Origin of the sequence: Sphingobacterium sp. GVS05A, from assembly GCF_019969845.1 — a bacterium.
GTDB lineage: Bacteria > Bacteroidota > Bacteroidia > Sphingobacteriales > Sphingobacteriaceae > Sphingobacterium.
The window spans coordinates 1-57,671 of the sequence record NZ_JAHXYR010000006.1 but is presented as its reverse complement, the minus strand read 5'-3'; the positions used below and the strand labels follow the sequence as shown (position 1 = coordinate 57,671).

The 57,671-nt window shown below is 40.0% G+C and carries 54 protein-coding genes and 1 tRNA gene (1 of these 55 running past the window's edge); 13 read left to right on the top strand and 42 right to left on the bottom strand.

Translation table 11 applies throughout. The annotated features are described in order from the left end of the window. From LC454_RS15810 to fucP (LC454_RS15735), 16 genes are all read right to left on the bottom strand, one after another. A protein-coding gene (locus LC454_RS15810) for a hypothetical protein (protein ID WP_223583443.1) crosses the window boundary here: on the bottom strand, positions 1 to 966 show its 5' portion. 87 nt of this gene lie to the left of the window's left edge; 966 of the gene's 1,053 nt are visible here — the first part of the coding sequence; the start codon lies at positions 964 to 966; its stop codon lies beyond the left edge, outside the window. A gap of 2 nt (positions 967 to 968) precedes the next feature. After that, on the bottom strand, positions 969 to 1,985 hold the full coding sequence (locus LC454_RS15805) for a LacI family DNA-binding transcriptional regulator (protein ID WP_223583442.1): 1,017 nt from the start codon (positions 1,983 to 1,985) through the stop codon (positions 969 to 971). Positions 1,986 to 2,023: 38 nt separating this feature from the next. Continuing rightward, the gene (locus LC454_RS15800; RefSeq protein ID WP_223583441.1) at positions 2,024 to 2,566 is read right to left on the bottom strand and encodes an RNA polymerase sigma factor; all 543 of its coding nucleotides are present in this window, start codon (positions 2,564 to 2,566) and stop codon (positions 2,024 to 2,026) included. A 10-nt stretch (positions 2,567 to 2,576) separates the two neighbouring features. Continuing rightward, positions 2,577 to 4,241 carry a ribulokinase gene (locus LC454_RS15795; protein WP_223583440.1) on the bottom strand — a complete coding sequence of 555 codons (1,665 nt, stop codon included), beginning with the start codon at positions 4,239 to 4,241 and terminating at the stop codon, positions 2,577 to 2,579. A gap of 17 nt (positions 4,242 to 4,258) precedes the next feature. After that, positions 4,259 to 5,605 (bottom strand): L-fucose:H+ symporter permease, encoded by a 1,347-nt coding sequence (gene fucP, locus LC454_RS15790; RefSeq protein ID WP_223583439.1) that lies wholly within the window; start codon positions 5,603 to 5,605, stop codon positions 4,259 to 4,261. Positions 5,606 to 5,635: 30 nt separating this feature from the next. Next, entirely contained in the window at positions 5,636 to 7,399 is a 1,764-nt protein-coding gene (locus LC454_RS15785) for an L-fucose isomerase (protein WP_223583438.1), read from the bottom strand. A 5-nt stretch (positions 7,400 to 7,404) separates the two neighbouring features. Next, positions 7,405 to 8,643 (bottom strand): DUF6786 family protein, encoded by a 1,239-nt coding sequence (locus tag LC454_RS15780; protein ID WP_223583437.1) that lies wholly within the window; start codon positions 8,641 to 8,643, stop codon positions 7,405 to 7,407. 11 nt (positions 8,644 to 8,654) lie between these two features. Then, the gene (locus LC454_RS15775) at positions 8,655 to 9,803 is read right to left on the bottom strand and encodes a glycoside hydrolase family 172 protein (protein ID WP_223583436.1); all 1,149 of its coding nucleotides are present in this window, start codon (positions 9,801 to 9,803) and stop codon (positions 8,655 to 8,657) included. 574 nt (positions 9,804 to 10,377) lie between these two features. Then, a complete protein-coding gene (locus tag LC454_RS15770; protein WP_120259110.1) occupies positions 10,378 to 11,166 on the bottom strand; it encodes an SDR family oxidoreductase in 789 nt (262 codons plus the stop codon). 195 nt (positions 11,167 to 11,361) lie between these two features. Then, complete coding sequence (locus LC454_RS15765; RefSeq protein ID WP_223583435.1) at positions 11,362 to 12,264, bottom strand: amidohydrolase family protein; 903 nt, start codon at positions 12,262 to 12,264, stop codon at positions 11,362 to 11,364. Then, positions 12,215 to 13,072 carry a fumarylacetoacetate hydrolase family protein gene (locus tag LC454_RS15760; RefSeq protein ID WP_223583434.1) on the bottom strand — a complete coding sequence of 286 codons (858 nt, stop codon included), beginning with the start codon at positions 13,070 to 13,072 and terminating at the stop codon, positions 12,215 to 12,217. Before LC454_RS15760 ends, LC454_RS15765 begins: the two co-directional genes overlap by 50 nt. Before the next feature lie 62 nt (positions 13,073 to 13,134). Next, on the bottom strand, positions 13,135 to 13,899 hold the full coding sequence (locus LC454_RS15755) for an SDR family NAD(P)-dependent oxidoreductase (RefSeq protein ID WP_223583433.1): 765 nt from the start codon (positions 13,897 to 13,899) through the stop codon (positions 13,135 to 13,137). 2 nt (positions 13,900 to 13,901) lie between these two features. Further along, positions 13,902 to 15,215, bottom strand: a complete 1,314-nt coding sequence (locus LC454_RS15750) for an alpha-L-fucosidase (RefSeq protein WP_223583432.1) — start codon at positions 15,213 to 15,215, stop codon at positions 13,902 to 13,904. 21 nt (positions 15,216 to 15,236) lie between these two features. Then, positions 15,237 to 16,895 carry a UxaA family hydrolase gene (locus LC454_RS15745; protein WP_120259115.1) on the bottom strand — a complete coding sequence of 553 codons (1,659 nt, stop codon included), beginning with the start codon at positions 16,893 to 16,895 and terminating at the stop codon, positions 15,237 to 15,239. A gap of 3 nt (positions 16,896 to 16,898) precedes the next feature. After that, positions 16,899 to 17,231, bottom strand: coding sequence for an L-rhamnose mutarotase (locus tag LC454_RS15740; protein WP_223583431.1), 333 nt, complete (start codon positions 17,229 to 17,231; stop codon positions 16,899 to 16,901). Positions 17,232 to 17,240: 9 nt separating this feature from the next. Further along, positions 17,241 to 18,506, bottom strand: a complete 1,266-nt coding sequence (gene fucP / locus LC454_RS15735) for an L-fucose:H+ symporter permease (RefSeq protein ID WP_223583430.1) — start codon at positions 18,504 to 18,506, stop codon at positions 17,241 to 17,243. 143 nt (positions 18,507 to 18,649) lie between these two features. On the opposite strand from fucP (LC454_RS15735), the gene LC454_RS15730 reads away from it, so the two are divergent. Next, entirely contained in the window at positions 18,650 to 19,513 is an 864-nt protein-coding gene (locus LC454_RS15730) for an AraC family transcriptional regulator (protein WP_223583429.1), read from the top strand. On the opposite strand, the gene LC454_RS15725 is transcribed toward LC454_RS15730, so the two are convergent. The 8 genes from LC454_RS15725 to LC454_RS15690 all read right to left on the bottom strand — a co-directional run bounded on the left by LC454_RS15725 (position 19,502) and on the right by LC454_RS15690 (position 27,325). After that, positions 19,502 to 20,470, bottom strand: coding sequence for an NAD(P)H-quinone oxidoreductase (locus tag LC454_RS15725; protein WP_223583428.1), 969 nt, complete (start codon positions 20,468 to 20,470; stop codon positions 19,502 to 19,504). The genes LC454_RS15730 and LC454_RS15725 overlap by 12 nt on opposite strands. A gap of 74 nt (positions 20,471 to 20,544) precedes the next feature. Beyond that, positions 20,545 to 23,310 carry a TonB-dependent receptor gene (locus tag LC454_RS15720; RefSeq protein ID WP_223583427.1) on the bottom strand — a complete coding sequence of 922 codons (2,766 nt, stop codon included), beginning with the start codon at positions 23,308 to 23,310 and terminating at the stop codon, positions 20,545 to 20,547. A gap of 136 nt (positions 23,311 to 23,446) precedes the next feature. Further along, positions 23,447 to 23,974, bottom strand: coding sequence for a ferritin (locus tag LC454_RS15715; protein WP_223583426.1), 528 nt, complete (start codon positions 23,972 to 23,974; stop codon positions 23,447 to 23,449). Positions 23,975 to 24,360: 386 nt separating this feature from the next. Beyond that, positions 24,361 to 24,735: a DUF6686 family protein gene (locus LC454_RS15710; RefSeq protein ID WP_223583425.1), complete on the bottom strand. Its 375-nt coding sequence runs from the start codon at positions 24,733 to 24,735 to the stop codon at positions 24,361 to 24,363. Positions 24,736 to 25,048: 313 nt separating this feature from the next. Then, positions 25,049 to 25,408 carry a ribosome hibernation-promoting factor, HPF/YfiA family gene (gene hpf / locus LC454_RS15705; protein WP_120259123.1) on the bottom strand — a complete coding sequence of 120 codons (360 nt, stop codon included), beginning with the start codon at positions 25,406 to 25,408 and terminating at the stop codon, positions 25,049 to 25,051. Positions 25,409 to 25,422: 14 nt separating this feature from the next. After that, on the bottom strand, positions 25,423 to 26,304 hold the full coding sequence (locus tag LC454_RS15700; RefSeq protein WP_223583424.1) for a tyrosine-type recombinase/integrase: 882 nt from the start codon (positions 26,302 to 26,304) through the stop codon (positions 25,423 to 25,425). 103 nt (positions 26,305 to 26,407) lie between these two features. Then, positions 26,408 to 26,602 carry a 30S ribosomal protein S21 gene (gene rpsU, locus LC454_RS15695; protein ID WP_046672133.1) on the bottom strand — a complete coding sequence of 65 codons (195 nt, stop codon included), beginning with the start codon at positions 26,600 to 26,602 and terminating at the stop codon, positions 26,408 to 26,410. Between the two features lie 90 nt (positions 26,603 to 26,692). Then, positions 26,693 to 27,325 (bottom strand): HAD family hydrolase, encoded by a 633-nt coding sequence (locus LC454_RS15690; RefSeq protein ID WP_223583423.1) that lies wholly within the window; start codon positions 27,323 to 27,325, stop codon positions 26,693 to 26,695. An 89-nt stretch (positions 27,326 to 27,414) separates the two neighbouring features. On the opposite strand from LC454_RS15690, the gene LC454_RS15685 reads away from it, so the two are divergent. Next, positions 27,415 to 27,488: transfer RNA gene (locus LC454_RS15685), tRNA-Ile, on the top strand. 235 nt (positions 27,489 to 27,723) lie between these two features. On the opposite strand, the gene LC454_RS15680 is transcribed toward LC454_RS15685, so the two are convergent. The 9 genes from LC454_RS15680 to LC454_RS15640 form a co-directional block, all read right to left on the bottom strand. Then, on the bottom strand, positions 27,724 to 28,176 hold the full coding sequence (locus LC454_RS15680; RefSeq protein ID WP_223583422.1) for a nuclear transport factor 2 family protein: 453 nt from the start codon (positions 28,174 to 28,176) through the stop codon (positions 27,724 to 27,726). 155 nt (positions 28,177 to 28,331) lie between these two features. Further along, a complete protein-coding gene (locus tag LC454_RS15675) occupies positions 28,332 to 31,976 on the bottom strand; it encodes a M1 family aminopeptidase (RefSeq protein ID WP_223583421.1) in 3,645 nt (1,214 codons plus the stop codon). Further along, positions 31,969 to 32,853, bottom strand: a complete 885-nt coding sequence (locus LC454_RS15670; RefSeq protein ID WP_120259130.1) for an ABC transporter ATP-binding protein — start codon at positions 32,851 to 32,853, stop codon at positions 31,969 to 31,971. The genes LC454_RS15675 and LC454_RS15670 overlap by 8 nt, the downstream gene beginning before the upstream one ends. A 191-nt stretch (positions 32,854 to 33,044) precedes the next feature. Continuing rightward, positions 33,045 to 33,560 carry a GNAT family N-acetyltransferase gene (locus tag LC454_RS15665; RefSeq protein ID WP_223583420.1) on the bottom strand — a complete coding sequence of 172 codons (516 nt, stop codon included), beginning with the start codon at positions 33,558 to 33,560 and terminating at the stop codon, positions 33,045 to 33,047. A gap of 133 nt (positions 33,561 to 33,693) precedes the next feature. Next, positions 33,694 to 34,662 (bottom strand): dimethylarginine dimethylaminohydrolase family protein, encoded by a 969-nt coding sequence (locus LC454_RS15660; RefSeq protein ID WP_223583419.1) that lies wholly within the window; start codon positions 34,660 to 34,662, stop codon positions 33,694 to 33,696. A gap of 69 nt (positions 34,663 to 34,731) precedes the next feature. Further along, the gene (locus LC454_RS15655) at positions 34,732 to 35,118 is read right to left on the bottom strand and encodes a glyoxalase (protein WP_223583418.1); all 387 of its coding nucleotides are present in this window, start codon (positions 35,116 to 35,118) and stop codon (positions 34,732 to 34,734) included. A gap of 22 nt (positions 35,119 to 35,140) precedes the next feature. Then, complete coding sequence (locus tag LC454_RS15650; protein WP_223583417.1) at positions 35,141 to 35,590, bottom strand: SRPBCC family protein; 450 nt, start codon at positions 35,588 to 35,590, stop codon at positions 35,141 to 35,143. A 107-nt stretch (positions 35,591 to 35,697) separates the two neighbouring features. Beyond that, positions 35,698 to 36,117, bottom strand: a complete 420-nt coding sequence (locus LC454_RS15645) for a DoxX family protein (RefSeq protein ID WP_223583416.1) — start codon at positions 36,115 to 36,117, stop codon at positions 35,698 to 35,700. A gap of 21 nt (positions 36,118 to 36,138) precedes the next feature. Beyond that, positions 36,139 to 36,561: an SRPBCC family protein gene (locus tag LC454_RS15640; protein WP_223583415.1), complete on the bottom strand. Its 423-nt coding sequence runs from the start codon at positions 36,559 to 36,561 to the stop codon at positions 36,139 to 36,141. Positions 36,562 to 36,698: 137 nt separating this feature from the next. Between LC454_RS15640 and LC454_RS15635 the strand changes: the two genes are divergently transcribed. Further along, the gene (locus LC454_RS15635; RefSeq protein ID WP_223583414.1) at positions 36,699 to 37,667 is read left to right on the top strand and encodes a GlxA family transcriptional regulator; all 969 of its coding nucleotides are present in this window, start codon (positions 36,699 to 36,701) and stop codon (positions 37,665 to 37,667) included. A gap of 97 nt (positions 37,668 to 37,764) precedes the next feature. Here LC454_RS15635 and LC454_RS15630 read toward each other — a convergent pair whose 3' ends face one another. From LC454_RS15630 to LC454_RS15620, 3 genes are all read right to left on the bottom strand, one after another. Then, entirely contained in the window at positions 37,765 to 39,522 is a 1,758-nt protein-coding gene (locus tag LC454_RS15630; protein ID WP_223583413.1) for a DUF885 domain-containing protein, read from the bottom strand. 93 nt (positions 39,523 to 39,615) lie between these two features. Next, the gene (mgtA, locus tag LC454_RS15625; protein ID WP_223583412.1) at positions 39,616 to 42,279 is read right to left on the bottom strand and encodes a magnesium-translocating P-type ATPase; all 2,664 of its coding nucleotides are present in this window, start codon (positions 42,277 to 42,279) and stop codon (positions 39,616 to 39,618) included. Positions 42,280 to 42,386: 107 nt separating this feature from the next. After that, complete coding sequence (locus LC454_RS15620; protein ID WP_223583411.1) at positions 42,387 to 43,091, bottom strand: MgtC/SapB family protein; 705 nt, start codon at positions 43,089 to 43,091, stop codon at positions 42,387 to 42,389. Between the two features lie 223 nt (positions 43,092 to 43,314). Here LC454_RS15620 and LC454_RS15615 point away from each other — a divergent pair, with 223 nt between their 5' ends. From LC454_RS15615 to LC454_RS15605, 3 genes are read left to right on the top strand one after another with little or no spacing between them, the layout of a single operon-like run. Next, positions 43,315 to 43,788: a carboxymuconolactone decarboxylase family protein gene (locus LC454_RS15615; RefSeq protein ID WP_223583410.1), complete on the top strand. Its 474-nt coding sequence runs from the start codon at positions 43,315 to 43,317 to the stop codon at positions 43,786 to 43,788. Positions 43,789 to 43,836: 48 nt separating this feature from the next. Beyond that, the gene (locus LC454_RS15610; protein ID WP_223583409.1) at positions 43,837 to 44,175 is read left to right on the top strand and encodes a YciI family protein; all 339 of its coding nucleotides are present in this window, start codon (positions 43,837 to 43,839) and stop codon (positions 44,173 to 44,175) included. 46 nt (positions 44,176 to 44,221) lie between these two features. After that, positions 44,222 to 45,451 carry an RNA polymerase sigma factor gene (locus LC454_RS15605; RefSeq protein WP_223583408.1) on the top strand — a complete coding sequence of 410 codons (1,230 nt, stop codon included), beginning with the start codon at positions 44,222 to 44,224 and terminating at the stop codon, positions 45,449 to 45,451. Between the two features lie 54 nt (positions 45,452 to 45,505). Here the strand turns inward: LC454_RS15605 and LC454_RS15600 are convergent, their stop codons facing one another. After that, a complete protein-coding gene (locus LC454_RS15600) occupies positions 45,506 to 45,991 on the bottom strand; it encodes an STM3941 family protein (protein WP_223583407.1) in 486 nt (161 codons plus the stop codon). A 58-nt stretch (positions 45,992 to 46,049) separates the two neighbouring features. Next, positions 46,050 to 46,583: a hypothetical protein gene (locus tag LC454_RS15595; protein ID WP_223583406.1), complete on the bottom strand. Its 534-nt coding sequence runs from the start codon at positions 46,581 to 46,583 to the stop codon at positions 46,050 to 46,052. A gap of 199 nt (positions 46,584 to 46,782) precedes the next feature. Between LC454_RS15595 and LC454_RS15590 the strand changes: the two genes are divergently transcribed. From LC454_RS15590 to LC454_RS15575, 4 genes are all read left to right on the top strand, one after another. Continuing rightward, positions 46,783 to 47,601: a hypothetical protein gene (locus LC454_RS15590; RefSeq protein WP_223583405.1), complete on the top strand. Its 819-nt coding sequence runs from the start codon at positions 46,783 to 46,785 to the stop codon at positions 47,599 to 47,601. 19 nt (positions 47,602 to 47,620) lie between these two features. Further along, on the top strand, positions 47,621 to 48,079 hold the full coding sequence (locus LC454_RS15585) for an SRPBCC family protein (RefSeq protein ID WP_223583404.1): 459 nt from the start codon (positions 47,621 to 47,623) through the stop codon (positions 48,077 to 48,079). A 31-nt stretch (positions 48,080 to 48,110) separates the two neighbouring features. Then, a complete protein-coding gene (locus tag LC454_RS15580) occupies positions 48,111 to 49,199 on the top strand; it encodes a DUF6688 family protein (protein WP_223583403.1) in 1,089 nt (362 codons plus the stop codon). Positions 49,200 to 49,277: 78 nt separating this feature from the next. Next, positions 49,278 to 49,844 (top strand): AAA family ATPase, encoded by a 567-nt coding sequence (locus tag LC454_RS15575; RefSeq protein WP_223583402.1) that lies wholly within the window; start codon positions 49,278 to 49,280, stop codon positions 49,842 to 49,844. Here the strand turns inward: LC454_RS15575 and LC454_RS15570 are convergent. Together LC454_RS15570 and LC454_RS15565 are read right to left on the bottom strand one after the other, a co-directional pair. Continuing rightward, the gene (locus LC454_RS15570) at positions 49,838 to 50,416 is read right to left on the bottom strand and encodes a TMEM175 family protein (protein ID WP_223583401.1); all 579 of its coding nucleotides are present in this window, start codon (positions 50,414 to 50,416) and stop codon (positions 49,838 to 49,840) included. The genes LC454_RS15575 and LC454_RS15570 overlap by 7 nt on opposite strands. 2 nt (positions 50,417 to 50,418) lie before the next feature. Next, positions 50,419 to 51,129 carry a hypothetical protein gene (locus tag LC454_RS15565; protein ID WP_223583400.1) on the bottom strand — a complete coding sequence of 237 codons (711 nt, stop codon included), beginning with the start codon at positions 51,127 to 51,129 and terminating at the stop codon, positions 50,419 to 50,421. Between the two features lie 234 nt (positions 51,130 to 51,363). On the opposite strand from LC454_RS15565, the gene LC454_RS15560 reads away from it, so the two are divergent. The 3 genes from LC454_RS15560 (at position 51,364) to LC454_RS15550 (ending at position 53,158) form a co-directional block, all read left to right on the top strand. After that, the gene (locus LC454_RS15560; RefSeq protein ID WP_223583399.1) at positions 51,364 to 51,786 is read left to right on the top strand and encodes an OsmC family protein; all 423 of its coding nucleotides are present in this window, start codon (positions 51,364 to 51,366) and stop codon (positions 51,784 to 51,786) included. After that, complete coding sequence (locus LC454_RS15555) at positions 51,787 to 52,104, top strand: hypothetical protein (RefSeq protein WP_223583398.1); 318 nt, start codon at positions 51,787 to 51,789, stop codon at positions 52,102 to 52,104. It begins immediately after the preceding gene. A gap of 175 nt (positions 52,105 to 52,279) precedes the next feature. Beyond that, positions 52,280 to 53,158 (top strand): pirin family protein, encoded by an 879-nt coding sequence (locus LC454_RS15550; protein WP_223583397.1) that lies wholly within the window; start codon positions 52,280 to 52,282, stop codon positions 53,156 to 53,158. Positions 53,159 to 53,438: 280 nt separating this feature from the next. On the opposite strand, the gene LC454_RS15545 is transcribed toward LC454_RS15550, so the two are convergent. Beyond that, positions 53,439 to 57,305, bottom strand: coding sequence for a TIM-barrel domain-containing protein (locus tag LC454_RS15545; protein ID WP_223583396.1), 3,867 nt, complete (start codon positions 57,303 to 57,305; stop codon positions 53,439 to 53,441). Positions 57,306 to 57,473: 168 nt separating this feature from the next. Continuing rightward, positions 57,474 to 57,671, bottom strand: a 198-nt coding sequence (locus LC454_RS15540) for a hypothetical protein (protein WP_223583395.1), incomplete at its 5' end; no start/stop codon positions are given.

Sequence of the window (57,671 nt, the reverse complement as noted above, 5' to 3'; positions counted from 1 at the left end):
CAATTCAAAATTTTCAATGGAGACCCCTCCGGGTATGGGTTCTTTACTCGCCCAATAAGTGAATCTTCCGGTCAGCAGTCCATTGAGCTGCTCGCTGGGATTCTTTTTTATCCAGTATTGGGTCGCCCGTTTACCCCGATACTTCCAGTGTTGATTAGTCCCAGCCGTATAGGCGGTTTTGAGATAATCTGCTTCATCAGGAGCTGCAATAAAATAAACATGCCCTTTTTTGTCTCTAATCATACGTTGTTGCGAAAAATAGGCATGTGGTGTAAAATGGATGTCTTTGTAATCGGGCCATAACTCCAGCGCGGATTCTTTTCCATCTTGCAAGAAAAGTGTTCTTAGCCGAGGTTTATTGCCCATTGTCGCGGTTAGTATGAAATAATCCAATTCTTGAGATTCTTCATAGGTGTGGGTCGCCAATTCAAATTCATAGGGTCTGGACGCAAAAAAACGAAGCCTAGCATAAACTTTTGCACCATTGTCAAAGGGTTCTGCAAATATATATACCGTTAGCGTCTCCTCGTCATTGCTTTGCTCCACGATTCCCCGTGCCGGATATTCTCCATCCAGGGCTGATAACCCTGTCGGATGATCTGCACTCCAAAAATACTTTCCGCGTTTTCCGGGATGGATACTGCTCATTTCCAGTTCGGAAAATCCACGGGCCTCCTTTCCCTTGGGAATAGGCTCGAAGGCAATAAAATTCATGACTTCCGGAAACCCATAATCTAGATAAGGGGTATAAATCCGGATCAGCCCCCTCGGCCCCGGCAAAGGATCTAATCCGATCCTTATACCATTTACATGTCCCCAAACCGGCATCGCCGGCTTTCCTTGTACAGGTTGTACCCAAGTCCCCATTGTATCCGGTGGTGCCAGTTGCTGCCATGGCATAAAACTTCCCTGACCATATAAAAGGTCTGCGACCAACAAGAGTAAAGGAAGTAATAGCCGTTTCATTTTTATTTTTGACAAGACTTTCGTGCAACGATTTCCACATCCAACATAACCTTCTGTTCGCTGGATGCTTTCCCACGTAATTGTTCAAGCAATATCTTCACTGCTTCTTTCCCGATCATCGACAATGGTTGTTTGACATAGCTTATTGGGCAATAAAACAGATCATAGGCTTCACTCTCATCAAAGCAAAAAACTGCTAAATCATCTGGAACAGTAATATTCAGTTCGTTGATAATCTTTAACCCCATAATAGATAAGGTATTTGTTGAAAAGAGAATAGCGTCTACATCCCTATCCGGCTGCAACAGCTCGATAAATTGCTCCCTGAAATAAGTCGCGTTATTAAACTCTACCTCACATATCAAGCTGCTGTCCTCGGCATTCCCCTGATCTAGTAACGCTTGCAGATAACCGCTATAACGATCCTCTGTATGCTGCAGCTGATTTTTATAACATACATAGGCAACTTTAGTATGCCCTTGGCTCAGCAGCAGCTGGGTAGCCTGATAAGTTGCATTAAAATTATCAACAACCACATAACTGGTTTCCAAATCCTTAAAATAACGGTCAATAAGTACGAAAGGAATATTGGCATTTTTTAGGTATTCCAATTGCGAAGCCGTACCCTCTGCTGGTGCTATAATAAAACCGTCTATCTGCCGATTGATAAATGTATCAATCAAGCGTTGCGAGTTTTCGAGATTCTCATCGGAACTTCCAAACAGCACACTATAACCATGTTTTTTAGCTTCGTCTTCTATAGCACGAGCGAGATTCCCAAAAAAAGGATTGGAAATATCAGCTACCAATAATCCTATCGCCTGCGACTTACCGCTTTTTAAGCTTTTCGCAATCTGATTGGGTTGGTAGTTCATCTCTTTCGCCATTTCCCGTATCCGTTTTGCTGTGTCTTTATTTACCCTTGTTTGTTCGTCCTTATCATTCAATACATAAGACACTAACGCAGTAGAAACACCTACCGCCTCTGCTATATCCTTCAGTGAGATCTTCTTGCTCATATTTTTTTATACTAAATAGCGTGCACACCGTTATCGTGTTAATTCCAATGCACTTTAATAAACTGCATTGCCTTGACGATGTGATCACTTATTGTTGATGGTGAAATATGCAATAATTCGCTTACTTCTTCATAACTCCTTCGCTCAAATTTACACAGTTCAAACACCTGCTTTCTTCGCGGGGGTAATTTATTGATAATTCCTTCTAATTTAGAAAATTTGTCCTCATGGAATATACATTCCTCATCGATCTGATCCACTGCATTTATAAAATTACGATAGGTCAATGTAAAACCTTGCTCTCGTTTTTGCCTACGGTAATGATCCATAATTAAATTTCTGCCAATCTGAAACAGATAACTTTTCAATGATTTCTCGGTCTTGATCGTATCCCGCAATTGCCAGGTTTTCAAAAAAACATCTTGAAGAATATCTTCCGCCGTCTCTTGAAAATTGAGCAGAAACATAAACTTTTTATACAGAGTCCCCTGATAAGTTGTATAGACCAGATTAAAAGTATCATGATCCAAAACATCTTGTAATCTGCCGATGTGGGCTTGTTTTTGCGTTATCGTTTCCATCCTAAAAACATTAAGTCAGTGCTTTGTTATCACGATCGTTTTGCACGGCGCCATAACGTAAATACTGTGCATACCGATGATCAAAATGCGCCCTATATTCAGGCCTAGGTTGTACAATTTCCTTATCCCCCTTTCCCATACGGGCTGCTGCTTCTTCTATCGTGTCATAACTGTTGCTAACCACTGCAGCAAACATACAAGCGCCCAATGCGCAGACCTGTTCTGTAGCCGCAATATGTATCGGTCGATTTAATATATCAGCCATCATCTGCATAGCGAAAGGAGATTTACTAGCAATTCCGCCGATCGCATTGATCCCTGCCACCCTTACCCCTTCGCTTTCGATACGCTCCATAATCGCCCGTGAACCAAAGCAAGTTGCCTCTACTAAAGCGCTAAAAATAGCAGGAGCCGTTGTCCCTAAAGAGAGTCCGCCGATCAGACCTTTCAGCGTCGGCGCTGCATCTGGTGTCCGTCGACCATTAAACCAGTCTAAAGCAAAAGGATCATCGATATGCATTGGTAACTCCGCAGCTGCACGGTTGAGTTCCTTTAACAGTTCTGTTTCCAAATGTTCATAAACGGCACTGAAATCGGCCGAAGAATTTAATTTTGCTGGCCAGAGGAGCAAATCCTTGAACCAAGAAAACACATCGCCAAAGGCCGACTGTCCAGCTTCAAGTCCCACCATCCCCGGAATAATGGAGTCTTCAACCTGACCACATATACCTTCCACAAATACGCCTTCCATCTCCGGTTTGGACACGACCATCATATCGCAGGTCGATGTACCTATAACTTTGCTGATGTAGTAGGGTTTTATTTCTCCTCCTACAGCGCCTACGTGCGCATCGATAGATCCGATACCGATCTGCACATCGGTAGAAAGCCCCAGTCGCTCAGCCCATGCTGCGCAAAGGTACCCCGCAGATTCAGTAGTCGTATATACCCTATCACCAAATCGTTCGGCATAGGGACCTAAGATCGGATCGACCGCATTAAAAAACTCCATATCGGGTAAGCCGCCAAAGGCGGGTGACCAAAGCGCTTTATGTCCTGCTGCACATACATTTCGCTTCATCTGATTTGCATCATTGCCACCTGTCAACAAAAAAGGCATCCAGTCACTGTGTTCTACCCAGGTATAACAAGTTTCCCTGACGGCTGGATCTACACGAAGTACATGTAATAATTTTGACCAGTACCACTCCGAAGAATAGATTCCACCGACGTATCGCAAGTAACCTCGGTGATCTTTTTTTCCGACCACATTGATTTCTGCCGCTTCATGGATCGCTGTATGATCCTTCCAAAGCACAAACATTGCATTGGGATTGTCCTTAAAAGTATCAAGAAGAGCAAGGGCCGTCCCCTGTTCATCAACAGCTACGGGTGTCGATCCCGTCATTGCCATAGATAGGGCGCCGATGCTTTGTCTGACTTCCGGATCCACCGTTTGTAGACAGGCTTTAACCGCTGATGTCAACCCTTCTATATAATCCAATGGATGTTGACGAAATTGACTGTTGCCGGCATCACAGTATAAGCCTTTATGCCAACGTTCATATAAACAAACCGATGAAAAAAGGATCTTTCCGGTGATTGTATCCATCAGCATAACCCTGACAGAGTCCGTCCCAAAATCCACTCCAATAACATATTTATTCTTACTCATATTCCTGTTCTCCTTATTTAATGGGACGCGCCTACAGTGATACGTTCCGTTTTAAGTTTACGCTTGATCCAAAATCCGTAAAAAGCAATAAACAAATAACATAGTAATGGTATAAAAAAACCAACAGCCATCTTAGAATGATCGGAAATCAATCCCATAATGGGTGGACAGAAGGCTCCCCCTGCTACAGCCATCACTAAAAAAGATGAAGCCTTCTTCGTCAATGTACCTAGATCTTGAATCCCTAGGGCGAAGATCGTAGGAAACATGATGGACATAAAAAAATATGTCGTGAACAGGCTGAAAACCGAAAGCCATCCGATATCAGCAATGACAACCGTGACCAGCACACTATTGGCGATCGCGTACCACATCAATAATTTACGTGGGCTCACAAACCGCATAAAATATGCACCTGTGAGACGACCGATCCAGAAGGCTCCCATCCCACCGATTGCGAGCAGAATTGAGGCCGCCTGTTCATTATTTTTTGGCATAAAAAACTCGCCAAAATAACCTAAGTGCACCATGATATTGCTGATAGGCGTTTGCAGATCATGAACAGCATCTATGACATAATTGATAAAAAAGGAATTCGTGCCTGTCTGCGCGGCGACATATAAGAATTGTGCCGCAACAGCCAATATAAAAGCTGGATATTGCAATAGCTTTCGTAATGGCGGGTTTTCCTCCCCATCTGTATCGGGGTCTTCTTTGACTTCAGGCAACTTGATGACCATAAAAATAAGCAGAACCACCACTACGATACTACCGATCATCATATAGGGCGTCACTAAAGAATCAAACTTATCATGTTCACCCGTTGACTCCATCCCAAAAACGAAAAGCCCGCCGATAAGTGGTCCTAATATCCACCCAAGTCCATTGAAAGATTGAGAAATATTAATTCGTCGGGCAGCTCCTGCCTTGTCCCCCAATACAGTAGAATAGGGATTAGCAGCGGTCTCTAAAAATGTGAGTCCACAGGCCAGCACAAACAAAGCGATCAGGAAAGGAATAAAAGCGCCCAATGCTGCAGCAGGATAAAACATAAATGCACCTATAGCAAAAATAGCTAAGCCAAGGATAATACCTCTTTGATACCCATAGCGTTTAATGAATAATCCTGCAGGCAAGGCCATGGCCAAGTATCCAATATAAAGGGAAAATTGCACAAAGCCGGATTGCGCTTTACTGACATGCAAAAGATCCTGAAAATGCTTATCCAGAACATCTAAGAAACCGTGGGCGAAACCCCAAAGGAGAAATAGGCTGCAAATAAAAATGAACGGCACAAGATAATTGACTCCTTGCTCATTGACAAAGAGGGATCTTTTCTTTTTTCTTGGGGATGTCGTGTTCATGGTGATAAAAATTATATTGAAGCCTAAATCTTATTTATACAAGGGGCCATATACCTGACATGCTCTATAATCGTTGCCCTCGCTGTCCATTCCAAAAGCTCCCCATGCCGATGGCCGAAAGATTGCCTCCTGCGCAACATTATGCATATTGACCGGAATGCGTAACATCGCTGCCAACGTGATCAGATCTGCGCCGATATGCCCATAACTAATAGCGCCATGATTGGAACCCCAATTGGCCATAACGGCATATACACTAGAAAAATTAGTTTCTCCGGTCAAGCGTGGTACAAACCAGGTGGTTGGCCAGATTTTATCTGTGCGTTCATCCAATATACGGTGTACATCTTCTGGCAGATCGATCGTCCATCCTTCAGCAATTTGCAAAACTGGCCCTACCCCCTTAATGAGATTGAGGCGGCACATGGTTACAGGCATTCCTCCCTCAGTGACAAACTTGGACGAAAAACCACCACCCCGCATATAATCTCTATTGGAGGGGTAAAATGTGGTGGCCTTCAGACAGGAATCCACTTCTTTATCCGAAATTTCCCAATGTGGTTTCATTACAGGCTTGTCCCCAAGGCGCTGTTTCCCCGTACCATCAAGGGTCGCCGATCCGGAATTAATCAAGTGCAGAAATCCATCTACAGCCCTTCCCTCAGGTTTCCAGCCAGATACGCGCCTTACCGCCTCAGGACTCCAATAAGTCCGCACATCAGCAAAGATCTGCGCAGTATTGGTCAATAGATAATTAAACAGCATAGATACCCCATTCAAGGCATCATTTTCAGTAGCCACCAAATAAGGCGCACGTATGCCATTCCAATCAAATGACGAATTCAATAGTGCTTCGGAAAAATCACCGTCTGGTAAGAAATCTGTCCATTGCCGTTGCCCCTGAAATCCAGCCAAGAGCGCATGGTGGCCTTGGGCTTCTTCTCCGTAGCCTTGATCGACAAGTCTTGGATTGCCGATCATAAGATCACGCATAATCATCGTCATCTTGACAACAAACTCCCAATCCTGATCTTTCTCTTCGCGGCTTTTGACATTCTTTGCTTGATTAAAGTCTTCACCCTCCTGACAATGTTCACGCGTCCACTTCAATGCTAATTTAAACTCCTCCGGATCAAAAATATTCTGTTGTATCCGGCGTAGGATTTCTGAGGAATCCACATACTCATTACGCATGCCCAGGTAACTTTGGAAAAAATCGGCATCAACGATAGACCCCGCTATTCCCATCGAAACCGAACCGATAGCCAAATAAGATTTGCCCCGCATGATTGCCACAGCTAATCCTGCTCTCGCAAAGGCCAGTAACTTCTCACGCACGTCCTCCGGTATATGCTGGTCGCCCATGTCCTGTACATCCTTACCATAGATCCCAAAGGCTGGTAAGCCCTTTTGATTATGAGCGGCCAAGGTTGCCGCCAAGTATACTGCTCCTGGTCGTTCGGTGCCATTAAAACCCCAAATTGCTTTGGGCAACAGGGGATTCATATCCATTGTTTCAGAACCATAACACCAACAGGGTGTGACAGAAAGCGATACACCGACATTCTCCCGCTCAAACTTATCGGCACAGTCTGCGGCTTCTTTTACACCACCAATACAGGTATCCGCAACAACGCAGACCACAGGTGTTCCATCTGGATATTTCAATTCGGTGTTAAACAATGCCACGACAGCTTTAGCCATATTCATTGTTGTCTCTTCCAAAGATTCACGTATACCGCCCAGGCGACCATCGATAATAGGGCGAATACCAATTTTAGGATATGTTTTCATATTTGTTACTTTTTAGGTTGACCAAAAATTGTTGAAACACGGGCTAGGGAGGTTCCTAACACCTTCTCAGCAATTGTATTCAGCTCAGTTTTGTCCCCAGTAAAATGGAAGACACTATGATTGTGTACAATCTGTTCATTGGGTGGGATAAAAGCCGCCGGAGAAACACTTTCAATTTCATAAAAAGGTCCCATTTGCGTGCCGTCCGCTAACGGGCCATCATTATATGCATTCATTGCATCACCTAGGAAAGGATCTTTTTTTGTCGTCCATTCCTGGTTTAGATAAGTAGCAGTATTGGCCACGTCAAAAAGGGTAATCGTAAGCACACCTTCATCAACAGCATAACTTCCGGCGATAGGTTTGGCGCGATGAGGTGGTATACCGAGTTTGCCTCTTGACAAACCATCAGCCTTAAAGTATAAAACGCCTTTTTCCATTGCAATCCGATCAGATTGAATCTCACCAAAGTAGTCTGTTGTGGCCACTTTACCTTCAGCTTCTTCTTTATAGGGGATTAAAATCACGGTTTCCGGAGTAGGTGTAAACATATCTAAATTCCATATGCAGGGCGCTCCGGTCTTTTTATCCCAGGTAAAATCACCCGCATTTCGCAAGCTATTGGTTGTTTTAAACCCGACAGATTTCACCTTATCCCCTAATACAATGGAAAGCATACCTTCGATCTCCTTGCGTTCCAATATCTCGACCTGACGGTTAACATTTATTTTGAACTGTTTCCCGGCATAGTTTTGTAGTTCCATATCCTTGGCGAGCCGCACACTTTTCGTGGAGGATGAAACCACAGACCAACTTTCGGTGTCAATTGCAGCTGGGGTACGCCAATGATCAAAAACCATTTCCTTTTTTGGTGCAAAAAACAAGGAAAAAGGCCCACCTTCTGGTCCCAGCCATAGCCGATCTTCACCACCATAAGCATTCATATGTGGATCAATAGCTTGATCAAAAGCTTTGTAGTTGATCCAGCCGAAACTCTTCCCCTCCTGACCTTCCGCGGTAGAAGTAAACACTTTGCCTTGGTATTTGGGCGAAACAATAAGTTTCGCTTCACCTCCGGAAGCTGAAAGGACAATCAGTTGTTGATCCCATTTTTGCAGAAAAGTGAGATCAGCAGCGAAATTAGGCGCAGCTTTCTGCGTGTGCCCTGGTACTTTATTATTACCCTGACAGGCTGAGAACAATACGGAGAATATCATCATAGTTTTGAATAGTTTTGTTTTCATGGTCCCGAACTTTAATTGATTTCTATCCCATTCTTTCCTGGAAGTGGCTTAAATTTGCCGTGAGGCTCTGTTTGGTACCAGTAAGCCACCGAGATAATATCAGATTTCTGAGGCAGATACCGGTCTTCGGACCGCCAGCCCAGATCTTGAACGGTTACCTTTAGGTCACCATCAAAACGTACAGGATCCAGAATATGCCAACGGTACATTCCAAATCGCTGCTGTGAATCATATATGCCATCCGGACGGATTACTTGATGTAGACCAGCATAAGGTGTAGTAAATTCCTGATATCTACGCGTCTCTTTGTTTTCAAAATTATAAGATCCACAGAAGTAGTCTTCCAAGCCCGTCGTGACGATCGTAGCAAACTCTTTATCGCCATCAAGGAAAAATTTAACTTCACCTTCACCCCACCAGCCCGTATTGTTAACACCAACAGCCAAATAGGTTCCAACATAATGTCCTTTCCCTTTTACACCGTCCAGAATGGTATGTAAGGAACCTTCCGTAGGGTGAGATCTTCGGTATTGCGCATGGAAGTAAGCTTCATCATTACCAACCTCAGTCTCGGCATAATTGACTTGATAATAGAGTACCATGGGATGAATGCTGACATTCTCCATCGTTATCTTGCATTTTTTTCGAAAAGGCATTTGCCAATAGGAGTTAAAAGCACTACCTGGATTGACTGTCATCGCGAGTGAATTTAAAGGGGCGTATTTATTCCAACCCATTCCAAAAAAGGCTCCAACAGGTGCTTCAACAGAAGGTTCTGTCTCCCCATCCCAATAAAACCGAATAATGGATTGACTCCAGTTGCCTGTCGGTGTCATCCAGATGTGCTGAATAATTCCCGATCCATCTATTTCAGCCAGCGTAAATGTCTCACCGGCACCGATATGGACATAAGGATTAACTTTCCATCCCACGCCGAGCTCTCGGGCAGCTTTGGAAGCATTTGCCTGGTTACGCGCCCCTTCCTTTTCATTGGGGACAGCCATTCCACCTTTACCTTTTCCACCGCTAAAGTTTTCAGGACTGATTGACCTTGTTTTAGCATTCGATAGTTTCGATAGATTACCTAATCCGTTTGAATTTTGAGCGAAAGATGTATAACCGAACATGATTACACACCATAAAAACATGAATCTTTTCATATACTGTAATTGATTATCTTATTGATTGTATATTTTAAACAGGACAAATGAGTGTATTGCACGCTCTTTCCCATCAGTAAGATGGGGCATTTCCTATTTAAAAATTACATTCAATTGTGTAATAAAATTGAAATTTTAAATATGGACGGTTTATAATCCATGTAATATTTATTTGGAATTTATATTATATAATCAGTTCTGTAGGATCTTTTTATCTTTCATAGCTTAATCGTTTAAACAAAAAGAGCAAAAAAAAAGCAAAAGGATCCGTCAGTTTATCTTAAGTTTATAATTATCAGTTATACAAGTATAAGCTTAATCGATTAAATAACAAAATAAAATTTATATTTTTTTTGTTAACATCAAAATCATCAGCAGATTAACTAGAAAATCGGCCTTATTTGTATTTTTTCACGGTCTTGGGCATTGCACCTATTATCAGCGGGCATAAAAATAAAAAAGTCAGAAGAATGATTCTTCTGACTTTACAGGCACAGCCTTATTTTCTTATCGTACGTAGCTCATTAGAGCATGGCTAAACACGATGCTTCGAGTTTCTTATTTTTACGGGATATTATTCCGCAATAATGGAGCGGTCCAAATGTACATAACCACCATCAACATGGATCAATTGGCCTGTTGTATGGCTTGACTTATCAGACAGCAAAAATACGGTTGTATCTGCAATTTCCTCAGCCGTAGTCATGCGATTTTCTAAAGGAATACGATCGGTAATCTTTTTCAATATTTCCTCCGGATTTGGTAAGGTCTGGATCCAGGTATCATATTGTGGAGTGGCACATTCAGCAACAACAATAGCGTTTACACGGATTGAATAAGGCAATAGTTCTACAGCCCATTCGCGTGTCAATGCATTTCGTCCGCCATTGGAAGCAGCATAGGCTGACGTATTGCCCTGTCCGGTTTCTCCTGTTTTGGAAGATATATTGACAATACTTCCTTTAGATGCTTTCAATGCATCCAATGCATGATGCGCCATTAAATAATAATGGATCAGATTTTTATGTAATGAGGCTACAAATTTCGCATAATCACCTGATGCCAAACCCACCCCATCATTCTGTCCCGCATTATTCACCAGGCCGTCTATACGGCCATAAACCTCCAGTGTTTTTTGTACCGCTTTTTCACAATCTTCAGGTTTGGACAATTCAGCCTCAATACACAAAGCATCAATACCAAACTGTTTCACTTCTTCCTTGACTTTCTCATTGTCGGCCTGTTTACGTCCCACAATAACAGGAATAGCCTGCTCCTTGGCCAAAGCATGCACGACAGCACGCCCTATCCCCTTTGCACCACCTGTAACAATAACTACTTTATCTTTTAAATGAAGATCCATAATAATTTTATTGAATTGTATGTTTCATTGATGAGTGTCTGTTTTCTGCATCAACGAACTCGTTTCACTGGTTATTGATTAAAGCTTATCCCAACAGCAGCGAGCTGATTAGACTCGGTTTATCTGCCATTGAAACAATCAGTATGCATGCTTTCCCTTTCGTGCATACTGATTGTTTTCTGGGATTATATAGTTTTATAGATTATATACACGTATAGCATTCTCAGCCCAAAACGCTTTTTTTTCCTTTTCTGTAAAGTCGCCCAATTTATCTTCGACGATAGCGATACTTTCCTCATAGGAGGCCGCTAACAGGCATACAGGCCAGTCAGATCCAAACATAATCCTTTCTTTTCCAAAACGTAGGAAAATATGGTCTAGATACTGTTTGAAATCATCCAATTTCCATCTGGACCAATCAGCCTCTGTAGCCAGTCCGGACACTTTACAGACCACATTTGAAAAGGCAGCAAGTTTATCGATAAACGCGGCCCACTCATCAAACTCCCTTGATTTAATCGGAGGTTTGGCAATATGATCCAGCACAAATTGAAGATTTGGATTTTGTTGTACACATTGTAATGTAGCATCATAATGACGCGGACGGATCAGTAAATCGTAGGTATAGCCAAACTCGGCCAATGCTTTTAACCCATTCAACACAGCTGGTCTAATCAGAAAATCTGGGTCCAACTCTCCCTCAACAATGTGTCGGAAGCCTTTGATCACCGGTAGTTCTTTATAACTTGTCAACTGCTGTTCAATATCTTCGGCCTGGAGGTCAATCCATCCGACCACACCTTTGATAAAGGGGTGGCTTTTGGACAGCTGAACCAAATAGTTCGTTTCCGTGTCAGATTGATCAGCCTGAACGGCCACACTACCTGCAAATCCATTTCGTTCCAATACAAACTGAATATCCAATGGTGTGAAATCTCGTTTAATAACGAGCATCTCGTCTGTAATCCAACTGTCTCTAACAGGATCGAATTGCCAAAAATGCTGATGGGTATCTATGCGCATAATAAAACCTAAAATAGGAGATAAATTAATTTTTTGAATAAGCAACCACAGTCTGACGTGATTCGCCAAGTCCATCTGCACCCAATTCAATCACATCACCAGGTTTTAAATAAATAGGAGGATTAAATCCAAGACCTACACCCGCAGGAGTTCCTGTTGAAATCACATCTCCTGGCAATAGGGTCATAAATCGAGACACATAAGAAACAACATGTGCAATTGAAAATATTAAATCTTTGGTATTTCCATCCTGATATGTTTTACCATTAACTTTCAACCAGATACGCACATTGTTAATATCCTTGATTTCCTCTTTCGTGGCCATGAATGGTCCCATAGGCGCAAATGTATCACAGCCTTTTCCTTTATCCCAGGTGCCACCGCGTTCCAATTGATACTCACGTTCAGATACGTCATTGTGAAGTACATAACCCGCAACATAATCCAAAGCCTCATTTTCTTCTACATAAGAAGCTTTTTTACCAATTACAATACAAAATTCCACTTCCCAATCCGTCTTTACAGAGTCTTTAGGAATCATCACATTATCGTATGGTCCTATTAATGAAGTGGTGGACTTCATGAAAATAATAGGTTCAGCAGGAATCGGTGCATTTGTTTCCTTAGCATGATCCATATAATTCAGTCCGATACAAACTATTTTAGATGGACGGGCAAAAGGTGCTCCGATACGCTCGTCTTGCGGAATTTCAATCAGTTTACCTGCATTAGCCTTGACAAATTCCTCTAAACGAGCCAAGCCATCTTCCGCAAAAAATTGCTCATTGTAATCACCACCAAATGCACTTACATCGTAGTTTACTCCGTCGACCTGAACTCCAATCTTCTCTTTGCCAAAGGCTCCAAAACGTATTAATTTCATATTTTTTTATATTTGAGATATGAGATAGTAGATATGAGAATCTAATGTCTCAAATCTAACATTTAGTTATTCAATTTAATAAAACCACCATCGATAGGATAGTCATTTCCTGTAATAAACCCTGCGTCGTCACTACAAAGGAAAAGTGCCAGCTTAGCAATTTCCTCGGGTTGTGCCATACGACCTATTGGTTGACTTGCAGACAACTTTTCAAACATTTCAGCCTCTTTACCAGGATAGTTCTTCGCGATAAAACCATCCACAAAAGGGGTATGTACACGCGCTGGCGAGATACTGTTGCAACGGATACCGAAAGCCATGTAATCACGTGCTACCGACAAAGACATCGCATAGATAGCACCTTTACTCATGGAATAGGCAAAACGATCCGTAATTCCTACCCACGCCGCAATCGAAGCGAGATTAAGAATGGCTCCAGAGCCTTGCGCTTTCATGATCGGTACAATAGCATATAACGCATTGTAGGCACCTTTCACATTCACATTAAAAACACGTTCGAAGTCTTCGGATTTACAATTTTCCAAATTACCAACGTGAGCAATGCCAGCATTATTCACTAAAATATCAATTTTCCCGATATTTTGAGCTATGTCGATAATTTCCTCTTGATCGGTTACGTTACAACGATTGAACACAGCCTGCCCACCTAGAGCCAAAATTTCCGCTACTACAGCATTCCCACCTTCCTCATTTAAATCCAGAATATGGACTTTCGCTCCTTCTGTAGCAAATTGCACACTGATAGCACGACCAATCCCACTACCACCGCCTGTAATAACAGCTACTTTTTGTTCTAATTTTCCCATTGTTATTTAATTGTTAGTGTTAAAACTAGATCTGCCTCATCGGTCGATGCCGGCAAATCCAATCGTAAACTATTATCTTTATTACTAAATTTAATATCCTTATTTCCGATAAATGTCTTTACTTTCTTCACCTGATAAGGAAGCTTGGCAATATACAATTCCTTCTTTTCAGGTTTAAGGATGTGCAGGTATACCTGATTTCCTTTTCTAGTCAACGCATAATCATCCGTAGGTGGTACCCCTCCCGCTTCAGTTCCATAGATAGTCTCGCCATAAACAGCTAGCCATTTACCAAGATCTTTTAGGCGATCTTGTTGATAGTCTTGAATCTCGCCGTTCGGCATCGGTCCCACATTGAGTAACAGGTTTGAACCATGTCCCGCAGCTTTAACCAAGTAAGTCAATACCTCTCTAAACGATTTACGTGTCCTATCTTTTAATTCAAAGCCCCAAGATCCAGCGATGGTACCACAAACCTCTTTGGGCAATTTACCCACATCATGTGCGCTTGTTCCAAATCCTGTGGTATTTTCTCCTGGCAGATCACGTTCAAACATCTGAAAGTCTTCTCCCTCAAAAGGAGCTAAATGATGATTATTGCCCACCAAACATTGTGGCTGCAACTTATGGATCAACTCATAGATTTCTTTAAAATGCCAATCTTCTTTAGGTTTGTCCCAATGACCATCAAACCAAATTCCATCAACTCGACCATAACTTGTAAGAAGCTCAGTCAACTGACTTTTCATAAATTGGACATAATGATTCCAATCACCTTTTGTAGAATCACGCCCAGTGATGCCACCTCCTGTTTTACCTGCAGGTAGGTAATCATTGCGGTTCCAATCCAAAAGCGAGTAATAAAACATGACTTTTATTCCTTCTGCATGACATGCTTCGACCAACTCTTTTACAATATCACGTTTGAATGGCGATTTTTTTATGATGTTATAATCCGAAGTTTGGCTATTCCACATGGCGAAACCATCGTGGTGCCTTGTCGTGAATGTAATATATTTTGCCCCAGCCTGTTTAAATAATTTAGCCCATTCTTTTGCATCAAAAGAAATAGGATTAAAAAATTTAGGCAAGAGTGCATACTCATCCAAGCTGATGTTCTGATTATTCATGACCCACTCACCATCCCCCAACACACTATAGACACCCCAATGGATAAAGACCCCGAATCGAGATTGCTCAAACCATTCCCTATTTTTTAAATTTTCAGGACTTGGGTGGTACTGTTGTTGGCTATAACCATAAGAAAATGATCCTATGAGTAAGGCCAAACTGCAGATGACATGTTTTAATTTCATTATGTTCGATTTTTTGGTTATTTACAAAGAAACGCCCCTTCGCCAAGGAATAAAGTCATCCTGTCCCAACAAGACTGCTTTAGGCTTGACCTCACCTGAAGCAACTTCAATTACATAATCAAGTATACGATGCGCGGCCTGTTCAATAGTCTCTGTACCTTCGATAATGGTACCACAATTAAGATCTATGATATCAGGCATTTTTTCAAAAGTCTTTGTATTGGTCGATAGTTTTACAACTGGCGTAATCGGATTTCCTGTGGGCGTACCCAAGCCGGTCGTAAATAAGACAACATTAGCACCCGCAGCAACCTCAGCGGTAGTACTCTCTACATCATTACCAGGTGTACATAGTAAGTTGAGCCCTGCCCCATTAGCCAATTCTGGATAGTCAATCACAGCAGCGACTGGTGAGGTACCACCTTTTTTAGCTGCTCCTGCAGATTTGATCGCATCTGTGATCAGACCATCACGGATATTGCCCGGAGATGGGTTCATGTAGAAACCCGAACCATCCGCTTCTGCTTTCGCATTGTAGGTCCGCATCAAGCTCATAAACTTCTCCGCAGTAGGTTCATCAACACAACGGTCACTGAGTTCCTGCTCCACGCCACATAGCTCTGGGAATTCAGCTAAAATAACAGAACCGCCCAAAGTCACCAGAATATCCGAAACAAAACCAAGTGCCGGATTAGCCGAAATACCTGAGAAGCCATCTGAACCACCACACTCCAAGCCGATACATAGCTTATCTAGTGTGGCTGGTTTGCGCTCATTTTTATCCGCTTGCATCATCCCTGCGAAAGTTGCTTTGATTGCTTTTTGCATCAATTCTTTTTCAGTTCCTTCTTTTTGTTGCTCAAAGATGTATAAAGGACGGTCAAAACCGGGATTTCTTTTCTCTATTTCAGCCTTTAAAATGGAAGCCTGTGCATGTTGGCAGCCTAAACTCAATACAGTCGCACCAGCCACGTTGGGATGTGTAATATATCCTGCCAGCAAACCGCATAGCGCATCAGAGTCCATACGTGTACCACCACAGCCCATTTCGTGGTTCAAAAACTTAATGCCATCCACGTTTTTAAACAAACGTTCTTGTTCATTTGATGTTGAATTAGCCAATAAATCCTGTCCCAGAATTTGGTTTACATCTGCACCGGATTTATATAATCCGATCAGGTCTTCTACCTCAGAGATATAATTGTTGGCTTTAACCTTATAGCCTAGTTTCTCTTCGAAAGCGGCTTTTAGCGTCAGTACATTCCTGTTTTCACAAAATACCAATGGAATGACCAACCAATAGTTAGCCGTTCCTACCGTACCGTTCGAACGGTGGAATCCGTTGAACGTTTTATCTTTAAATGCAGCAATATCCGGTTTGGTCCAAGTGGTCTTACGATCACCCATTCTAAAATCTTCGGATGCATGACGTAAATTTTCTGTTGTGATCAACTCACCCGCACCTAAATCACCATTCAGCTTCCCAACCAAAACACCGTACATCAATATTTCGGCATCTTGCTCCATAGGCTGAATCGTAAACTTATGTTTGGCCGCAACGGCTTGCTTCAATGTAAACTCTTTACCTTCGAAAACAATTGCTGTTCCTTCAGCCAGGTCCTGCAATGCAACCAGGACATTATCCATCGGATGGATTTGTAAATAACGTTGTATGGCCATAACTTATACTAATTCAAATATTTTATTCATCATTACCCACTTTTCACCTGGTTTGGATCCCGGAATAGCAGCCTGATATTTCCACATCAACTGCTCCCATTCCTGAACTTTTTCATTGGCAGCATCCATAGCAGATTTGCGCTCAAATGAAAAATCATCACCAACTTCCATATTCATAAACAATCTATTCTCAAAACGATAGATCTCCATTTGGGTTACCCCGGCATCCAAAATCGACCGCTTGATCTCTGGCCACACTGCACGGTGGTAATCCTCATATTCTTTGATCAATTGTGGATCATTGACAAGATCCAACGCCATGACATATTTTTTCATTGCTATCTATTAATGTGATTTAAGATTTTCTGTTTCGGCGATGCTCACGTTCCTATTCTGAAAAGCAAAAGCCAATACCACGATAAAACATACTAAAGGCACAAAATAACCATATTGAAAATGGCCTGTTGTATCTGATATCAAGCCCAAAAGTGGTGGCAATAACGCCCCGCCAACAATTGACATTACGATCAGACTGGAAGCAGATTTAGTATCTGCTCCGATCCCCTGTACTCCAAAGGCAAAAATGGTCGGAAACATGATGGACATAAAAAATGCAATTCCAATCAAGGCATATAATGTTTGTACCCCTGTTCCAAAAATAACGAACAGTGATAATGCAATCGTCACAAAGGAATAGATGATCAACAGTTTAGATGCTGAAACAAAACGCATAAAGAAGGTTCCAATAAATCGGCCTAACATAAATGCTAGACCTGCAAAACCTGCATAGTCCGCACCATCTTTCCCTGATATCCCAGCTACTTCTGTTGCATATAGCACTAGAAAGCTTAAGATACAGACCTGAGCACCAACATAAAAAAACTGAGCAATGACCGCCCATCTTACATTTTTATGCCTCAAGGCATGAAAGAAGCCTGCTTTACCGTCTTCCTCATCATCTTTGATATCAGGCAATTTGGTAAAGAAGAACAAAGCAGCAATCAACAGAATCAATACGCCCAAAACAAGGTAAGGCATTTTTACAGAAGCTGTTTCCGACTGGATATAAGCCAGTTTTGCCTGTTCGGCCATCTGCGCAAGTTCTTCTTGTGATTTCGGTTCGTGTGACAAAATAAATTTCCCACCAAATATCGGTGCCAAGAAAGCTGCAAGACCATTGAATGATTGTGCAAAATTCAGCCGTTGAGCAGATGTTGCAGGATCACCTAAAATAGCGACATATGGGTTGGCAGCTGTTTCCAAAATAGTCAATCCACATGCGACCACAAACAAGGCTCCCAAAAAGAAAGCATAACTTATGGTATTTGCTGCAGGAACAAATAAAAAACAACCTAGCGCGAAAAATAACAACCCGATCAGAATACCGGCCTTATAGCCATAACGCTTCATAATAATTCCCGCAGGGATCGCCATTACAAAATAGGCAATAAATACCGCTGAATCGACCAAAGAAGCCTGGAAATGCGATAAACTAAAGGCATTCCTCAAATGTGGAATCAAGATCGGATCAAGGTTATGGATAAATCCCCAAAAGAAGAACAAGGAGGTCACCAAAATCAAGGCAAATGTGTAACTCTTTTTGTTAGTCATATATTCAAATGGTTATAAGTAGTTATTTTATGTAAAATAAGCCTAAAAAACCTAGACAATATTCAAGTATATTATCAATTTATTAAGCTATATTACCATATCTAAACAGGAATATGTAACTTTAATGCATATATTTCATAGTTATGAAAGCGCAATTACTTCATTTAAATAACAATCTCACCTATTCATTCAACGCCAGACGAGATAATACACCGCAATACCACAACATTTGGCATTATCATGAAGAACTTGAATTGATTTATTTTGCAGAGGGATCTGGTACACAGTTTATTGGCGACAGCGTTCGCCGTTTTGAATCCGGAGATATAACGCTAGTAGGTTCTAATCTTCCGCATTATTGGCTGTTTGATGAAATCTACCTAAAAGAGGATAATCCGCACGCAGCAGATATACGTGTACTGCATTTTAAAGAAAATTTCTGGGGGAATGAATTCACCAACCTGCCTGAGAACAAAAATATCAAAGACTTGATACGAATTTCGAAAAGGGGGATAGCACTTTCTAAAGCAAGTAAGGCTGAAACAATAAAACATATTGATGCCATACTAGACAGTGCTGGCACAACAAGAATCATCCACCTATTGCATATCCTTACATTCATTGCGACAGAAGAGCAGCATGATCTATTGACCAGCACAGGCTTTACAATTCAATCTCAGGACCAGGATGCTGACCGCATGCGCATAGCCATGCACTACATCGGCGAAAATTATCGTGATCAGATCCGCCTACAGGAGCTTGCCTCATTGACAGGAATGACGCCAAATTCATTTTGCCGTTATTTTAAATCGCAGATAGGTAAGACACTTTTTCAGTTTCTAATTGAAATGCGTGTAAAGACGGCATGTAATTTATTACTTGAAAATAAACAAACCATCAAGCAAATCTGCTTCGAGTCTGGGTTTCAAAACTTCTCGAGCTTTCATAAATATTTCAAGAATATCACGGGTACGACCCCGCTTAACTATCAAAAATCAAAAACTTAATACGATTTTTCCCAACAAATTCGAATCCTCCATCAATTGATGTGCCTTTGCAGCTTCATGATAAGGCAAAACACAAAACAGTCTGGGTTTAAAATCACCAGAAATGATCTTAGGCCATACCTCAGCCCAGATCTCATTACGTAATGTTTCTTTAAAGTGATGATCTCTTGCTCTCAGGGTACTTCCGGTAAGTAGAATTCTTTTTTGCATCAATTTGAGCAAGTTTATTTCTGCTTTAGCCCCTTGCATGGCGTTGATATAGACCAGGCGGCCATCGGGGTTCAAGAGATTGATGTTTTTTTCGAAATAGGCACCACCTATACTGTCTAAAATCACGTCAACACCCAAGCCGGCTAGCACTTCTTGAAAATCTTGGGTCGTATAGTTTATCACTTTTGATGCACCTAGTGATTGGCAAAAAAGACCTTTCTCCTCCGAACTAACAGTTGTATAAACTTCCGCACCGAATAGTGCACCTAATTGAATAGCTGTACTACCAATTCCGCCTGCTCCACCATGCACCAAGAAGTGTTCTCCAGATTGTAGTTTTCCCCTGCGAAAGACATTGTCCCACACTGTAAAGACCGTCTCTGGGAGTGCTGCAGCCTCTTCAAAACTTAGATTCCCCGGAATAGGTAGGCAATGCCCCTGGTAAACAGAAACGTAACTAGCATACCCACCACCGGCAACCAGTGCACATACCGAGTCACCAATATTCCAGCTATCGACCAAAGAGCCTTTCTCCACAATAACACCTGCCACTTCGAGCCCCGGGATACGTGGATCAACACCTGGAGGTGCCGGATAATTTCCCTTTCGCTGGAAAACATCTGGCCTATTCACACCCGCCGCCCTGACTGCGATCAACACCTCCATATCTTCAATCTTTGGTCGCTCCAGTTCCTCAACCGTTAATACCTCAGGATCACCCGGTCTGCTTATCACAACTGCTTTCATTTGTAAATAATTTCTAATTACGCTTTTATTATCCCACATTCAATCATGATAACAATGTTATGCATGAATGCCTATCAGGATTTCTTCGGGTATTTTTGTAAACGAATATTCAGTGAGAGCATAAAATAACGGGCCAAGCGATTATTTTGAACATCCAAGATATCATTTCCAACAACAGCACGGGATATTCCAGTATTCTGATTCATTAAATCGAAGCCCTGAAACCGCAACATACCCAGATTATTACGCCCAAAAGTATATTCCATATATGCATTGATTATCGTTGGACTAATATTACTCCAGGAACTTGAATATCCTGCGTTAAACTTTTGGGATAGCTCCAGCCCCATCGTGAAATGCTTCCCCAAATACGCCTTGGAACCAAGCCCAACAATTCCAGAATGTGCAGTGATATTGTCCCGAAAAGGCCAATCAAAAGTCGCCCGATTCAACGAATAATTACCGTTTAATTCGGCCTCAAAAATATCATTCCAAGCATAACGAAATTGAATGGCCTGCGTAATTAAGATATGTCCACCAAAACTCTTTTTATCATTAATGAAAGAGATATTGTTATAGTAATCCCCATTTCCATTAAGACTCATCTGCAAATTATCCGAGAATAAAGAAGCTGTAAAAAGATAATAACTTTTAATATCAAAATACCCATCCGTATTCCGATAGGTTGTTTTTTGTATTGTAGAGTTAGGCTCAATAGTACGATCCGCAACAATTTTATCATTTACCAGGTTATAAGCAAAACTTGCCTCAAAATACTGTCCTTTTCCCGTCATTGATTTGCGGTACTTTGAAACAATTGTATTTGCAAATTCTGATTTTAATTCCCCGTTTCCAACAACAATATTTTGTGTATTTGTATTATCTACCACGGGTTGTATCTGATAGAAGTTAGGTTGATTATTACGTCCATAGTAATCTATCGATAGATCTTCCTCTTTGGTAAACTTCCACTTTAATCCGGCTGAGGGCACAAAATTTATATTCGGATAGGAGGCTGGATTATCTTGACCGGTTAGGGCACCTTTCAATTCTGAAGCCTGAACAGCAAAGCCAAAATTTAATTTGACGTTTTTCCCCACATCCTGCCGATAAATCATTCCGACCTTATTACTCGAAAAAGAATAGTTATATTTTAAACTGAGTGAATCGATAAATATAGGTTCTTTCTCAGAATTCGTATGATCGAAAGTTGAGCGGTTGGCATCTATTTTTGTGTAATCAAGGTCATAGTTGATCTCCAAAACTCCTCCCAGATCCACTGGTTCGACAAGAGACAGGCGGCTCTGAATATTTTTGCTCTCGTTATCCGTTCGGATCATTTGATTTAGAAAGGTTTTTGTTATTTTAGGCGGAGTCACAGTACTGTCTATCCCTTCGTTCTTATCCTGCAGTACTTCGTCCTTATCCAACGCATTGAAATCTGTATGAAAAGTATATAATATTTTCCGGCCTGGCTTGTCAAAACTCCTTGTGTAAAAAAGGTCAAGTGCTGCTGCTGGGCTTTCCGTACTATTAGCAGCTTCATAATTACCTGTACTGCTCAAACTGTTGTTCTTGATCCGTCGATCCTTTAGTGTTCGACTTGTCGAATTCGTCCAGGAGAGTTTTGGAGAAATCTTCAATTGGTCTTTTGGTGAGAGCTTCATATCGAAATCCCAATCCATTTTGTGTGTCCGATCAACAGACTTTATCCGATAGTCCTCATAATTACTGATCGAGGTATTCACTCCTTTTCCAGACCCATAGATGGACTGTAAAAAAGAATTTCCTACGGTAGAATTGTTACGCTGTGTAAAAGAATATTTTCCACTGGCATTGACAGTCTTTGAAAGTGGGCTGGAAAAACTAGCCCCGACTGAACTTATTTTGTTGACACCATCTGTAGGATCAGCGAAATCTGCCAACTCGCCCATTTCCCGTTCTCGCTCGCCTCCATTTGGAGAGCCAAAAGAAAAGAGATTGGTATTTGTATTATTGATAGAGGATACAATAGAATATTCCTTTCCATTATCAAATCTATTTACACCAATACTTCCAAGGTAGCGGTCGGCGGAACCTCCGCCCAATGTTGCCTGTCCAAAAGTGATTTTTTTCTTATCCTCTCGAAGTACAATATTCAATATCTTTTCAGATTCGGTGCTTTTGATCCCTTTGGCCGTCGCTTCATCTCCATAAAAATCAATAACCTGCACACTTTTCACAAAATCAGCGGGGAGATTTCGTGTAGCAGTCAGGACATCCCCGCCGAAAAATCGCTTACCATCAACTTTTACCGAAGATATAGGTTTTCCGAAGGCGTAGACAGATCCATCTCTAGATACTTGCACATTTGGTAAGGCTTTAAGCGCCTCCTCTAAAAGTGCACGTCTATCGAATTGAAAAGCGTCTAAATTAAATTGTACTGTATCTTGTTTATAGACAATAGGCTTATATTTGAGAATAACAATCTCCTTTAGTAAGGAAACATGCGGAAACATTGTCAATTTCCCGACGTCCAGTTTGGCCGTACTACTATTGTAAAGCGGATAGCTACGTTCGAGAATACTCAAACCTATTTGAGTACAGCTTATCCGAATATCGTTTCCTAAAACACGGCCGAAGTGAAAATATCCCGTCGCTGATGTTGACGAAAACAGTGTGTCCCGAGAACTCGTCAAATGTACACTAACACCTTTGAGAGGATTGCCCGCGGTATCTATAACAATTCCATAAACCTCTTTTTTTGTCGCCTGACCAAACGTATTCGTTGGCAGAAAAAACAAGCTTATAATAGTTAACAAAAGTATAAACCGGATGATATTCCCGCCCCTTAGTTTCATCAAACAGACTTTGCAATAATACAATTCAATATAAGAAATTCTTAAGCTATTAACGTAAAAAGTTGTGATTTTGTATAAAAAAAAACGAGTTGTCAGGAAAACAACTCGTTTTTACTACTAAAATTCTTATAATTTGTTACTCACCAGCAAAGGCTACCTTAACAAGGTGTTTGTCAATTTCCCAACGGCCAGTACCATCTTCACCAATTACATCAAATAATTCCAGGATACGTCTTGCAACAAATTCTTCCTCTACTTGTTCTTCCAAGAACCATTGTACAAAGTTGAACGTCACGTAATCCTTAGCTTTTGCACATTTGTCAGCAATGTTATTAAATTGCTCTGTTACAAACATCTCTTGCTCCAATGTTTGCTCAAATACACCACGAAATGATTCGAAATCTTGTGGAATACCCGTAATCTCCGGAGATATTGCACGACCACCACGATTATTAATGTAGTTGAAAAGTTTCAACATGTGCTCACGCTCTTCATTGGACTGTTTTGCAAAAAAATCAGCCGCATTTTCCAAACCTTGATCATCACACCATGAAGACATTGCCAAATATAACGCTGAAGAATGTGCTTCAACTTTAATTTGTGCATTTAGTATATTTTCAATCTCTTCTTTCAAAGAAGATTTTAATTTCAATAAATCTTTCATATTTACCTTAAGTTTAATTTCTAAAACAATATCAAGTGATATACCTTATCATCTGATTACAATACAAAGATACATCGGATTTCGAAAATCTGTATAAATAATATGCAATACAAATTCAGTCTAAATTAGACAAACAAAACGCAACTTGTTTAGAATCAATACAATTACAAATACCATTCATTGATACTTTCAATAGCCCATAAATTTAAATAATAGGAAGGTATTTAGGTGTAATAAATACCGAATCACAATAAAGATAGCTGAGAGACACAATACACTTATTTAATTTTAATTTAAATAAGTATTTAGCATAATAGAAAAAGCGGTGTATACCCTAATTGGACATACACCGCTTTTTTTGATATTTTTATATAAAGTATACTTCATTATGCTAAGACAGCAAATGGAGAGACTTTTAGGCAGGTTCTGATAACTGAATTTAATTCCATCATAAATTTGGCTCCATCCAGTAGTTCACGAAGTTGAAGCACATCCTCTACAGCAAGAATGAAACATCTTTCTGTACGGAAAGGCATAACAATTTCAAAATCAGAAGAACGTGTTGTATCATTAATCATACGCTCCACATCAATTGAATCTATACGTTTCTTGAATTTCAAGAAGTCCGACACCGAAAAAGATGTTGTTTCATTATTATACTCCAACCAAAAGCAATTTTTACGACTACATTGGTAAACTTTACCAGCTGCAGTGGAAAACACCTCTTCAACATGTGCTAATGGACAAATCAATTCTGACATTTCTATTACCCTTCTCTTTTAAACTGTTCAAAAATAAATATTATTTATAATCAATCCAAGTAAAATAAGAGATTATTTTGATTTAATATAAATAAGCAGCGCTATTATTTATACCATCGGAAAACTGCCCCTTCTATCGCATTATAAACAGAGCGAAAAGTTCGGGATAGTTCTAAACCAAATGAACAGGTTTAGAAAATAAACCAGCTTGCAAACACCAAAAAATCCACCATAACCAATATGGCAAATCGTTCCAAAAAAAAGGAGGTCAATTATTGTTTGACCTCCTCCGTTAAAATCTATGTATTATATTTTAATCGTATTCTTCCTCTTCTTCTTCCTCTACGGAAAGTACTTCTTTGCGATTAGTAACGACTGTATTTTTTGTCTTTGTTTTATGTTTATTAATCTGCCTACGCAAGGATTCTACGGCGATATCCGTTGCCTCCTCAAAACTCTTCGCCTGCCCTTTTGCGAAAAGTTGGCTCCCTGGGATATTCAGTTTGATTTCTGAAATCTTATTTGCCTCGTCATCGACATTCTCCAATCGCAGGTAGCATTCACCACCGATAATTGAATCCAAAAACTGCTCTAATTTTCCTGTTTTCTTTTTAATGAATTCGATTAACTTTTGATCTGCATTAAATCGAATGGATTGCACAGTAATGTTCATTTTTCCTCCTTTTTTTAAGCTTTTGGATGAGCTTGTTTATAAATAGACTTCAATCGTTCTGCTGAGTTGTGCGTGTATACCTGCGTTGCGGCAAGCCCTGCATGTCCCAACAGTTCTTTAATTGCATTTAAATCCGCCCCGTTATCTAAAAGGGCCGTTGCGAACGTGTGCCTCAAAATATGAGGGCTTCGCTTACCTTGTGTGGAAATCAGTGTCAAATACCGATGCACAATGTCATATATCAGCTTGGCATACGCTGGTTTTCCCTCTTTCGTAACAATCAGTAAGCTGTTATTAGTATCAACAAATTGCGACGCTTTTTGTTGCAAATAGTTTTTCAATTCTTTTACTAAAAGATCATTTATGGGAACAAGGCGCTCTTTGCTCCTTTTACCTAATATAAGAATATTTTTATTAAAAAAATCGATATCCTGCTCCTTTATTTTCAACAATTCAGCCAAGCGAATCCCTGTCCCAAAAAGCAATTCCATTATCAGATAATTCCGGCATGATTCAAAATCATCCTTCTCCTGTTCCAGATGATCCAGCAACTGAACTAACTTTTCCTTCTCCACAACAACGGGTAGCTTCTTCGCAGTTTTTAACGCCTTAATAAGGGTCATAGGATTTTTATCAAGGCATTCTTCACGTTGAAGAAATTTAAAATAGGTGCGCAGCGAAGACATACTTCGATTGACAGAACTGGCATTTTTACCTGACTCCATCATTTGAGCAAAGTAATGACGCAGATCTCGATAGACAACATCCGATAACACCAGCCCCTCCACATTCAAAAAGGATTGAAACATTTCCAGTTCATGCCGATAAGCAATAACGGTATGTTCTGAATATCTTTTTTCAATCTGTAAATACCGGATAAATTCCTTTTCCAACATAATTTCCCTCACTATACTATCCTTAAATTACAAACTTAAAAGCACAAAAAAAAGGGAGAAGCAATGCTTTTCCCTTTATATTTTTAAATTCTCAGCGAATCAATTAGTTAGCCACATCTTGATTCAAAGATTGTTTGTAAATCGCTTTTTTCACTTGAATGCGACGAGTTACAGATCTCTTTTCATAAGCTTGACGTGAACGCAACTCTCTTAAAACTCCTGTTTTCTCGAATTTCTTCTTGAAACGTTTCAATGCTCTATCTAAAGATTCTCCTTCTTTTACATTTACGATAATCATGCGTTGTATATACCTCCTTTCGTCGCTTTTAAAATTTAAAGTGGGACAAAGGTACAATATTTCCATTGATTATGAAAGGAAAAATAATTTTTATAGCAGTCCAAATTCTGATAGAATCGATTGCAATGGTTTTTCCTTGGTACACAGTGCTGTATGCCAGCCCAACTGCTTTGCTGCAGCCAAATGCTGAGGGCTATCGTCAACGAACAGTGTCTCCGCAGGATTCAACTGCTGCTCCATCATCAACAATTCGAAAATCTCGGCGTCAGGTTTGCGCATGCCGACTAAATGCGAATAATAAGTTTTTTCAAAAAACCCAGCATTATCGGCCACACCATATTTTTCTTGAATATCATTCATACAATAGTCATAATGAATCGCATTATTATTACTCAACAAAAAAGTACGGTACTTATCTTTCAATTGCAACAGTAGTTCATGATATCCTTTAGGGACTCCAATCAACAGACTGTTCCAAGCTGCATCAATTTCTGTATCGGTCAATGCTGGATTTTTAGTAACCTCCCGGATTCCATCCCGAAATTCCTTAGCATCAATTTTTCCCTTATCAAAATCGTCAAAAAGTGCACTTTGACCATGATGCCCAAAAACTTCGTCAACATTTTCTATACCTAACTGAGTAAAAGCAACTTTCAACTTTACAAAGTCGATCATGAAGATTACATTCCCATAATCAAGAACAATATTTTTAATTTTTTCCATCGAATTATTTTGAAATACCGATACAAATATCGATAATTGCATCGTCAAAACAGCACAACCAATGCCGAAATTGACAAAACAAACGACCTGCTCCTATAGCTCAGTCGGTTAGAGTAGAAGACTCATAATCTTTTGGTCCCTGGTTCGAGCCCAGGTGGGAGCACAAAACAAAAAGTCGCTTTTCTGAAGAAGAAAGCGACTTTTTGTTTTAATACCCACTAAAACAGCTACTTCAATTTATTCGTTTTGGAATAGCTCCAATAGAGTTGGCCATCAAAGATAAAAGAAAGTGTATCCTTATTATTTTTTGGAAGGTATACTATCGAAAATGACACCATGATTACTTCAAGAATCCTCTTGACCAAAATCCAATCAAGAATTTAGCCTCCAACTAAATATTAGTGTTGATTGACATCATTAAACTGCCACAGGACATTTGCAATTTTCCAGACACCATTCAATTTCACAACATGGATATAATCAATCCATTCATCCGCAATTAGCTTAACAGAGGCCGTACGTACCGAAACATCGAGAAATTTCACCTCTTTCTTTGGATTAGCGGGAAATTTATCTCCATTTTTATTGTAACTCTCTGCCAGTAGAATCATGGATTCACTAGTTGTCTCACGCAAATAGTCTTTACCGGTAGCCTTATCTTTCCAAAAAGTTCGTTTCACCATCCGCGGATGTAAAGCTCGCTCCATTTGCTCAGGTTTCACCTGATGCTGCGATTCAATATAATCAAGGGCAGCTTGCTTGATCGCTACACTATCCTGTTTTGTTTGCGCCAATAAACTACAGATAAATGCTAAGAACATGACCGGGGTAAAAAGATATTTTATTCTCATTTCCGAATTGATTTACTCGTCTCACTAAATAACACAATAAGTCATTGGCTGATGATGGCAGTTAAAATCCGTAGATCCCTATTTATTATTCGCTGGATAAAACCTGTTTTTTAACTATTGAATGCTCCGTAGACTGCTTTCATCGCCTCTCCACACTAAATATCTTTTCTATTATCATCCGAGTCGATGTCAATCAGTTTGTTATACGGATCGATACCGACCTGAATGGGCTGCTGATCAACAATCAATGTCAACTTATTATTAATCTGATCAATACGATGCTTTCTCAGATAAAGCTCCTGTGGCTTTCCGTTTTTCTTATCTGTTGATTTTGAAAAAACGCCAACCTCAATATAATCCCTAAGAGGCAAAGATTTCAATGTCACCCGATCAGATTTCTTAAACACCAGTGGTTTGTTCCCTTGATCATTATAGCTCTTTTTCCCATTGGCATCCACGCGATATTTGGCCACTTCAAATTGAATATCAACTTGGTATTTCCCATTTTTTAGCTTTTTAGAACTTACGCTCTCCACCCTATTGTTATACAAAGTAATCGTTTCAAACATATCTTTGATCAGATAACGCAACGAATCAGGTGTAGCTCTTCGAAAAGAATCCACAAACTCCAATGATGTTGTATAAGGCGGGTTTTGGAAGGCCGTACTTTTCAAATACGCTTTTGCTGTCTGGTTGAAAACAGTTTCACTTAGATAATCACTCAGTGCGTACAATACCAACGACCCTTTTTGATAATGGATATACATCTGATTTTCATTGTACATCAATGGTCTTTCACCCAATGTCTCCGCCCCTCTACCTTTTAAGTAGCCATCCAGCGCATCTTTGAGAAACTTGCGCATCTGTCCCTTTCCATACCTTTTTTCCAGGACTTTCAAAGACGAATATTCAGACATACTTTCAGACATCAAAGTTGCTCCTTGCGCATTGGCACCTACCACCTGATGGGCCCACCACTGGTGGGCTATCTCGTGCGCTGTGACAGCATATGGATAATCCACCGCATCATCTTTCTTCTCATCCACATCTGCTATAAAGCCTATTGCCTCGGAAAAAGGAATGGTATTGGCAAAAGACTGCGCAAAAGTTCCGGCTGTCCGGGGAAATTCAACAATACGCAACTGCCGATGCTGATAAGGGCTATATTCCGTGGTATAATAAGCTAAAGAGGCCTTGCTCGAAGCCATCATCCGATCAAGGTTGTAAGTATGCCCTTTGTGGTAATATATCTCTAAATTGACACCATTCCATTTATCCTTTTTAATTTCATATCGAGCAGAATTAAACGCAAAGAAATTCAATATCGACGAATCCATTTTATACTGATAATATTTCCGTCCATCTTTCTCCCATTGCTTGGTCAGGTACCCCGGAGCTATGGCCAGCTGGTCTGGATCCGTGCTCACAGTCGCCTCAAACCGGACCCAATCCGCATCATTTGAGATATAATTATTCCGAAGTGCCAGTGAATCAGTGGGGGGAGCCATACGATCGCGATGAGGTAATCCGTATTTCTTGCGGATATCATTATCCACCAGTTCGCCCCGATCCAAATACCCAATGTTTGGAAACAGCATATTGTTAATAAAGGTTCCATTACCTTTGACAGGAGACTTCTCGTTAACCCAGGTATTGGAAGGGCTAGTTGTACTGAAATTTAAGACGATAGAATCTCCTGGAGCCATTGGCTTGGCCAACTTGTAGATATTGAAATTGTAAATATCATCTGCAGAGACCAACTTATTGGGAACATTGAAAGAGAAAGTATAGTCATAATCATTATAATTGACAAAAATAGAATCTATAGCGACTGCAGTCTTATTCTTTAACACATAAGAAGCTTGCGCTTTAAAACTACGCCCAGAAGGATAGATATCCATAGTAAACTTAATATCAACAACACGGGGCTGTGGCCGAAATTGATATTTTTTATACTTCTTTTCCCATTCCACAGATTGTTTTTCGTGATCCAGGCTGGTATAATAAGGGTTTTTAATATGATCTTCATAATATATCCCACTACCGATAGCAATAAAACCAACAAAACTCAGGATAAGTACGGTCATACTGCTCACTTTTACATTCGATCGTAAAATAGCCCAGCGCTCTCTTATACCAGAGAATCCACCCCTACGCCATAACAAAAGGGCTAGGGTTAGAAAAAACACAGCGAACAACAGCCAATACACCCGATAGGTTAAAAAAGGTAAGATATAGCCAAAACCGTCCATATCTGAATAATCGAGATCAGGTCCCTTGTTAAATTGATAAATCGCCTGCTCTACCCCTACAAAAGACAAAAATGGCAATCCAATAAATAGCGTTAACAAGAGAAAAAAACCAGCCAGATAGTTCTTGAAGAGCGTATGTACAAAGATGGACACAAATAGCCATACGATATTTCCCAACATACCATATACCATCAAGTGCATCATGTACTGCCCGATTTCGAAATTATAATAATGATGGTAAACCTGAAATGCCATACAGGTGAGCATTACCACCGTAAGCAGGGTTAATTGCATCAAGATGATCGCGATTATTTTGGATCCCATGAGTGCCCAGTTCGGAACGGGTGTCGCATCCAATAATCCGCCCATTCGTGTAATGCTACCGCGATGGACCAATAAACCGCTGAAGAGGAAGGTCAAGATTAACAAAAAAAACTTAAAAGTCGTACCTGGTATCATCAGCATTTTCCAGGTAACAGGATAAGTTGAGGTACCGAATATTGTACCGATTGTACTAGCCATCAAGATGATAAAAAGTACACCAACCAAAGTCAAAATCAAAAAGACTGGGTTCTTAACAATATAGCGATAATCATACCGTGCCAGTGTCCAGGTCGTTTTCAAGTAATGGGTTATTGAAAAATCGTAACCCACTTTCGGGAGGTTGATACGAAAAACGCTGTCAAAGTTATTTTTTGTCAAGCGTTTTCCTTTTTTCCCTGTCTTGATTGAGATGGAATCCTGGGAGAAAGAAAACAACAGGTAAAATACACCGATAAATAAAGCCGCTACAGCTAGCCAAATCAGTCGATTATAAATTATTGCACCAAGAAAAGGAAGATTGTTTGTATTCTTTTCTTCGGGAGACCAATATTGCGTATAATAAGAAATGGCACTATCGCCAAAAGGGTCTATCAATGCCCCTAAGTAACGATTATCGGCATTGTCAGTCAAATTTTGAATAAGCACCTGTAAAATGATAAGCACCAAAACGGCGACAAAACCGACATACACATTGCGGGTGAAGGTTACCAATACGAAAATAATGGCACTTAGAATAACCAGATTAGGAATAACCTGAATCAGATAGGTCTGAAAGTAAGCTAATGCATGTACCGGTCCCAATAAGTTTGGATTGATACCAGGAACAAACTGTGCGACAATAATACCTAGCGTGGATGCCAGTACGATTATAAGTACAACAGCAACTGATCCAAAAAACTTACCCAGTAAATAGTCTGTTTTGGTAAATGGGTAACTAAAAAGGATGGTATGTACATTATATTGAAAATCCCGGTACACACAGGCCCCCACAATTGAAGGGATCAAGAAATAGATCAATGAGGACATTCCATTAATCATCCCGTTAATCGCCCAAGGGGAATTTCTGATCGTATTGGATGACGTAGTCGCTGTGACCCCATCGAATATCCCCAGTGAGGAGAGCATGATGAACAGCGATAACGCAAAGAATAAAGCCATATAAATATAGACAGCAGCATTCTTAAACCAACGCGTAAACTCAAATTTAAAAATCGGACTAAACATGGCGCTGGTCATTTTTTAGTGCTACAAAATAAACATCTTCCAGTTGCCCTTGCGCATTGACAAAAGACTCATCTGGCTGCACATCGCTATAAACTCGGATATTGAGTGTATTATCCTGATTGTAATTGGTGGAAATAACGTTATATTTCTGGGTATACTCATCCAATTGATCGCGACTAATGATACGCACCCAGATCTTGCCTTCTAATTGTTCTATCGTTTCCTTTGGTGTCCCTCGCAATAGTATCTTACCTCCATTGAGGATCGCAAGTTCATGACATAATTCGCGTACATCATCCACAATATGTGTAGAGAAAATAACCGTATGATCGGTACCGATCTCCCGTAAAACATTCAAAAAACGATGTCTTTCAGCTGGATCCAATCCAGCAGTGGGCTCATCAACAATAATTAGTTTTGGATCATTCAATAATAATTGGGCTATTCCAAATCGCTGTTTCATCCCACCTGAATAGCCACTGACACTCTTATTACGAACATCCCAAAGATTGGTAACCTCGAGCACACGCTTGATGATCGCCTGTCGGTCGGCACTTGTTTTAATGCCTTTGAGCTTCGCAAAGTACTGCAACAAATCTGTCGCTGAAAGGTTCGGATAAACACCGAATTCCTGTGGTAGGTAACCTAAAACCTTTCGCAGTTCCATCTGCCGACCAAGCACATCAATATCACCAAAAGTAATGCGACCGCTATCTGGCTTTTGTAGTGTCGCAATAGTACGCATCAAAGATGACTTTCCCGCTCCATTTGGTCCGAGAAGACCAAACATCCCCGGTTTAATTTCCAAATTCACTTCATCAAGGGCTTTTACACCATTCGGATAGGTTTTACTGAGGCTTTCTATTGATAAGTTCATAAATAAGTTTAACTGTTAATAATTCGTTAGTATGCTAAAACGACAATTTGTTACAACAATATAACAAAAGTTCGCAAGAAAGTCCGTAGATCTATCTATTTTTCAGCGCAATATCAACTAAAAACAGTTATTGATTACATGGCTTCCACATCTAGGAAAACGGTGTAAACAAATTGGCTTGATTAAATCTCTCAAAGCTTTATCTCAAACAAACTTACGGAAGCATTGTCATAATGTGCCGGTAAGCCTGCTGTATTACGAAGCTTCTTTAATTCCAAAAAATCAAAACCACATTTCGTGTAGTGATCAATCAGTCCTTTATTCTCACCTACAGTATCCAATCGAACAAACTTCTTATTATTTGCAATAGCATATTCAATCGACCAATTCACAATAGTGTTAACAAGATTCTTACCTCTAAAATTGTGATTCGTTGCGATGCGATGGATGTAAACTGCTGGATCGTCATTTCTCTCTTCCCAAATATCAGGATCGTCGAATGTTGTCGCCCAGACACAGGCGATATCCTGACCCGCAATCATTTTCCATTGCCTATTCTCCTCCAGCTCCTGTTCGATAAGCTTCCGATCAAACTCAGGCCAATAAACCATTGATTTTGCTTTTTGAAAATCAGTTGCAATCCTATAAAACTTAAAGATCGAATCAATATCGTGAAGTGCGCTATTCTGTATCTGTAATTCCATCATTATGACTAAGCTATTTATAATAAAACTCTGCTTAAAGCATATACAAAGTTACACTCCCACTCAAAGTTGTAATGGGTACAGATCAGATACATCTTACGGTCTCAGTCCAGCCGTCCGAAAGAATAGTATCAACTTAAAATCGTCGCAATAGGGGTTGCGTACTACAGCGGAATGAGCCACCAAAACTTCTGCTGATCTGGAAGTCAACATATTCGACATGTATCCCATAAAGCGAGAGCTTATTGCCAATAGGTTTAAATACAGGATCAGTAATGTATACATTGGGGTTGATCGGCAGACCATTGGTTGCCAACTGCCCCGCCTCGCTTAGGGTAACGTTAATCTTATCCCATTGTTTTAAATGTTCCGGTATGTCGTCAAGAAATGCATCCTCACAAACAACCATTAGCCCTTCACGAATAAGTCCGAGTGCACAGTCCAAATGTAAAATATCCGGATGCAATCTTATTTCCTCGACATGATAACCATAGGGTTTGAGTAATTTTGACAACCAACGAATTCCTAAACTATTGGATGCAAGTCCAGAGTTACCAACAAATACTTGCTTGCCAAGTACCAACACATCCCCGCCCTCGATAAAAGGCCCGTGCCAGCGCGAAAGATCACCATGATCATGGATCGCAGGTTTGGGAGCGGCAACATACAGGCAATCATCTGGATAAACCTGTTGTTCAAAAATATCCCGAATCGGCAAGATTTCATTTCTTCGTTGGAGAAAACGCAAGGAACCTTCGATGACAGCATTACCGACAGTAAAAAATGGATCACGCACAAAGAAGTTGGCATAACCATCTTCAGCTCCCAGTTCTTTCTCCAAGCTTGTCAACTGACGAGGACGCAACACTTCCACCCCATATTTTTCCAGTACAGTAGCAAAATTTGCACGTTCAAGATCCCATGCTTTTTGTTGCTCAGGATACACTTCTGCGAAATCTTTTCCTGCATTTGCAACATCACTTTCAGTATCGGTATCGGGGAGAAAACGGAGATCTTCCGCTCGAACTGCTTTTGGAAATCCAAACTCTGAAACCGCCAAGATCACTTTTTGTAAAGGAGCAAACTCATTTTCTACATATACCATAACAATAAAGCTTTTTTATAATACTACTGATTTTGCCTTAACTTAACAAAAAATAAGATTTAAAAAACACTATTGAATCCCCAATATCCACCTCACGTCGAAAATATCTGTTACTTCTACCAGCTGGTCCGTCTCGTTATTTCCCAATACCGCTTGTCGCTCTGCCGCAAGCTTGGTGATAAGCTGACCACGATCAACCACATTTGCACAAGGCAAAAACACCGAAAGATAATTACCGATTTTTCGTCCATCATCATGCACCAGATCCGAGCCATAGATAACCACATTTGGGGAAGTAAGAGAGGCACTTACAATGGGCAGCTCTGCATACCCAGTTATCTTTTTATCCAGCCTGTCAAAATCTAGACTCCCGCCAAAACATGCCTGATAAAAGGTAAGCGCCTTTCTACAATTTCCCGAAAATGTGATAAAAACCCCGCTTCTTAACCGTTCCATATCCTAAAGAAATTGAATTAAACTATGCGTCTGGTATAACAGGCTCCACAAGTTTTTTCATTTTTTCCAAAGATTCCTGCCATCCCAGGTAACACATTTCTGCTGGAATAACTTCTGGAATTCCTGTTTGCTCTATTTTAAGTTCAGTACCACAGCTGACAGCACGCAAAGAAACGGTCGTTGTCATTTCTCCGGGTAAATTCGGATCATCAAAGCGGTCAACATACTTGATAAATTCATTGGGTGTAATTTCCAAATACTCTCCACCAAAGGAATGACCATTACCTGTGCCAAAATTGATAAACGTCATCTTAAATTGACCGCCTACTTTAAAATCCATCTGCTGTACAGTACAGACAAAACCATAAGGGGGTAACCAAGTAGCGTGTGCTACTGGATCCGCGAATGCGCGGAAGACTTTTTCAGGACTAGCCTGAATAACCCGATGTAAAGAAACACTATTTGTTTTCATCTCAATTGATTTTTATAATGTAAATAGATAATACTACCTTTTTGTTCTTTCTAAAAAATTTTCAATAAACCTATCCTTTCGGATGGAAATATTAGGATATCAAGACATTAGGATATCGCCGATGCGCCTGTATATGCATCCTGCTGCGAGGCACGACTTGTACCAGCTATCTTTGACCGATAGATATAAGATAACATCAGTATACCCAATACAATAAGTGGCAATAACATATAGGTTATATTTTTATCCACGCAAGCGTGACTGATAAAGGCAAATAGTAAACTAAATGTCAATCCTGCATAAGCCCATTCTTTTAATTTAGCCGGAAACTGTGGAATGGCAATGGCAATGACGCCAAGAACTTTACAGATAATAAGTGCATAGGCAAAATAATCCGGGTAACCCAAGGGTTTGGTTCCTGCATTCATATATTGCGGTGCAAATAATAATGTGCCCAGTGGCATAACGCCTTCCCAGATAACAATAAATATTGTCGCTATCCAGAAGATAATTTTATTCTTTTTCATGATGTTGGTATTTTATGGTGATTAATTTGTTGATTCAACGTGTTTTACAAAATTATTGAGAATAGCTTGCCAACCTTGCTTCTGAAATTCAGGATCATTGATCTGCTCCGCTTCGAAAGTGGTACTCATGATTGTCTTTCCATCTCTTTCGGAAAACACTGTGCTTACTGTCCTACCATCAGACATGGTGTAGGCGATTTCCTGATACAATTCAACCTTATCATAAGTTCCCTCAAAATCGAACCCAAAACTTCCATCCTTTGCTTCCATCCGATTTTTAAAAGTGCCATTCACACGCAAGTCGTTTTGACTGCTTGGACAATGCCAGCTTGGATCCGCGGCATTCCATTGCATGATATCTGCTGGCGCATTCCATTGTTGCCATACCTTTTCTACTGGTGCATTTACCGCTGCTTCTACCTTAATTTTTGATTGTCTTTCCATGATTTCTTTTTATTTATTGATTATGATATAGCAAAGATGCGAAGGATTTTAAGGGGAGGTACATTGTAAAAACGACAACTTTAGGGGTGGATTACGACAAAAACAATTTGTACCTTTATCCTATAAATCAAAAAGATATGCAAATCTCTGTTTTTGTTCCCCAATATGGTACTATTGAAGGTATTACACCAGCATTTAGAACCTTTCTTACGGCCAATGAATTTCTTTCGGCTTTTGGAAAAAAACCGATATTCAATGTTGAGTATGTAGGTCTTAGTGAATATGTACCGGCCAACAGTGGTGAGTATACCATAAAAACAAATCGTTTGCTGCAAGATGTGGAACGGACAGATCTATTAATCATACCACCGACTTTCGGAGATATTGACACCGGAATAAAGGATAATGCCGAGGCCATACCTTATTTTAGAAAACTCCATTTAAAAGGTACCCGCCTGGCTAGCTTATGTGTAGGAGCTTTCCTCTTAGCTGAAACGGGTTTATTAAATGGTAAAAAATGCTCAACCCATTGGGCCTATGTGAGCGAATTCAAGGAAAAATACCCTGAAATAGAAGTCGAAGATGGGGCTGTTATTACAGAAAACGATAATATTTACAGCAGTGGTGGCGCCAGCAGTCTGTGGAATTTGATACTATATCTTGTCGAAAAATTTTCCGACCGTGAAACGGCAGTTATGATCGCCAAATATTTTGCATTGGATATCAGCCGTGACAGCCAGTCCCAATTTGCGATATTCCGCGGCCAACGAAATCACGAAGACCTGGATATCCAGAAAGCACAGGACTACATTGAACTGAAGTATGAGGAAAAAATTACTGTCGAAGATTTAGCCAATTTTGTTAATATTGGCCGCCGAACTTTTGAACGAAGGTTTAAAGAAGCAACAAATAATACACCCGTGGAGTATATCCAGCGTGTACGCATAGAGGCAGCAAAGAAATTTTTTGAAGCTTCAAGGAAGAACGTTTCCCAAGTGATGTATGATGTCGGATACACAGATACAAAAGCATTTCGGGATATTTTCAAAAAAATAACAGGCCTTACGCCTATAGAGTATCGAAACAAATTTGCTAAAGTCGCTTAAGAGAGAAAGACTTATTAACAAAAATTAGCTGTATAGCATAACAATAAAATCAGAAAGCCACCGATATCAGGTGGCTTTCTAATGCAGTTTCTTATACCTATTTTTTCAGCATCATTTCCCGGATATATTTTACGGGCGAATTACCGAAGCTCAGAAATTTCTCATTGAAGGCTTTCAGCTTAAATTGAGCACCCTCCTCCTTTTTCACAGCTTCTCTTAAATCATAGATTTCTTTATATCCCGTAAAATAAGATGTTAGTTGTACGCTACTAACAGATACCCTTTTCCATTTCCCGGCGGCCTCTGCCTGTTGCTGAAACGCTTCATCAACCAATAAATGCATAGCATCCTTTTCACTCATATTCTTCACGTGCACACTATAGTCCAAAATAGCATTACATACAGTACGTAGATGCCATTTATACCACATCAACCACATTTCAGGTGCGTTATCGCCATAGCCATTTTCTAACATCATCTGCTCGGTATATACAGCCCAGCCTTCGATCATGGCTCCATTACCCAAAACACTCTTGATTAGGCTAGGCGACTGGTTGGCATAGACCAACTGCGTATAATGCCCAGGAATAGCCTCGTGAATATTCAAAATCTGCAAAATATAGTGATTATATTCCCGCAGATAGCTTTCTGAAGCTTCTTTAGTCCATCCCGCAAGACTTCCAACATTGTAATATGTATTCCCACCTTTATCATAGGGCCCCGGAGCACTGATAGACGCTCCAGCTACACCGGCCATATAAGCAGGTTCTTTCCGTACGACCAAAGGTTTGCTATCATCTATGTACAGGAGATCTTTCTTTTTCACAAATACTACCAATTTTGGTATCTGCGCTTCAATGGCCGATTGAAATTCATCTGCTTTGACGTGATTGACAGACAAGGTATCAATCATCTTGCGAATCAGCACCAAACTATCTGTGGGCTGTACCGCCTTTCCAAAATACTTTGGCCACAGGTCCTTACTGATTTTATACATTTCGCCATGTAAATAGCTCTTGCGTGCCATTGCAGCATCGTAGATCTGTCCAGCAGTAGACCCCGACTGGATATCAAACTTGAACTTTTGATCGTATAGCTCCTGCCCCAATCTAAAGCTTCGTGGCGATGGATTCGGATTCGTTTTTAAAAATGTTACAAATCCATTGATCGCCTTTACAGCCTGATCGGCTTTCGCTTGAATAGCAGCTTTTTCAGTCGCTGGAAGACTAGATTTTTTCAAGGAATCACGCAGATCCGTTTCAAACACAGATAATCCGCCCAAATTCTGTTGTACAGCTAGATCTGTTAATACCAACGCTGGATTCTTAATCTGTCCTTTCGCAGCCTCATAATAAGCTGGAATTTGTGCCATCCGTTGTTCAATAGCGTGAAGACGATCATGCAATGGAGCATAATTCTCAGCCAACATAAAGGCGATAGTTCCACTTACATTGTAGGATGAAGGATTCCATTCGTAAGAACGCTCTTTCTCGATTGACCATACATTAGATTCCAGGTAATTCTGAATCAGGTGGTAATCTGTCTGTTGTGAGAGATTCAGCTCGTTCAGATCAAAACTTTTCAATTGATCTAAATGTTGCTTAGAAAATTCCAAACGTAAAGCCCTGCTTTTGGCATCGGGAATCGTTAGCAGCGAATCGTATCGATGAAAACCCACCTGTGTAGCCCATTCTGGATTTTCTTTCCAGAGCTGTTCGATGAATCGATCTTCATAAGCTTTAAAATTGGCATTCGAAGTTGTATCCGCAAGGGCTTTTTTTGTATTGGACCCCGACCCACAGGAAGCCAGGATTCCCAAACCCAGGACAGTGAATGTATATGTTATCAGTTTCATTGGAGTAATTTGATTAAAAATAACAATTGTTGTTGATTTTTAATCAAACCACCTCAAGGATTTTACAATTAAAAATTGTCCCATCATTTTTACTTAAAGCCAGGTATGAAATTTTCTGATAAACCAATTCTTAACAAACTGTGTCAACAAACAATAACTGATCAAAATAACTATCAGCCAAGGAAAATAAGACAATGGTAGCGCCTGTAATTTCAAAGCCTCAGCAAAAGGTGAAAATGGGAGCAGAATACCGATAACCATAACCAAGGTAGTCAAAGCCACAACAGGAGCTGCAGCCCAGCTCTGTATAAAAGGTATTTTGCGTGTACGGATCATATGGATGATCAAAGTCTGTGAAAGCAGTCCTTCGACAAACCATCCCGATTGAAAAAGCGTCTGATGTTCGACCGTATTTGCTTTGAAGACAAAATACATCAATGCAAAAGTCGCAAAATCAAAGATAGAACTGATCGGACCAATAAAAAGCATAAACTTTGACACGCTCCCAGCATCCCATTTTTTCGGTTCCTGAATAAATTCTTCATCCATACTGTCCCAAGGAATAGAAACCTGTGAAATATCATATAACAGATTCTGTATCAGCAGGTGAACCGGCAACATCGGCAAAAACGGCAGAAACGCACTTGCACCGAGCATACTGAACATATTTCCAAAATTACTACTGGCTGTCATCTTAATATATTTAATGATGTTACCAAAAGTACGTCGACCATAGATCACGCCTTTTCGCAGAACCATCAGATCTTTTTCCAATAGGATGATATCCGCACTTTCTTTGGTAATATCCACCGCAGTATCCACACTAATGCCCACATCAGCCTCTTTAATTGCAGCCGCATCGTTGATGCCATCCCCCATAAAACCAACGGTATGTCCCTTGGATCGCAAAGCTTTGACCACACGTACTTTTTGCAATGGACTTAATTTTGCAAAAACAGAAACGACAACGATACATTGATCCAATTCTTGATCATTGATCTGATCCAGTTCGCTTCCATTAATAATACGTTGCACAGGGATCCCCACATCATGACAGATTTTACGTGTGACGATCTCATTGTCTCCTGTCAGCACTTTTACAGCTACTCTCAATTTATGCAGGGCTTCAATCGCTGGTGATGCAGAAGGTTTGGCCGGGTCTAAAAAACCAATAAAACCAGTCAACGTTAACCTGGCTTCATCTGCGATGGCATAAGTCAATGGATGGGATCCCTCAAATTCCCGAATAGCAACCAACAATACGCGCAAACCTTCTTCATTCATCTTTTTGGATGTATTCAGCACGATTCTCCGCATGGTATCATCCATAGGTACAGTACGGTCATTTTCAATATGCAGGCTACGATCATCCCCAGGATCAAACGCATGGGTACATAATTCCAACATTTCCTCCACAGCCCCCTTACAGATCAGGAGATGTTTACCATTATGCTTTTTGAGAATGACGGACATTCTTCGCCGTTGAAAATCAAAAGGTATCTCATCCACTTTGAGGTACTGATCTTCCACTTTTAGATAATCATGCAGTTCAACATGCTCCAGTACAGCCTTATCCATCAGATTTTTCAAGCCCGTCTGATGAAAACTATTGAGATAGGCCCATTTGAGTACCTCGTCATCTTCCACACCATAGACATTGAGGTGCTTTTCCATCACGATCTTATCCAAGGTCAGTGTACCTGTTTTATCCGTACAGAGAATATCCATCGCACCGATATTCTGGATTGAATTCAGGCGTTTGACAATGACCTTACGTTTACTCATATTAACCGCTCCTTTGGCTAGATTTGCCGTCACAATCATGGGTAGCATCTCAGGTGTGAGCCCTACGGCCACAGCAATCGCAAATAACAAGGCTTCGGTCCAATTCCCTTTCATCAGGCCGTTGATCAAAAAGATCAATGGAACCATCACCAACATAAAGCGAATAAGTAGAAAACTCACCTTGTTTATCCCTTTGTCAAAACTTGTTTCAGGCCGTTCGCCTGTAATGGATTTACTGATACTCCCGAAATAAGTATAGTTGCCTGTAGTTACAATAACCGCTATAGCTGAACCACTGACAACATTGGTTCCCATAAAACAGATATTGCTAAGCTCGATGGCCTGCTTTTCTTTTGCATTCCGAATTGGCAAATAATTCTTCTCTACAGGGAGCGCCTCTCCCGTCAGCATGCTTTCACTCACAAAAAGATCCTTACTCTGTATAATCCGGCAATCGGAGGGAATCATATCGCCTGCAGAGAGATAAACAATATCGCCGGGTACGAGCTCAGCAATAGAGATCTCTCGTCGTCCTTTGAATTTTCGCAATACAGTAGCTGTGGTCTTCACCATGCCTTTGAGTTTTTCAGCGGCTGCATTGCTTCTATACTCCTGTATAAAACGTAAGAGGGCGCTGATCAATACCATAATGGAAACCACAAGAACAGTCTTATAATCCCTGTCATCCGGTGATGCAAGCCAGACATCTAGAACGAAAGACACAGCAGCAATGACAAGCAATATGTAAATAAAGGGATTAGCAAATGCCTTTATCAATTGGATATACCATTTGGGAGCCTTTTGATGTTGTATCTCATTCAGTCCAAATTTCTGGCGGCGCTCATTGGCCATATCATCTGTAATCCCCTCATCACTACTTTCCAGCATAGCACAAGCCATTTTTTCATCCTGACTCGCGACTTCATGCAATTTGGTGATCGTTCCCACGTTCATACCATTTGAACTAATCATGCTATGCAATGGGTTTCTTATTTTGTTTCTAACGCTGATCATATCCCTAGTCTTTGTTTAATTTATATGCGATACAACTTACCGCCACAAGAAGTGGCACAACAGTTTTACAGATCGGCTTCAGTGCCGATAATTTCCCAGCTTATTTTGCTTACTTTTTCTTCCATCGTCAGTCGACTGGCTATCCGTTCAATCAGACTATCCTGCTGTCCGACAGCTTTGATAACAGCTGTAATTGCGGCAGCATTCGTTTCCACAGTATCATCACTGGATAGTGATGTCAATAATACCTTCTCCTCATTGCCCAACATTTGGATTAGTAGCACACGGATATGATTTTCGATAGCGATGCCACATCGGATGGATACCAGATAGTCGGTTTGTGCCACTGCTGATTTACTAAATTTGATGAACCCCATCCGCTGGCCAATGGGCCGGAAGATCAAATGTGTCAGAATAATGGCTGCAGCGACCAACGCTGCCTGTGGGTACAAACCCAAACCCGATAATGCACCGACTGCAGCTGAGCACCAAATCGTAGCCGCAGTATTGAGACCATGCACATTCAATCCATCCTTCATAATTACTCCGGCACCGAGGAATCCAATCCCACTAACGACATAGGAAGCGATACGTCCAGTAGCATCACCACCTATTTCAATAGAAAGAAGTACAAAAGCTGCTGAACCTAGCGACACCAATGTATTGGTACGAAGTCCAGCATTCTTCTGACGCCATTGTCTTTCGGAACCAACTGCGGCCCCAAAAAATAATGCTGTCAATAATCGTAGTGCAAATTCAAAAATAACCATAGCTCATCCTCCTTTGCGTGCAAAGGTCAGCAATCGTTACTAGGATGACCGTTAGAGATCATATAGAAAATCATTAGAATTTTATTAGAAGAACAAAGAGATTAAAAACCTGTAAAACAGTAGCTTAAAAAGAAATAAAAAAATATTTCAAGCCTTATGTCCAATTTCTTTAACTTCAATCATTATTGTAGTGTAAAACAGTTACACTTAAAACAATAATAAAATGAAACAACGAATCAATTTTTTCGCAAAAGGCCAAAATGCTATGAAAGCTATGTTTGGATTGGGTGCTTATTTAGGTAAATGTACAATCGAGCAAGAGCTTTTGCATCTGATTTATTTTAGAGTATCACAGATCAACGGATGTGCTTATTGCCTAGATATGCATTCAAAAGATTTGCTTGCTGCTGGCGAAAACCCACAGCGTCTATTTTTATTGGACGCTTGGCGCGAGGCACCACTTTATAGCGCACGCGAAAGCGCCGCCTTGGAATGGGCCGAAGCGGTAACAAAAATAACCAATGGTGATGTACCTGATGAGGTTTATGCCATTGCAAACCAAGAGTTTTCTGAAGAAGAACTGATAGATTTGACTTTAGCGGTAACAACAATCAATGCATACAACCGTTTTAATATTTCTTTCCGCACTGAAGCTGGCGGGTACAAAGTCGGTCAACACAAGGTGCAGACAGCATAATAAAAAAAACGAGGTAAATAAAATTATTTAACACATTAAACTATAAGCATGAAAGATTTCATCTTATTATTTAGGCAAGCAGGCAATGAGCAGCCTCTTTTGAATGACGAAGAAATTGCCAAAATAAACAAAAAATGGTTCGATTGGATCGGCGACATTGAAGCGCAGGGAAAACTATCCGACCATGGTTCACGACTTGAAAAAGCCGGAAAGGTATTAAAACCCGGAGGCGTCATTACGGATGGTCCATTTGTGGAGATCCGGGAAAGTCTTGGCGGGTTTATTGTCATCTCAGCAGAAAATCTTGAGGAAGCGACAACATTGGCACATGGTTGTCCTATTTTAGAATCTAATGGTAGTGTTGAGATCAGGGCACTTTTAGTTTAAAAAAAATTAAAGGGCGGTTGTATAGTATACAACTGCCCAATTATGTATGATGGAATCTAACTTTCTAAAACAGCTTTTCCAACAAGAATTCACCAAGATTGTCGCTGTAATTTCAAAAGGTTTTGGTCTACAATATATTGAAACTGCGGAAGATATCGTAAGTGAAACATTTTTGCTGGCTACGGAATCGTGGCAGACAAAGGGCTTGCCTCCAAATCCAACGGCATGGCTTTATACGGTAGCCAAACAGAAAACCTTAAGCCACTTTAGACGGAATAAGATTTTCGAAGACAAAGTAATCCCTGAAATACATCAAAAGCAAATCGCAGTGGATCATACCGATGAATTTAGCTTCACGCAGGAAAACATCAAAGATAGTCAGTTGAAGATGCTGTTTGCCATCTGTACACCTGCGATTGCTAGTGAAGCCCAGATCGGACTGGCACTGCGGATTCTCTGTGGTTTTGGTATCGAAGAAATCGCCGAAGCCTTCCTCTCAAATAAGGAAACAATTAATAAGCGTTTATTCCGGGCAAAAGAAAAGCTCCGCACAGAAAAGATCCAGCTGGAGTTGCCATCCGAAAAGGAGATCGTCCACAGACTGGACAATGTGCTGCATATTATCTACCTCTTGTTCAATGAGGGGTATTATTCCAAAACCCAAAACCAGATTTTACGCAAAGATCTGTGTATAGAAGCCTTGCGTCTCGCGTTAATGCTATCCACCTACGAGAAGACGAATGTTCCAAAAACAAATGCACTCATCGCCTTAATCTGTTTTCATTCTTCACGTTTCGACGCCCGGCACAGTAACGATGGCGAATTTATCTTGTATGAGCAACAGGATGAGAAACTTTGGAATCAAGAGTTAATCAATCAAGGGGTTTATTTTTTGAATCAATCGGCCGATGGTAATCAGCTGACCTCTTATCATATTGAAGCAAAAATTGCACAATGCCATTGTACAAAAGCAGATACAGCGGAAAAATGGAGAGAAATTCTTCAGCTTTACGACCGTTTGCTACTGGTCAATTACTCACCTAGCGCAGTACTCAACAGAACATTTGCTTTATATAAGGCAAAAGGAGCAAAAACGGCATTGATTGAAGCAAAAAAACTAAATCTATCAGACAATCACTTTTATTTTGCATTCTTAGGAGAGCTCTACAGGGATATAGATAGACAGCAAGCAATCACGAACTTTCAACGTGCGCAAGCATTAGCAAAAACCTCCCTGGAACGGGAGACTATCCAACGCAAGATCGATATGCTGTAAAGTTCGCGAGCTAGTGTACAGTGTTAACGCATGTACTCTTCTAATTACTGCACTTTAGTGTATCCCCGATTCCTTTTTTGAGTGCTTCCAATAACTCATAAACAATTCGTAGAGCTCGTCAGATTCGATGGCTATTACAGAAGCTGAATACATGATATTTAATTCTTGTGTAGCTGCATGATAAGCCATTTTCCATAACATCGATGGAAGCCGGTCTTTATAATTGGAAGCATTCTTCAAAGTGACAATCACCAAAGTATCACCACCTACTTTTTGCAAGTTAATTGCTGTGACATCTTCCCAATTTCCTGCGCCAAAAGCTTTTGCCAATGGGGTTGTTTTTCCAGAGAAATAGCTTTCATTCAATACGATCTGAGCAGACTTGTCCCGAAGGTTTAATAAACTGCTCAACAACAGAATCAGCATCACCAGTAATGCACCGCCTGAAAATACGGCAGGTTTGACTTTTAATTCGCCATCAAAGAGTCCAATACAGTACAAAAAGGTCAACAAAAGAATGACGCAAATCCCGCCTGACATAGCGAGAAGCTTAACGGTTTTGCTTCTATTTCTATATAAGTTAGTTTCCTGCACCATCTTAGTTACCCCAGTTCACATTAAGGTTATGTTTTTCGGCATACGATTTTCCTAAAACATATACTTCATCAAATACTTTGTCGATCTCAGGCATAGCATCTTTTTGAATCTTTTCAAGCAATGCCTGCTTTTCCTCAGCAGATCCCTTGGTATCACAAAGTTTGGCGTAAGCAGTATACTCATTTTTATAAACCGGAAGTACCTTCTCAAATAAGGTGATAGACTTTTCTTTTAAGGCTTTTGCATCATCATCTGAAACATGAAGTTCATTGATGTCTTTCAATGCTTTCTCTACAGTTTGAATTTTAAATTCCACTGTTTTCTGAGCCTCATTCCCTTCTTTCTTACTGGAGGGGATATCTGGAAATTCGACAGTTTCCTGTTCAAGACGTTTACCAAAACGCTCGGGAGCAAAGTCAGCGACAAGGTTTGTATTTAGAACAACTTTTCCGAAAAAATTTTCCGGACTTGGGGATTGGCAAGCGGTGAAAAATAAACTTGCCGACATGAAAATAATAAATAGTAAGTGCTTCATATAAATTTTATTTTGTTCCAAAGTAGCTAATATTACTTAAACACACAAACCCTTATGTGCCCATCTCCTTCATCCGAAATAGTCAGCAAATCGTTATATTGAATGAAGCACTTCACGATCTTTTATATTTTACTTGTCCAACACGCTAATTTTTAATATTTTAGTAAATACAAAAACAACAGATTAAAAACCGCTAATTATGGGCTTTGATATTAGTTACCACCCTATTTCTGAAGAACAGATTAATACCTGGTATTTTGAAGTGATTGCAAATCCAGAAAAAATAGAGGCGCTAGCATCCGATCACCAAATTGACGACTTCTATAAAACCAAATATCAGGACACAATAAACGCAGGTCGAGAAACAGATCAAAATGATTATTTTGACAAAACACACGGTTTCTTTATTGCAGTTGTTCAAGGATTTTTTGAAACCTACTTTTATATCCGTGGCGGAGCATTATCATTCTCAGAAAACAATCAATTAGATTCCTACTATAAAAAATGGGAAGAGTTTATCCCTCTGGAATCACTCACGAAAAAAGTTGAAAACAGGCTGGTTGAAAATTATTGCTCGGGTGTATATATTTCAGCTGATCAGGTCGTACGTTTATTGGAAGACTATCACAATAAAGTAGAGATTAAATCAGAACTGGATCAATTATTTTCCGAGGGGCGCATCAGCATTTTCCTAAAAGCGTTAAATTTTGCTAAAGAGCACGGACTGGGCTTATTGGAAGCGACTGAAGTAGTAGAACCTCAGCCTTTTGATTTAAATGAATCTAAAAGTTACTCCAATCTCTTTAATTGTGATAAAGAAGGGCCATTACTCTATCAAGCCGCAGCATTTGAACAGATCAAAGACATCGAACAACGCAATGGCCTTCCTGAAAATGAGGTCCTACACAATGTTAAAGTCGAGAAAGTGCATGTAGAGCCAGAGCATACAACGACTGATACAGAGAAGACAGATGTCGTTGCCCAAAAGAAAAGTTTTTGGAAACGATTATTTGGTTAATATAAGCACAGCAGAGACAATGACCAAACTTCCTTTCATACTTTCACCTGACAATGAAATTGTCAGTTCGAGAATAGTAGATGCAGCAATAGACCTAGTCTTTGAAGCATGCGCTAATCCTTCTCATTTAGAAAATTGGTGGGGTCCAGCTGGATTTACCAATACATTCGAAGAATTTGACTTTAGGCCCGGTGGACGATGGAAGTTTATCATGCATGGTCCAGATAAAGGTAATTATCAAAATGAATGCATTTTTTCCGAAATAATTTACCCAAAATTAATTACCTGGGATAGACTGTCCAAACCACTTTTCCGAATGGAGCTATCGCTGACTGATATTGCTCCTGGTAAAACAAAATTCGGTTTTCGAATGATATTCAATACTACTGCGGAATGCAACAAAATCAAAAGCTTTGTCGTGGATAAAAATGAAGAAAACTTTGATCGCCTTGAACATGAATTAGAAACAATGATTTGATTACATTCGCCTAATAATTTTATTTGCTATCATGTACATTATATTTTTCATTGTCGTTGCTTTATTTGCCGGATTGATCTATCTACTGCGCTCAGCAATTAAAAGACAGAATAAAAAGATATCCTCTATTGAATATGCTGTTATTATTGGCTATATCCTGTCCTTAGCGATCTCTGGAATTGGTCTATTAACCCATTCCAGTCAATATCATGAGGCTGTTGATCCTGTTGACGGTGCTTGTTACTTACCTTTTGGCGGAAAACACGCCTTATCATTGTTTATCTATTTTGTTGCTTTCAATGCCGCTGTGATGGCTATTTGGATAAAAGGCCGGAAAATACCACCTATTCCCCTTGTCCTCGCCCTCATTATTTTGATGATCGGATCAATAATCAGTATCTTTGTATTGACTCAGGTAAGTTATCACGATACATCTACCCTAAGTATCTATGTTGGTAATGATGGAACATTTTACTTTATTTTCACCCCTCTTTTCTGTTTCTGTTTTGGAATAGGCTTTATCTGGAAGATCATCCGCGAGGAGAGAGAAACATCCTTGCACAGAACTTATCGCAATCCCATACTGAACAAGATCAATATATTACTTTCATCCAAACTAGATTATCCACTATGGGCGCTTATCCTACTCGTTCCTGTCTTTCTCATGTTGACCGCAATTCTTATTCTATTTGGTCAAGATAGCGATTCAATGGCCAAGGTATTCACGGAGACCACGACCTGGGCTTTCTCTCAAAAAATGCACCCTCCTATTTTAGATCACCGTGGGCATTACCTTTGTACAGTGGCTGCCAAAGGGGATCCAACAGTTGTAAAGCCACTACGCTTAGGTAAGCGACATGGAAATACGATCATTGTTAACCGTCAATTATTGGTAGCCAATGCTTTTGAAGAAATTTTAAGTGATCTATCTCCAGTCCTTCATCGTTATGTACGTTCTTTTTACGACAGATACGGATATAATATCTCCACCAGAATCAACTCGGTCAAGGCATCAAATCTGACCTACATGATGATGAAACCACTGGAGTATATATTTCTTTTCTTTTTATATACGTTATATATAGAACCAGAGAAGAAAATCGCCAAACAATACGCTTAATCATTTTCAATTATCACACAATAATATCCTTCAATAGACAATTTTAAGTTGTATTGGAGGGGTATGACATTTTTTTATATGGATCAGACAAATTATTTTATTGTCCTCACCGGGGGACCCGGTGTAGGCAAAACCACGCTAATTAACAAAATACAAAAACAGGGATATAGAACTGTACCGGAAGATGCACGTAGAATCATTAAAGAACAATTGGATAGCAATGGTGATGGTTTACCCTGGAAAAACAGACAATACTATGCGACATTGATGTTGGCTGCATCCACGAATAGTTTTCTTCATGAAATAAAAAAAAGCGCTACAGATCCAGGCTATGTCTTTTTTGACCGTGGTATTCCTGATACACTGGCCTATATCGAAATGGAAAATCTAATTATCGAAGAATCCCTGCTTGCCGAAGCCAAAGCACACCGCTATTATAAAAAGATATTTATCCTCCCCCCTTGGCAGGAAATTTATGAAACCGATAATGAGCGAAAACAAACATGGGAAGAGGCCGAAGCCACATTCAATCAGATGAAAAATGTATATGAGCAGCTTGGATATGAGGTTGTAGAAATACCTAAAACAACGGTTGAACAACGTTATCAATTTATACTCGACGCGCTCAGATCAACAGATCATTGATCTTTCATTAACGTTTCAATGCGACGATCTGGAATTAGCCACATAATGGCCACCGTACCGTACATCATTAGACTGATGTAGGGATTTATAAAAGATATACCGATCCCAAGAAAATACAGTGCTGTAGAAATATTTTCTTTGGTTTTGGATTTAACCGCCCGCTTTAATGCGGACTCCTCCCCTTCGATCTGGATAACAAAATACTCAACAATATTATAGGATATAGAGCACATAATCAAAACAACGCCATACGCAATAATGGGATCACGTTCAAAATGGGATTCACCGATCCAATTGGTTGTCACTGGCATCAAAGAGAGCCAGAATAAGAGGTGTAAATTACCCCACAGTACTTTACCATTGACTTTCCTAACAATCTGGAATAAATGGTGGTGATTATTCCAGTATAATCCTACATAAATAAAACTGACAATATAGGATATGATTTTGGGATATAGTGGTTTTAGACTAGCAAAAGTATAGCCTTCTGGAACTTTTAATTCAAGTACCATGATAGTAATAATAATGGCCAATACACCATCACTGAACGCTTCTAGCCGACTTTTAGTCATTTCTATAAACTGGGTGTTAAAAATTGATATTGCAATCCCAGGCGAAATACATTCAATCGCGCTGGACCTGGGTTAGCACCATCTACCCCATCGAGATAATCCTTTAAACCCCACGAATAGCCAGCAAAAATCGTATAACGATCATAATTCACATTAAACTGTAGTCGCGGACGGATATCCACATCAATTGCTTTTCCTCTATCATGTGTAAAACTTGTTTTATTGCCATTCTTGTCTTCAATACTTCCATTTTCTTTGATGCTCAAGGTCTTCGCTACATCGACACCGAATTGCATATCCATTGTCATCGGTTCAAAATAAACGCGATAACCAACAAAGGGATTAAAATTCAAAAACTGTTGATTGAGTTTGGTCAGTCCGCGACTACCATTGGCGAATTCGCTGCCTTCGAGGTCAACCTTGGTCTGTAGACGTTCAAAAGCTCCCTCTACCCCTAAAAGAAAATTATTCGCAAAGACATACCGGTAATTCACTGCACCCCCCAAATTAATCCCATACTTCTTACCGTAAGGACTATTGGTATAATACTCCTGTTGACTCGAACCATTGAGGTTACTCTTGGCAGTGCTTCCAGATCCCGTAAAATTGGAAACCCCCGAAGTGATACCAACACGAAGCTCGTGGGACTGTGAAAAAGCTGCAAATGGAACCGTACTAGCTATACATGCAATAAATAAAAATCTCTTCATCATAAAAAAAGTAAAAACAAACTAAAATTAAGAAAATTTATGCGATTGAACTTACATTAGCATTTAATTTTTCGAAGAGATATTTTTCATTCCATCGCATAACAGATAGCTATGGGTATAAGCAGGTAAATAAAAAGCTATTTTTTTTGATCTTTTCCATATTTATTGAACTACATCAATGGAATTGAATCAATTCGTCTTTAATTTTGTTTTACAAGAAGCAAAAGAGAAAATCGTATGAAATATATTCTAGAGAATCCCGTCAGCGGTCATATCGGCCAACAAAAATATAAAACGACCATCTTATGGCGAAATGGTGAACTTATTACGGACGAACCTGAGAAACTTGGTGGAAAAGATCTCGGTCCTGATCCGTATACCCTATTGATCTCTTCCCTCGTTTCCTGCACATTGGCAACCTTACGTATGTATATTGACAAAAAGGAACTTAACATCGATGAGATTCAGGTATCAGCAAATATGTATCTACGAATTGAAAAAGAACAAGTGGTTACTCATTTTGACCGAGAAATTTCATTCGGGCAGGCTGTTGAAGAAGACACTTTATTGCGTCTTCGGCAAATTGCCGACGAATGTCCGATTTCTAAGATACTAAAGGGCAACGCCATCGTCAATACAACTATGAAAACCAACCCTTAGATGAAAAATTTGGTCATTATCGTATTTGGAAAAAACGAAGAAATTCTCCAAACGTTAAAGCGGATTATTGAAAGCAATCAGGGATGGCAGGCCATCATTCAACAGGATCTTGCCACCTGCAAGGATTATGTCTCAGAATATCCTGGTGATATCCTGTTGTTGAGCTCTGGTCTATCGACTCAGGAAGAGGCTGAAATCACAGATTATTTAGCGCATTTAAACCATTCTATAGGTTTAATAAAACATTATGGCGGTGGAAGCGGGCTTTTGAAAAATGAAATTTATAGCTTATTCCCTGATTTGATTCCCGATAAATAAGCGAGAGACGTTCAAGATATATCCTAAAATTTCTCAAAGACAAATAATCTCCATTATCAGGCATATTTGCCAATTTTCCGAAAGCTACAAATTTCGATTACAAGGCTTTTATTAAACTAGTTCAATGAAAATTAATCCTTGGTAGATTAATTTTGAATACATCAATACGAAGATCATGAATAGACAAAATTTCATCAAAAAGGGGCTCTTAGGTTCCGGCATATTCGCTGCAAGCGCTGCTTCAGCACATATTATGAAGAATGATATAGACGAAATAGAACCTTTGGAAGCACTAGATGCCAATGCCGTCCATTACGATTCAGATCAATTGGAAAACCATAGTGTACTCCATAAAGCAACGAGCCGAGGTCATGCAAATCATGGTTGGTTACAGAGTAATCATACCTTTAGCTTTGCCAATTACCATAATCCCGAACGCATGCATTTTGGTGTGCTCCGTGTGTTGAATGATGATATCGTTGCCGCAGGCAGAGGGTTCGGATTACATCCGCACGATAATATGGAAATTATCAGTATTCCTTTAGAAGGGGACCTGGAGCATGAAGATAGTATGGGGAATCAAGCCATTATTCGAAAAGGAGATATCCAAGTCATGAGCGCAGGAACAGGCATCATGCATAGTGAATACAATAAAAATAATGATCAGGCTGTTAAATTTTTACAGATCTGGGTCTATCCGAATCAACGCAATGTAGCACCTCGGTACGACCAGATTACCTTGGATAGATCGCAAAGACACAATAAGTTGCAACAGATCCTTTCACCAGATCCGTCCGACGAAGGCGTATGGATACATCAGGATGCCTGGTTTCATATGGGACATTTTGACAATAGTATCAGCACAAATTATAAAATTAAACAAGCTGGAAATGGTGTCTATATTTTCGTGATAAGCGGAAGCATCAATGTTGAAGGACAAGAATTGGAAACAAGAGATGGTTTTGGAATCTGGGATGTTTCGGAAATTAAACTTACCGCGACCTCAGCAGATACCGAAATCCTTTTAATGGATCTCAACATGATATTAAATTAACAAAATATAATCTTGAAGCTACTATTTCCATTGATGATCAAGACATCGAATAGCTTCATAGCTTCCATTGTCGAACAAGTTTAGGATAATGACCAGCAAAATTACGGTCTCACTGTTCGAATGATTTTACAAAAAACGAGGGTATCCAAAACAACTATTGGATACCCTCGTTTTTGTTTAATCCTATTTGTATCCCCTATCATCTCTGTTCAAAGATTCAATGTTCAGGGCTTTGCTTTTACTTTTTAAAAGCTTATTTGTTCATTGTATAAAATCTATTTTAAAAGCTTATCGAATTGAGTTTTTTATCGACTAAAATACCATCTATAGCTTTTAAATTGAAATTAACGTTACGTTTGGCTTTCAGCTTAATCTTAAACAGAATTTCAGAACCATTCAGTGTCTCCCTATTGCCCAAATTCACAAAAGTAGGATACAATGCTTTACTACCGTTTGTATGCAGACGGTCATTGGTATAATTACTCATCTCTTTCAACTGTAATGGATCTATTTCCACAAACTCAAAATCTCCTTGATTATAAGGCAATGCAAAACTAAGTGCGTTGACCGCTTTAAGGTTTTCACCACTGACCGCTATTTCAACGATATCACCAGACTTCAAGGTAGTCTTGGAGGCTGTCAATTTCAGCTTACCAGCAACTTTCTCCTCTTTGGTTGGTTTCGCTCCACCTTCGATCATAACAGCAACATTTGAGATATCATAGGCATCAATCAGATTATTTTTATTGACGTCACCATTACTCACATAACCTTCAAAATCTCCATCACCCATTCTTAATCCAGTATAATTGATATAAGAAGTCAAATCATTTTGGTCGATCAGACGGTCATTATTGATATCTCCCGGTAGATAGCTAGTAGATCCTGGCACCTTAAAGACATAGAGTTCCCGGCCTGAACCAAAACCTCCGACAGCTTCTGTAACCGAAATCTTAATGAAACGAGCGACAGGATGTTGGCTAAAATTAAATTGCTTCATTTCACCATCACGCTTCCAATCAAAGTTTCCAGCCTCAGTCCAGGTGTCTTTATCATTGCTATAAAATACTTTACCTTTTAAAATGATTCCGTTGCCACCATCCGTGCGAGGAAGATACTCAAACTTATCCAATTTATTGACCGATTTCAGATCCAGTGTCATGTCAAACGGAACAGCATTTTGTCCCCATTTGGTATGCCACATATCCCCTTCATCATAGTTGAACAACTTATTGATGCCATTGCCACCTTGATTGTCTGCAGAAGTTTCTGCTTTAATACCCTCGATCGCAAATTCTAACGGATTAGCTGTTGTTTTTGCTGTGAATGTACTCCAATCGGAAGCACCAGTTTTATTGACGGCCCGAATTTTAAAGGCATAATCCGTCTCAGCGTCTAAACCTTCAAAGAGCAATTGATTGTCTTTAATGGTTGAGTAGATCAGGTCATTGAAAGCAATCTCATAATAGTCCGCATTAGCAACCTTCTCCCAAGTTGGTGTTATAGTATAAGCTTGTGTATTACTATCCGTTACTTTGGCTGTCGGAGCGGTCAGTACAGCTGTCTGCGATAAATGCTTATCAGCTGGTGCAAATTGGAAACCATCAACTTGTATTTCAATCGCAGTCGATGACACATCCTGTTTACCAATACGCACCAATACCATCGGATTTTTAATCAAGGCAACTTTCTCAAATTCTGATCCCTTTGTCGCAAATTGATTCAGATTAGGCTGTGCATCATAGAAATAGGCATTTTCTAATCCATTAAACTCAGCTAGTGAATGAGCCTCTTGAAGTTTTACTCCTTTTTTGTTCACTTTAGCTGTTACCTTCTTTGGTGCCGCAGTTACATTGAAACGCACCTCAGTCGATTTCGCCTTTTCGAAGCCTTCAAATTCACCTTGTGATGGCGCTATTGTGAACAACACTTTGTTATCTTTCTGTAGAGAAGAAATCTTTGTATTCACTCCTTTTCCGTAACGATATGCCTCAGTTTTCCCATCATCATCATATTCCATGAAATCGGAATTCCCTGATGGATAAACTTCGTAAATACGTTGATCCTTTTTGATTTCCTGTACATTATTATTAGGATTAGTAACTGGGATGATAGCACCATTTTTAACAAACACAGGGAGCTTCCAGATTGGCACATCAAAATTATTGATAATACGCCCGCCTTTATACTTCTCACCTGTAAAATAATCGATCCACTCTCCATCTGGCAAGTAAATACCATTGCGAATATCATTGCCTTTCTCATCTACACGTGTTTCCTGATAGATCGGTGCAACCAAAAAATTCGGTCCATACAGATATTGGTACTGCGTTGCTTTACCAAGCGTATACTGATTTGCCTGTTCCAAAAACATCGCACGGATGATTGGCAAACCATCGACAGCCTGTTTGGCAATACTATAGCTATAAGGAACCAATTGTGATTTCAACTTGAGGTAGAGGCGGTTAATGGAAGTCGCGGGCTCACCCAGAGCATGTGGGTACTTTTCGTTGGATCCCCAACCGTCCATATTCAGTTCCATTGGTGTCCATGTTTTCCATTGAAAGTCTCTAATGTTGACTTTGAAATTTTTACCTCCGAAAATACCATCCATGTCGGAAGTGATATTTGGCTGTCCGGACAGTCCAGAACCGATATAGGTTGGAATATGGAATCGAATATATTCCCATACACCACCTGTCTGATCCCCTGACCAAATGCCGGCATAACGTTGAGTCCCAGCCCAACCGTCTAATGAAATAATAAATGGTCGTGCATCGTTACCATAATACGGCATCGTATGACCTACATCAGCAACACCATTTAGGCCAAAGGAATAACCCGGGCCTACCCAAGCAACATCTGTCTTCAAAATCCGTACACCGGCATCGCGTACTTCCTTAACGATATCTCTTTGCAATAATGCACTGATGCTGTCTTTGGGATGTAAATCAGACTGTGTCCACAAACCGATTTCCACGCCATTTTTACGTGCGTAATTACCAAATTCTTTTAGATTATTAATATTACCATCCAATGTTTCAGTTTGACCATATCCAGCACCATAACCATCATTGGGTAGAATCCAGCCCAAAGGCATATCATGCGCTTTATAACGGTCTATCACTGCACGAGCTGAAAACTGGTAGTTACCTTTTTCACCATTTAATGATTCTTTTGTACCACCATTATCTTTTTGGCTTTCTTTATAACGTTTACCATCTTCAAATAGAATCCCTTTTTCATCCTCTTTCCAAAAATCCCGATTATATGCATTTAGGTGACCTTCATATAAGCCAAATTTTGGAAGAAGAATAGGATTACCCGTTAACTGGTAGAAATCATTCAATAGCGGTACAGTACCATCATTAATCATAAAAAAGACATCGAGGTAATCTGTATCATGAGCGAGTTTAACTGTTCCTTTTGGTTTTGTACCAAATGCGTAATTCCCCTTTTTAAAGGTATGCCACATAAACCCATAGCCATTGGTTGACCAAAAATAAGGTGTGGGTGATGCTACACCGCCATCCGTCCAGCTATTTTGGTTTTCTATTGCGATCGCCTTACCTTTATGGGAGAACCGTCCATTCTGTACACCTCCGCCAAAGAAGTACTCATCCTTATTTTCCTTTAATTCTAAGCTCACTTGCTTAGATTCGAAAGCGATAGGTTTTAAACTCTCTACGACGACTTTGTTCGTATTACGATTTAAGATACTAAACTGTGATGTCTGCTTATCTATGGAAAATATGATGTCTTTGGTCGTTATTATCGCCTTACTACCATCATCCTTTACTTCCAAGTTATCCACTGCTTTCCGTGGCTGTTCGACAAGGATCTTTGCGTCAGGTTTTGCTTCCGGATCGCGAATAATCCCACCGTGTATATCTTGGAACATCCTGAAAATATGATTTCCATAGAAATCCAATGTCAGTCTTTGGTTGTTGTCATATACAATCTCTACTGTTGTTGGGTTAATTTTCTGCACAGCAATAATTTTGCTAACAGTAGAGCGCTGTTCTATCTGATAATAAGCGACTGTGCTAGCCATGGCACTGACTCTATTCGTTTGAAAAATAAACGGAGAAGCCAATCCAACCAACAAACTAACTTGCGCTTTTGTACTCCAAAAAGATATCTTCATGTATATAATTTATAATATTGAATAGCACAATTGCTTTTCCATCTTTGGGATAGGCAGCAAGATGCTGTTAAATTAACATAACAATAATACAATAGTAAATCCAAGTAAAAAAGAGCTTCAGGAATGCAAACGATTGTCCAATAATAATGTTGCAGGAGTAAAGTGATTTTAGCCAGACTTGTCCTCCAAGCCGGACCTGGTGTCTCTGTGGAAAAGGAAAATAGCAAAAGTATGTAAACGCAAGAAGCCCTTGACTGTTTCCAGCAAGGGCTTCTGTGTAAAAAAAGGCACCGACCTACTCTCCCACCTGTTACGGCAATACCATCGGCTCTGGCGGGCTTGACTGCTCTGTTCGGAATGGGAAGA

What these genes read in the sequence shown, in the direction of transcription:
- LC454_RS15805 (WP_223583442.1), bottom strand. Translation starts at nt 1,985, where the DNA reads ATGAGCAAGAAGATCTCACTGAAGGATATAGCAGAGGCGGTAGGTGTT.
- LC454_RS15800 (WP_223583441.1), bottom strand. Translation starts at nt 2,566, where the DNA reads ATGGAAACGATAACGCAAAAACAAGCCCACATCGGCAGATTACAAGAT.
- LC454_RS15795 (WP_223583440.1), bottom strand. Translation starts at nt 4,241, where the DNA reads ATGAGTAAGAATAAATATGTTATTGGAGTGGATTTTGGGACGGACTCT.
- fucP (WP_223583439.1), bottom strand. Translation starts at nt 5,605, where the DNA reads ATGAACACGACATCCCCAAGAAAAAAGAAAAGATCCCTCTTTGTCAAT.
- LC454_RS15785 (WP_223583438.1), bottom strand. Translation starts at nt 7,399, where the DNA reads ATGAAAACATATCCTAAAATTGGTATTCGCCCTATTATCGATGGTCGC.
- LC454_RS15780 (WP_223583437.1), bottom strand. Translation starts at nt 8,643, where the DNA reads ATGAAAACAAAACTATTCAAAACTATGATGATATTCTCCGTATTGTTC.
- LC454_RS15775 (WP_223583436.1), bottom strand. Translation starts at nt 9,803, where the DNA reads ATGAAAAGATTCATGTTTTTATGGTGTGTAATCATGTTCGGTTATACA.
- LC454_RS15770 (WP_120259110.1), bottom strand. Translation starts at nt 11,166, where the DNA reads ATGGATCTTCATTTAAAAGATAAAGTAGTTATTGTTACAGGTGGTGCA.
- LC454_RS15765 (WP_223583435.1), bottom strand. Translation starts at nt 12,264, where the DNA reads ATGGACTTGGCGAATCACGTCAGACTGTGGTTGCTTATTCAAAAAATT.
- LC454_RS15760 (WP_223583434.1), bottom strand. Translation starts at nt 13,072, where the DNA reads ATGAAATTAATACGTTTTGGAGCCTTTGGCAAAGAGAAGATTGGAGTT.
- LC454_RS15755 (WP_223583433.1), bottom strand. Translation starts at nt 13,899, where the DNA reads ATGGGAAAATTAGAACAAAAAGTAGCTGTTATTACAGGCGGTGGTAGT.
- LC454_RS15750 (WP_223583432.1), bottom strand. Translation starts at nt 15,215, where the DNA reads ATGAAATTAAAACATGTCATCTGCAGTTTGGCCTTACTCATAGGATCA.
- LC454_RS15745 (WP_120259115.1), bottom strand. Translation starts at nt 16,895, where the DNA reads ATGGCCATACAACGTTATTTACAAATCCATCCGATGGATAATGTCCTG.
- LC454_RS15740 (WP_223583431.1), bottom strand. Translation starts at nt 17,231, where the DNA reads ATGAAAAAATATGTCATGGCGTTGGATCTTGTCAATGATCCACAATTG.
- fucP (WP_223583430.1), bottom strand. Translation starts at nt 18,506, where the DNA reads ATGACTAACAAAAAGAGTTACACATTTGCCTTGATTTTGGTGACCTCC.
- LC454_RS15730 (WP_223583429.1), top strand. Translation starts at nt 18,650, where the DNA reads ATGAAAGCGCAATTACTTCATTTAAATAACAATCTCACCTATTCATTC.
- LC454_RS15725 (WP_223583428.1), bottom strand. Translation starts at nt 20,470, where the DNA reads ATGAAAGCAGTTGTGATAAGCAGACCGGGTGATCCTGAGGTATTAACG.
- LC454_RS15720 (WP_223583427.1), bottom strand. Translation starts at nt 23,310, where the DNA reads ATGAAACTAAGGGGCGGGAATATCATCCGGTTTATACTTTTGTTAACT.
- LC454_RS15715 (WP_223583426.1), bottom strand. Translation starts at nt 23,974, where the DNA reads ATGAAAGATTTATTGAAATTAAAATCTTCTTTGAAAGAAGAGATTGAA.
- LC454_RS15710 (WP_223583425.1), bottom strand. Translation starts at nt 24,735, where the DNA reads ATGTCAGAATTGATTTGTCCATTAGCACATGTTGAAGAGGTGTTTTCC.
- hpf (WP_120259123.1), bottom strand. Translation starts at nt 25,408, where the DNA reads ATGAACATTACTGTGCAATCCATTCGATTTAATGCAGATCAAAAGTTA.
- LC454_RS15700 (WP_223583424.1), bottom strand. Translation starts at nt 26,304, where the DNA reads ATGTTGGAAAAGGAATTTATCCGGTATTTACAGATTGAAAAAAGATAT.
- rpsU (WP_046672133.1), bottom strand. Translation starts at nt 26,602, where the DNA reads ATGATTATCGTAAATGTAAAAGAAGGAGAATCTTTAGATAGAGCATTG.
- LC454_RS15690 (WP_223583423.1), bottom strand. Translation starts at nt 27,325, where the DNA reads ATGGAAAAAATTAAAAATATTGTTCTTGATTATGGGAATGTAATCTTC.
- LC454_RS15680 (WP_223583422.1), bottom strand. Translation starts at nt 28,176, where the DNA reads ATGAGAATAAAATATCTTTTTACCCCGGTCATGTTCTTAGCATTTATC.
- LC454_RS15675 (WP_223583421.1), bottom strand. Translation starts at nt 31,976, where the DNA reads ATGTTTAGTCCGATTTTTAAATTTGAGTTTACGCGTTGGTTTAAGAAT.
- LC454_RS15670 (WP_120259130.1), bottom strand. Translation starts at nt 32,853, where the DNA reads ATGAACTTATCAATAGAAAGCCTCAGTAAAACCTATCCGAATGGTGTA.
- LC454_RS15665 (WP_223583420.1), bottom strand. Translation starts at nt 33,560, where the DNA reads ATGATGGAATTACAGATACAGAATAGCGCACTTCACGATATTGATTCG.
- LC454_RS15660 (WP_223583419.1), bottom strand. Translation starts at nt 34,662, where the DNA reads ATGGTATATGTAGAAAATGAGTTTGCTCCTTTACAAAAAGTGATCTTG.
- LC454_RS15655 (WP_223583418.1), bottom strand. Translation starts at nt 35,118, where the DNA reads ATGGAACGGTTAAGAAGCGGGGTTTTTATCACATTTTCGGGAAATTGT.
- LC454_RS15650 (WP_223583417.1), bottom strand. Translation starts at nt 35,590, where the DNA reads ATGAAAACAAATAGTGTTTCTTTACATCGGGTTATTCAGGCTAGTCCT.
- LC454_RS15645 (WP_223583416.1), bottom strand. Translation starts at nt 36,117, where the DNA reads ATGAAAAAGAATAAAATTATCTTCTGGATAGCGACAATATTTATTGTT.
- LC454_RS15640 (WP_223583415.1), bottom strand. Translation starts at nt 36,561, where the DNA reads ATGGAAAGACAATCAAAAATTAAGGTAGAAGCAGCGGTAAATGCACCA.
- LC454_RS15635 (WP_223583414.1), top strand. Translation starts at nt 36,699, where the DNA reads ATGCAAATCTCTGTTTTTGTTCCCCAATATGGTACTATTGAAGGTATT.
- LC454_RS15630 (WP_223583413.1), bottom strand. Translation starts at nt 39,522, where the DNA reads ATGAAACTGATAACATATACATTCACTGTCCTGGGTTTGGGAATCCTG.
- mgtA (WP_223583412.1), bottom strand. Translation starts at nt 42,279, where the DNA reads ATGATTAGTTCAAATGGTATGAACGTGGGAACGATCACCAAATTGCAT.
- LC454_RS15620 (WP_223583411.1), bottom strand. Translation starts at nt 43,091, where the DNA reads ATGGTTATTTTTGAATTTGCACTACGATTATTGACAGCATTATTTTTT.
- LC454_RS15615 (WP_223583410.1), top strand. Translation starts at nt 43,315, where the DNA reads ATGAAACAACGAATCAATTTTTTCGCAAAAGGCCAAAATGCTATGAAA.
- LC454_RS15610 (WP_223583409.1), top strand. Translation starts at nt 43,837, where the DNA reads ATGAAAGATTTCATCTTATTATTTAGGCAAGCAGGCAATGAGCAGCCT.
- LC454_RS15605 (WP_223583408.1), top strand. Translation starts at nt 44,222, where the DNA reads ATGATGGAATCTAACTTTCTAAAACAGCTTTTCCAACAAGAATTCACC.
- LC454_RS15600 (WP_223583407.1), bottom strand. Translation starts at nt 45,991, where the DNA reads ATGTCAGGCGGGATTTGCGTCATTCTTTTGTTGACCTTTTTGTACTGT.
- LC454_RS15595 (WP_223583406.1), bottom strand. Translation starts at nt 46,583, where the DNA reads ATGAAGCACTTACTATTTATTATTTTCATGTCGGCAAGTTTATTTTTC.
- LC454_RS15590 (WP_223583405.1), top strand. Translation starts at nt 46,783, where the DNA reads ATGGGCTTTGATATTAGTTACCACCCTATTTCTGAAGAACAGATTAAT.
- LC454_RS15585 (WP_223583404.1), top strand. Translation starts at nt 47,621, where the DNA reads ATGACCAAACTTCCTTTCATACTTTCACCTGACAATGAAATTGTCAGT.
- LC454_RS15580 (WP_223583403.1), top strand. Translation starts at nt 48,111, where the DNA reads ATGTACATTATATTTTTCATTGTCGTTGCTTTATTTGCCGGATTGATC.
- LC454_RS15575 (WP_223583402.1), top strand. Translation starts at nt 49,278, where the DNA reads ATGGATCAGACAAATTATTTTATTGTCCTCACCGGGGGACCCGGTGTA.
- LC454_RS15570 (WP_223583401.1), bottom strand. Translation starts at nt 50,416, where the DNA reads ATGACTAAAAGTCGGCTAGAAGCGTTCAGTGATGGTGTATTGGCCATT.
- LC454_RS15565 (WP_223583400.1), bottom strand. Translation starts at nt 51,129, where the DNA reads ATGATGAAGAGATTTTTATTTATTGCATGTATAGCTAGTACGGTTCCA.
- LC454_RS15560 (WP_223583399.1), top strand. Translation starts at nt 51,364, where the DNA reads ATGAAATATATTCTAGAGAATCCCGTCAGCGGTCATATCGGCCAACAA.
- LC454_RS15555 (WP_223583398.1), top strand. Translation starts at nt 51,787, where the DNA reads ATGAAAAATTTGGTCATTATCGTATTTGGAAAAAACGAAGAAATTCTC.
- LC454_RS15550 (WP_223583397.1), top strand. Translation starts at nt 52,280, where the DNA reads ATGAATAGACAAAATTTCATCAAAAAGGGGCTCTTAGGTTCCGGCATA.
- LC454_RS15545 (WP_223583396.1), bottom strand. Translation starts at nt 57,305, where the DNA reads ATGAAGATATCTTTTTGGAGTACAAAAGCGCAAGTTAGTTTGTTGGTT.